This window comes from Collinsella sp. AM38-1BH (assembly GCF_003467545.1).
GTDB lineage: Bacteria > Actinomycetota > Coriobacteriia > Coriobacteriales > Coriobacteriaceae > Collinsella.
Genome location: NZ_QSHC01000009.1, coordinates 5,054 through 62,724, shown reverse-complemented (window position 1 = coordinate 62,724; position 57,671 = coordinate 5,054). Strand labels below are relative to the sequence as shown.

Here is a 57,671-nt window from a genome sequence, read left to right as displayed (position 1 = left end):
AGGCTTTCTAGGCGTTTGATCTCTTCGTCGCAAATTAGCTACCTCCTGCCCGCTACGACGCGAGCGTGGCGATGACGGCTTCGTCGCCGGCGTATATTAGGGTGTTGCCGTCGGGGATGATCGTTTGGCCGTCGCGCTTGAGCATCACCACGATAAAGGGGTGCTTGCCCTGCGGCACATCGCGAAGACGCTGGCCGGCCAGGCGACCGTGGGGGGTTACGGTGACCTCGCGCAGCGTAACCTCGGCACGCTCTTCGAACGTTGGGGCGGCCATCACCAGCAGATCGCCTTCCTGGATCACGGTATCGCCGTTGGGCAGCACCGGGTGCGCCCCGTCGCGCAGCACCAGGACCACGAGCATGTCCGTCGCGCTGCCAATATCGGCGAGCGAGCGCTCGGCAAACGGATGGCCAGCACCCACCTTGAGCTTTACAAATGACATGCCGTCTTCGTCGCGATAGTCGTTAAAGGTGCGGCGCACGTCGCCGGTCGCATCGATCATATCGAGCTTCTTCGCCACCGCTGGCAGCAGCGAGCCCTGCACCACAATGCTCGACACGGCAATCACAAACACCAGGTCAAATAGGTCGTGTCCGCCGGGAACGCCGGCCACCACGGCAAAGAGGCTAAACACGACCGAAGCTGCTCCGCGCAGGCCCGCCCAGCTTACGAGCGCGACCTGGCGGGGGTTCGTCTTAAAGGGCGCCAGGAGCACGCCGACGGCGATGGGACGGCTCACGTAGAGCATAAACGCCATGAGCGCCAGGCCCGGCAGCAGCATCTGCGGCAGGCGTGCGGGCGTGACGAGCAGGCCGAGCAAGAAGAAGATCGTCATCTCGGCCATCTCGGTGAGGGTGTCAAAGAAGTGCGCCATCTCGACCTTGCCGGTGATGTCGCTCGCACCCAGCACAATGCCGGCCAGGTATACGGCCAAAAAGCCGTTGCCGCCCAGATAGCTTGGTAGCGCGTAGGCGACGATCGCCACGGCGAACAAGAAGATGGTCTGCGCGCCCTCGGCCGTTGCGTGTGCGCGTTCAATCAGACGGCCCGCCGCCCAGCCGATGGCAAGGCCCAGGCCCGCGCCCAGGATAATCTGCTTGGCCAGCAGTGCGGGAATGTTGATGTCGCCGCCGGCCGCGAGTGTGGCGAGCACGGCGGTGAGCATGTAGGCGACGGGGTCGTTGGAGCCCGATTCGACCTCGAGCAGCGAGTCGGTGCCGCCCTTCAGCGACAGGCTGTGCTCGCGCAGAACGCTAAAGACGCTGGCCGCGTCGGTGGATGCCACGACTGATCCCAGCAGCAGGCCGCCGATCCAGTCGAAGCCCAGCACGAAGTGGGCGAACACGCCGGTGATGCCTGCGGTGATGACGACGCCGAGCGTGCTCAGCAGCACCGCGGGCACGGCGACGGGCTTGGCGCGGTCGATGTTGGTGTTAAAGCCGCCGTAGAACATGATGAACAGCAGCGCCGTGCTGCAGACGGTTTCGGTGAGCGCGTAGTCGCTAAAGTCGATATGCGCCGGGCCGTTGACGCCCAACAGCATGCCGAGCGCGATAAAGATGAGCAGGGTGGGGAAGGGGAGTTTTTTGCCGACGGGTTTGATGGTCAGGCACAAAATGATGACGAGGCCGATAAAGAGAAGGATCTGGTTCATAGATGGTGTCCGCTCCTGGGTGGTTGGCGTGGCACGGTCAGTTGTCTGCGGTTATTTGTACCCAAAGATGGTGGGTTTATGGGGTTGGATTGCGGGCGTGCGCGATATCGTCATAGACGGCTGCCGTCTTTGCCTCTGCTCGGAAACCCTTTCCAGCTTTATTGCAACGGAGTACAATGGGTAACGTTTAAGTTCAACTTGAAGTTTTAGTTGCGGCACCGGGCTTCGGCCGCAATGCAAGGAGAGGCGTACCATGGCGATCTATGTGACATCTGACGCTCACGGGCACGTGCGTGCGCTTGACGAGGCCCTGTCTAAGATCTCGTTGACGTCCGACGACACACTGTACGTGCTGGGCGACATGATCGATCGCGGGCCCGATCCGGTCGGTGTTATTAAGCTCGTGCGCTCGCTGCCCAACGCCCGCGTGCTCAAGGGCAATCACGAGCAGATCATGCTCGATGCCATCATTGGCCAGGATCCGCTCGATGCCGAGACCTGGGATATCAACGGTGGCTGGACGACGCGCGAGCAGCTCAACGACATGGAATTTGATGCATACGAGGAGCTCGTGCGATGGATGGCCGCGCTGCCGCTCTACGCGGTGGTCGAGACTGCCGAGCGGCCGTACCTGCTGGTGCACGCCGGCATTCAGACCGAGGCGGCGCGTGCGTTTTTGCTTGAGCATGGTGTCGATTGTGCCGATGGCGTCGGAGCGGTGGGTGCTGATCGCGAGCTGCTGCAGCAGATGCTCGCAGTGCAGTCGTCCGATGACCTGCTGTGGATTCGTCACGGCTATTGGGATGTGCCGACCGGGCTGCTTTCTGCCGAGGGCAAGGGTCCGGTCGTGGTGAGCGGTCACACGCCAACGGTGTCGCTCGGGCGTTATTGCGAGGTCGGTGGTCTTGCGGGGCTCGATGAGGAGTCGGGCCGCGGGCAGATCGTGCGCCTGGGCGGCGAGGATGCCGCCGGTGTGCCCGATCGCATCGACATCGACTGCGCTGCCGCCACCGGCTCCGAGTTCGGTCGCGTGGGCATCCTGCGCCTGGACGACGGGGCGGAGTTCTACGCGAACATCAACCCGGGCGAATAATCGGTGCAAGGGGTAGCTAATTTGGGACGGGGCTTTTTTGACTACTTTTGCCCTTCTGCCCGCTAATTGATTTCTCTGGGACGGGGATTAAATAATCATTTGGCTGCCCGCTGGCTAAGTGAGTAGACTTTTTTGGAAATGCCGAGCACCCAACATATTTGCCTCAATAAAACCGCAGGTCACAGACTTGTGCTCTGTTGGTGTGGTCGGAGATTCGGTAAAAGTCTACTCACTTAGTTTTGCGTGATGAATATTGTCCGCAACGAGACCCCAGACGGGGTGATTCCATCGCAAATTCCGGTGACCGGGCAGCTAATTAGGCGCCGTATGGGTTGCGGTCGCGTTCTATGCGCTGGCGGATGTGGGCGTACTCGATTATCAGTAGCACCAGGAGTAGGGCCATGATGGCTAGGTAGCTCACCACAGCGCCCATCAGACCCAGCAGCTTAATCAAGATCACCGGCAGCACCACGCTTACGGCGAAGCAGATCAGGTAGATCTTGGTGACGTCTCCAGCGTGGCGTAGCACCGTGATGATGGCGTAGATAAAGTCGATGGCCGCGGTGACGCCGCCGGCGACGACCATCAGCAACGCCAGCGTACGGTAGCGCTCAAAGCTGAGGCCGTACATAAAGCTCATGAGGGGAATACCGGGACCTGCCATAAATGCGGCGCACACGCCGGTGATGGCCACGATCAGCGCCATAACGGCAACAATAATCAGGTCAAAGCGACGACGCTTGCGAGGATTAGCCCAAATGCTCGACAAGCGCAGGAGCTGCGGTTTATAGATAAATCCAATGCTCAACAGAATAGCCTGCGCCGGAAAGAACAGGGCATTAAAGTACAGCTGATATTTGTATGCCAGCTTGCCTTCCATCACAAACTTGGGCATGCTCTCAATTAGGTTGAACAGGAATAGCGCGCCAAAGAGTGGGGCGCACTGGACAAACAGGTGGCCGACCTCGCGCAGGCTTACGCGGCGCGATTTTTCGGTCTCGAGCAGGGCGAGCGGCGCGGTGACCAGCACGAGCGAGGCGATCGCGGCGATGCCCATGGCCATGGCCGCGATGGGCATGCTACGCGTGAGGAACAGCGCCACGCTGAAGACCGCGATGACGCCGACGGAGCGTAGCGTTTGACTCATGCCAGCCAAGTAGAGCTTGTCGGCCTGCTGCAGGCGGCCTTCGTACACGTCGGCGACGCCGTCGATCACCTTGTAGAGGTAGACGCCCAGGCCGATCGTCGCCATATGCGCGTCATAGCCGCGGGCGCTGCTGTACATGAGGCCGCAGCCTAGGGCGAGCGCTCCGCAAAGCCAGCGGTTGAGCTGGTAGGAGGCAAAGGACGTCTTTTCGTCGATGTCTGAGACCTGGAAATTGCGCACGCCGTAGTTGCACGCGATCATGATGAGCGTGCCGGTGACGAAGGCGATGGAGAATTTGCCTGCTTCTTCGGCGCCCACGAGCTGTGTGGACACGATGGTGAGCAGAGGAAACGCCATGCCCCACACGGCGGTGCCCAGGGTATTCCAGAGATAGTCGCGGCGGGTGGCGTGCTCCTCGTATTCCGCTTCCTGCATGGAGAAGCCGCCGCCGTAGATGGCGCCGAGCAGGCGGTTCCACCAAGCGTTGACCATGCGGCGGACGGGGCCGGGCTCCTGATCGCGTTCGCGCCGGCGACGTGTGGCTTGGCTGCTATCGGGTCCGCCGGCGTTGCGCTGACTCAGCTCCTGGATGCGTGCGAGCTCTTCGGCCGTGTGGGAGGCAGGGAAGAGGCCGTTCTCGATGCGGCCGCCCTGGGCCTTCGCGGCGCCGTCTTTCAATGCAGCGGGGTTGGAGATGCCGTTGCGGCGGGCGATGGCGCGGCGAATGCTATCGAGGGGCGTGATGCTCAAAGCGGGGTCCTTTCTATTGCTGCGCTCTAGTATAGTCGCGGTGGTATCCATTCGTGTTTTTGAACAGGTTGTTCAATAATTTCGGCGGCGCCATTCAGTAGTCGGCACTTAGGGACGTTCCTTATGTGCCGGCACTTTGGGAACGTCCCTAAGTGCCGGCATCCGGGGACGCTCCTTGAATGTTGCCTGTTCAAGAGTGTCCCCAATGACTAGTCGTTTAAGAACGTTCCCAATGACTGGGCCGCTTGCCTGCGATTTTTGACCGTTGGGCGGGCTTGCCGCCCTTGCCGCAAAAACGTTTTTGCATATCGGGTACAACGGGCTTTACGTGAGTAAAGTGCGCGCCGCGTCCACGTGCCGCGTTTTTAAAGGAGGCCCCATGCCTGGTGTTACCCCTGCAGAAGTTCTGTCCAATTTTGGCATTACGCTGGTCGAAGACCCCGCTGAGAACCAGCCCCGCCTGCTGGTTGACCTGCCGGCAGCCGAGCTCGTCGAGCATGCCATCCGCCGCAACGAAGGCCGCATGGCATCCAACGGCGCGCTGGTGATCGAGACGGGGGAGCGTACCGGACGTTCGCCCAACGACCGCTTTATCGTTGACACCCCCGATGTCCACGACAAGATTGCCTGGGGCGCCGTCAACCGCCCGCTGTCCGTCGAAAGCTACGAGGTCATCAAAGCCGGCATCGTCGACTATCTCAACGAGCGCGATGTGTTCGTCACCCGCGGCATGGCCGGCGCCGACCGCAACCATACGCGCCGCCTGCTCGTCGCCTGCGAGCGTGCCAGCCAGGCGCTCTTCATTAAGCAGATGCTCGCCCGCCCGCTCGCCCGCGAAATCGCGCGCACCGGCGAGCCGGACTTCTGCGTGCTCGCCGCGCCGGGCTACCAATGCGACCCTGCCATCAAGGGCCTCAACTCCAGCGCCGCCGTGGTCATCAACTTCCAGGAGCGCGTGATTTTGGTCGCGGGTACCGGCTACTCCGGCGAGATCAAAAAGTCCATCTTCAGCGTTATGAATTACCTGCTGCCCGTCGAGGACGACGTGCTGCCCATGCACTGCTCGGCCAGCATGGATCCCGTCACGCACGAGACCGCCGTGTTCTTTGGCCTGTCCGGCACCGGCAAGACCACGCTTTCGGCCAATCCCACGCGCCTGCTGATCGGCGACGACGAGCACGGTTGGTCCGACATGGGTATCTTCAACATTGAGGGTGGCTGCTACGCAAAATGCGAGGGCCTGGACGCCTTCCACGAGCCCGAGATCTTCAACGCCGTCCGTTTTGGCGCCATTTGCGAAAACGTGGTGCTCGACGAGAACCGCAAGCCCAACTACGACGACATCTCGATCACGCACAACACGCGCGTGGCCTATCCCGTGGAGCACATTCCTAACGCGTGGACTAAGGGCATGGGCACCACTCCGAGTGTCGTGCTGTTCCTGACTTGCGACGCTTTTGGCGTGCTGCCGCCCATCTCACGCCTGACGGCCGATGCCGCTATGTACCACTTTGTGACGGGCTTTACGGCTAAGATTCCCGGCACCGAGGTCGGCGTCACCGAGCCCACGCCCACGTTCTCTTCGCTGTTCGGCGAGCCGTTTATGCCGCTCGACCCCATGGTTTACGCCAAGATGCTTGGCGAGCGCATTGCCGACGGCCGCACGCGCGTGTACCTGGTCAACACCGGCTGGATTGGCGGCGGCTACGGCGTGGGTCATCGCATCGAGCTGGCCTACACGCGCTCGCTGGTCGCGCGCGCCCTCGACGGCACCATCGAGGACAGCGAGTTCGTGCACGACGACATCTTTAACGTTGACATTCCCACGACGTGCCACGGCGTGCCCGATGGCATCCTGGTGCCGCGCCAATACTGGCAGAGCACCGCGCGCTACGACGAGGCCGCGCACAACCTGGCGGTGATGTTCGAGGAGAACTTCGAGAAGAAGTACTCGCACCTGCCCGAGTCCGTCAAAGCCGCCGGCCCGCACGCCCAGGTGTCCGCCGAGGCCCGTCATCGCGGCCACGGCTTGCTGGGACTCCGCCACTAGCGTCGCCTCAGACCCAAAACCACCATAAAGGGGCCAGTGCATCTTTGTGGTGGTTTTGCTCGCGTGGATGACTCGGGTTACAATACGCCTGACATATCGTCCCCTTCTCCGGATGGGGACAGCGCAAGCGTTCTTGTGACGGCACCGTAGGACTTTGAAGGTGGCCGTTGTAAGGGCGCTTTTTGTTTAGGCGCCCTCGCTCGGGCGCGCACAATGAAGGGAGAGCGTATGAAGAGCTTTATTACCGAGGATTCATTCTGGGAGCTGTTTCCGCAGGCAGCGGTCGGTGTTGTGATCGTGGAGGGCATGAAGCCCACGGCTCAGATTCCTCAAGAGGACGTGGATGCGATTGCGGCGTTGCTCGACCGCGCCAATATCGATGCGGAGCGTCATCTGACCAGCGACACTATCAGCGAGAACGCACCGGTCAAGGCATGGCGCGAGGCCTATCGTCTGTTCAAGACCAAGAAAGGCGCGCGCTGCTCGATCGAGAACCTGCTTAAGCGCGTGCTCAAGGGCAAGCCGGTCGGTCATATCACGCCGGCGGTGGATATTTACAACACGGTGTCGCTGACCTACGCGCTGCCCGTGGGAGGCGAGGATCTGCATGCGATCGAGGGAGACCTTCGCCTGAAGGTGACCGACGGTGGCGACGCGTTCTTGCCGCTTGGCGAGGAGGCGGACGATCCGACGCTGCCCTGCGAGCTGGCCTATATCGATGATGCGGGCGCCGTGTGCCGCTGCTGGAACTGGCGCGACGGCGTTCGAACGGCTCTGTCCGATGATTCGGCCGATGCGTTCCTGGCGATTGAGTGCGTGGAGCCCGAGCGAATGAAGGACTGCCAGGCCGCGATCGATCGCCTCGCTGAGTTGCTCGAGCGTTATCTGGGAGCGACGGTTGTCGTTAAGACGCTTGTGACTCGCGACAATCCCTGCGTGGAGCTGTAGCGAAGTCTGCGGATCAAACTCGACGGTCAAAACCACCACAATGGTGCCTGTCCCCTTTGTGGTGGTTTTTATGTTGATGGGTTAACAAATAGGGTGCGCAGGGCTGGCGGCCGATAAGTACGGTTAAGATGTTTACCCGTTAGCATTATGCAAGCGAAAGGCGGTCGTCTCCCATGCAGCAGAACGACGAGACACGTTTCGAGGACTTTGTCGGACTGATCAGCGGGCTCTACAAGGAGATCCAGCGCATTAAGACATCCGAGGGCGCAAGGCTGGGCCTCAAGGGCTCCGACGTTATGTGCCTGTACTATCTTGAGCGCAGCAAGGACGGCCTGACTGGCGCTGACCTGGCTCGCATGGCAGGCGTGACCCGCGCCGCCGTCTCGCGTACGCTCGCTCATCTGGAGGAGGGCGGCTACGTCGAGGTCGACGATTCGGGCGATGCCGCCGTTAAGTATCGTGCTCCGGTGCGCCTGACCGCTCTGGGCGGCGAGAGCATGAGCGAAGCGGACCGCATCATTCGCGAGGTGCTCGATACCACCGGTAAGGCTATGGGTGTGGAGCAGCGCGAGCAGATGTATGCGTCGCTGCGCACGATTCTCAACACCCTGCGCGAGCTGTAGGGCCGCCAAGGCTTTTGCTTCCAATTAACAACTGCATAGTCCTGTTTGAGCGCGTATACCGTGCCGGGGCCTTGCTGTCAAAATTCCCTGCGCGGGACCTGCGCAAGAAAGGATTCGCTATGTCCGTCCGCATTATTACCGATTCCGCAAGCGATATGTCGCCGGTCGAGCACCCAGCGCTGGCCGTTTTGCCGCTGTCCGTCACCTTTGGCACCGATGTGTACATGGATGGCATCGACATCGATCACCAGCGCTTTTACGAGATGCTCGTGGAGCGCGATGAGCTGCCCAAGACCGGCCAGGTCAACCCGTACGCGTTTTCGCAGGCGATTGCCAAGGTTCGTGAAGCCGGCGATGAGGCTGTGATTATTACCGTGGGCGCTAAGCTATCAGGCACCAATCAGAGTGCCCGTACCGCACTTGCCGAGGCGCCAGGCGGCGACGTTTACGTGGTGGATAGCAATAACGTCACTCTGGGCGAGCGTGTCATGGTCGAGTATGCCCTGCGCCTGGTGGATGAGGGTCGTAGTGCAGCTCAGATCGCGGCGGCCGTCGAGGCCGTGCGCGACCGTGTGGTGGTTATCGGCCTGCTCGAGACGTTGGAGTACCTGGTGCGCGGCGGTCGTCTGTCTGCTGCGGCCGGCGCCGTGGGCACGCTGCTCAACGTAAAGCCCGTGGTGGCTGTCGAGGACGGTCTGATCGTGCAGCTGGGTAAGGCGCGCGGTTCCAAGAACGGCCGCAATCTGCTCAATCAGAAGGTCGAAAAAGCGGGCGGCATCGACTTTTCCATGCCGCTGGCGCTCGGCTATACGGGCCTTTCGGATGCGGTGCTCAAGAAGTATATCGAGGACAGCGCGGCACTTTGGGCTGGCCACACCGAAGGCGAGTTGCCCGTTCACACCATCGGCGCCACCATCGGCACCCACGTAGGCCCCGGCGCCGTCGCCGTAGCCTTCTTCCAGCCCGCCAACTAACCGATCTGCCATAAACCACCACAAAGGGGACAGGCACCTTTGTGGTGGTTTATGCTTTTCCGGGTGGAAGGGAGCGAGCAATGGCGTCTGAGGGCTTTTTTGAACGGGTGTACGAGGTGGTCGAGCAGATCCCCGAGGGGATGGTCGCCACGTATGGTCAGGTGGCGCTGCTTGCCGGTCGTCCACGAAGTGCGCGGTACGTGGGGTATGCCCTGCATAGTAATCCGCGTCCCGGCGAGATTCCCTGTCACCGCGTGGTGTTTGCCGACGGGCACATATGCGAGGGCTTCGCTTTTGGCGGTCCCGATGCTCAACGTGAGCTTTTGCTAGGGGAGGGTGTGGCGTTTAAGGACGACATGCACGTCGACTTGCCCGCCTGTCGCTGGCCAGCAGGGCTCTAGCGCTCTGCCGTGGCCAAAACCACCACAAAGGTGCCTGCCCCCTTTGTGGTGGTTTAGTTTACTTGGGCTAACTTATGGAGAAGCTATGGCGGCGGATATTGATGCTGCAAAGTAAACCACGGTGAACTATATTGGTTTCAGCAACGGAGCAGGCAATAGGCGATGAAAAAGCCTGCCCTGTTGAGTTTGATTCGCATTCCTCCCCTCTGTGCGATTCAACGGTGTACTTCGGGAACAGGCCCGCTGGCAACTAACTGCCAGCGGGCCTGTTCCTGTTTGTCGGGGGAGTGCAATGGGCAGAGCCGAACCGGTCGGGCACCAAAAAAGGCGGACGCCGTAGCGCCCGCCCTATAGCAATCGAAAGTTCTAGCCAGCAGATCGATCTAGTACACCATGCCCATGGCGTCCTGAACCTCGGCCAGGGTCTGCTCGGCAATCTCGTTGGCGCGACGGTTGCCCTCGTGCAGCACGTCCTTCACATAGTCCAGATCGTTCTCATAGCGCTGACGACGCTCGCGGATCGGCGCGAAGTACTCGTTGACGGCCTCGGTCACGTACTTCTTGAGCTGGCCGGAGCCGCCCATGCCAATCTCCTCGGCAATCTCGACCTCGGAACGGCCAGTGCAGATGGCGGCGGTTGAAAGCAGGCCGGACACGCCGGGGCGGTTCTCGGGATCGAACGTGATCATGCGCTCAGAGTCGGTCTGGCTCTTCTTGATGCGTTTGGCCGTCTCCTCGGCGGTCATCGAAATATTGATGGCGTTGCCGTAGCTCTTGCTCATCTTGCGACCGTCCAGGCCGGGCAGCAGCGGGGTCTCGGACAGCAGCGCGTCGACCTCGGGGAACACCTTGCCGTAACGGTTGTTAAAGCGGCGGGCGATGGTGCGGGTGAGCTCGATGTGCGGCAGCTGGTCGCGACCGACGGGCACCACATTGCCCTTGCAGAACAGGATGTCGCAGGCCTGGTGCACCGGGTAGGTGAGCAGAAGGCCGGTGAGCTCGTGGCCCGAGGCCTCCATCTCGGCCTTGACCGTGGGGTTGCGCGCCAGCTCGGCCTCGGAGACCAGCGACAGGAACGGCAGCATGAGCTGGTTTGCGGCGGGTACGGCGGAGTGCGCGTAGATCATGGTCTTGTCGGGGTCGATGCCGCAGGCAAGGTAGTCCATGACCATGTTGTACACGTTGTCCTGGATGTGCTCGGTCGTATCGCGGTCAGTGATGACTTGGTAGTCGGCGATGAGCACGTTGGTCTTGGCGCCCATGTTCTGCAGCTCAACACGGCCCTTGAGGGTGCCGAAGTAGTGACCCAGGTGCAGACGGCCGGTGGGGCGGTCGCCGGTGAGCATGGTGAACTTCTCGGGCGTTTTGGCCAGGCCCTCGCGAATGGCGTTGCTCTTTTGCAGCGCGACTTCGTAGCTGTTCTCGTTTGGCATGATTGCTCCTAACGTATGTTCATGGGTCAAGATGATAACGCGTTTATTGGAGGGTCGGGGCGTAAGTACGCGAGGGGCGGGAGAGCGGCGGCATGTGCGATGGGCGCGGCGTGGCTGCGCGTTTGGCCGGCGGCGCCTGGGCGCATCCTCGGCAGCTTACCCTAGCGCCTGTGGTGGCGCTCCTCCCTGCGTTCTTCTGCCGCCTGCTCCTCCTGCTTAAAGGCGGGATCGTCGGGGGTGACGAGCTCGTCCTCGTGCGTGCGCTTGTTGTAATGGTGGCGCAGCACGGGCTCAAACAGGTGCAGGTGCTTGGCAAAGGCCGCCGAGCCAATGGCGAGCACGGTAAAGATGAGCACGCGCATGGGCACCTCGACCTGGTTAATCGCGGCGGCGCCGGCCGAAAGCATGATGCACCAGGCATAGATGAGGAGCACTGCCTGCTTTTGGTTGTAGCCCTCTTGGATCAGGCGGTGGTGGATGTGGCCCTTGTCGGCCTGCCCGATGCTAATGTGGGCGCGCTTGCGGCGCACGATGGCGCTAAACGTGTCGATGATGGGCACGCCGGCAACGATGAGCGGGATGATAAGCGAGGTGAGCGCGGCGGTGCGGCTCACGTTGAGCAGCGAGATGGAGCCCAGTGCAAAGCCCAGAAGCAACGACCCCGAGTCGCCCAAGAAGATGCTTGCGGGGTTGAAGTTGTAGCGCAAAAAGGCCAGGCAAGCGCCAAAGAGCGCAATGGAGAGCGCGGCGGCGTCGATGCGGCCCGAGAGAACGGCCATCGAAAACATGGTGAACGACGCGATGCCGCAGATGCCCGTGGCCAAGCCGTCGAGGCCGTCGATGAGGTTAATGATGTTGGTGAATGCCACCAGATAGATCACGGTGATGGGGTAGGCGAGCCATCCGAGCATGATCTCGCCGGGGGCAAACGGGTTGACGATGACGCCGATCCGCAGGCCGCCGATACAGGCGATAAGCGCGGCGAGGACCTGTCCGGCTAGCTTTTGCTTGGGCTTGAGCTGGAAGACGTCGTCGATAGCGCCGGTCGCAAAGATGACGGTAAAAGAAAGCGCAAGTATGGGGTAGCTGATGTGCAGACGGGGGTGGGGCACCAAAACGGGCGGCCAACCCAGGTACCAGGTGCCTAGGATTTGCACAATGCAGGCAACGACCAGGCCCAAAAACACCGCCGTTCCGCCCAAACGCGGGATGGGCTTGGTGTTGATGCGGCGCTTGGAAGGATAGTCGACGGCGTCGAGCTTAATTGCCAGGCGCTTGACCAGAGGCACCGTGAGGAAGGTCGTGATAAAGGCCGCCGCTGCCACGCATAGGTACGGTATGTAGCTCGGGGATGAAGCCATGAATCTAAAAACCGCCAAGCGTAGAAGGGAAAGGTCAGAAGAACGCCATGCGCAAAGGGCATAGCCGAATCATGATACTCGACCAAGGGGGGTGCATGGAATTGCGCGCAGCGATAATCACGCGCTTACCAGATATTAGGGTATTGTCGATGGATTGTTGGGATGCCGGTGGGGATCCATATGGACTGTAATGGCGATTTTCGGCAAAAGAAAACCACCCCCCACGTTACGAAAATGAACCCACCTAAAACAGGTGGGTGCCCTCATCGACTGTTCCAGCGTCCTTAACAACGAAGGATACCTGTACTAGGTACGACTGTGTGGGCTCCCTAAATAAACGCGACGGTTCACCCAGTTGCTCCGCGGGGGGCGGAATACCTACATCATAAAGCGGCACTTTATCGATTCCAGTCTTGACATTACAAAAATCGTGTCGGACGATTACGGCGCCTTGGGCTCGAGCCGTCTGTGCGGTTGGTCCCTTTACGTTTGAGCTGCTGAATCGTTGTTTTGGAGCATGTTTTTATGCCGACGCCGTTGACCGAACTTTTTTCGCCCGCCTGCCATTTGTGTCCGCGCCGTTGCGGTGCGGCGCGCGACGAGGGCGCGCGTGGCGTGTGCGGCGCCGACAACACGCTTAAGGTCGCCCGCGCGGCGCTCCATATGTGGGAGGAGCCGCCCATTTCGGGCGAGGCCGGCTCGGGTACGATTTTCTTTAGCGGCTGTTCGCTCAAATGTATCTATTGCCAGAACCACGAGATCTCGACGGGCAATTTTGGGCTTGAGATTTCGCCCGAGCGCCTGGTCGAGATTATGCTGGAGCTGCAGGACCAAGGTGCCAATAACATCAATCTGGTGACGGCGACGCATTATGCTCACCTGCTGCCGGCCGCGATTGCCGCAGCTCGGGAGCGCGGACTGGTCATTCCAATCGTCTACAACACGAGCGGTTATGAGCGTGCGAGTGCCGTGGCGGCGCTCGGCGATTTGGTCGACGTGTGGCTTACCGACTTTAAGTATGCCAATGCGGCGCTTGCGCAGTCACTCTCTCATATTAAGGACTACCCGCGCGTGGCTGTGTCGGGTCTGGCCCAGATGGCGCGCGAAATTGAGCGCCGCGGGGGAGAGCTGGTAGACGGGGACGGGCTCATGAAGCGCGGCATAATCGTGCGTCATCTGGTGCTGCCGGGGCATGCGGACGATTCGTGCCGCGTGTTGGACCTGGTGTGGCAGACGATGGGCGACGTGCCGATCTCGGTCATGAACCAGTACACGCCCAATGCCCTCATGCGCGAACAAGGCGGCGACCTGGCGCGCGCCGTGACGCGCGAGGAGTACGAGCAGGTGCTCGACCATGCCGACGACCTGGGCTTTACGACGATGTTTTGGCAAGAAGGCGGAGCGGTAGACGAGAGCTTCACCCCGGCGTTCGACACCACCGGCGTCCTCACCAGCGCAAAGTAGTGCGCTCGCCGATGATTTTTCTGGGACGGGGATTAAAAAATCATCGAGAGGATCGCCTGCTCGAAAAGTTGTCAAAATAGCCGCGTCCCAAAAAGACTGGGTATTGGGCGTTGACAGTTGGCGAGCCGTAGGTAAAATATCAACTTGTCTTGGGGACGTAGCTCAGTTGGGAGAGCGCTGCCGTCGCATGGCAGAGGCCGAGGGTTCGACTCCCTTCGTCTCCACCCTTGGATTTGATAAGCCGCTGACATTGTGTCGGCGGCTTTTTTTAAAAGAAAGGGCTGTACCATGGCCAAGCTTGAGTCCCAACCACTGTCTGCCGAGGAACGCGCCGAGTTGGAAGAGCTCCGCGCCGAGAAAGCTCGTCGCGAGGCCCAGGAAGAGGCACGCCGCGAGCGTGAGGAGCTGGCCGCCCTGCGTGCCGAGCGTGCGAAGGCCGAGGAGGCCGCCGCGAACGTCGCCCCCGCGCCCAAGCCCGCCGCCGCGAAGCCCGCGCCCACCGCACCTAAACCTCAGCCTAAAAAGGTCGCTCGTTCCAAGTCCGTCGAGCCCAAGCCGAGCCGTGACGAGATGACCTTTGCCCAGCGCATGGTTACCTCCAAGGAGCCTACGGGCGAGAACGAGATCCCTGGCATGGCGCCGGCTCAAAAAATCATCATTGTCCTTGCCCTCATCGCGTTTGTCATCTTTATGGGCTACACGATCCTGACCAGCATGGGCCTGCTCTAGCCCATTCGCGCTGGGTGCCATGCCCGAACACTCTGCCCTTTTCCAACCCTCAACCTCTGCACAACGCATCCGAAAGGTCGCCCCATGGCTTTGACCGACATCTCGCATCCCACCGACATTGCAATGCTCACCGATCTGTACGAGCTCACTATGGCCCAGGGCCTGTGGGAGAGCGGCAAGGCCAATGAGCAGGGTTGTTTTACCGCGTTTTACCGCGACCATCCTTTTGGCAGCGCCTATGCCGTCATGTGCGGCACCGCCGAACTGCCCGAGCTGGTCGAGAATCTGCGCTTTACGCCCGAGGACATCGACTACCTCGCCTCGCTCCAGGCCCCGGCCGGCGGCGCGATGTTCAAGCCTGGATTCCTCGACTACCTGCGCGATTTTCGTGCGCATGTAAACATCGACGCCGTCCCCGAGGGCGAGCTCGTCTTTCCGCGCGAACCCATGGTGCGCGTCACCGGCCCCGCGCTTGAATGCCAGCTGCTTGAGACGGCGCTGCTCAACATCGTTGGGTTCCAGACGCTTGTCGCCACCAAGACGGCGCGCGTGGTGCTCGCCGCCGACGGTCGCCCCGTGGCGGAGTTTGGCCTGCGCCGCGCCCAGGGTCCCGATGGCGGCCTGGCCGTTGCGCGCGCGAGCTACGTTGCCGGCTGCTCCTCTACGTCCAATGTGCTCGCCGGCCGCCGCTATGGTATTCCCGTCTTTGGCACGCATGCGCACAGCTGGGTGATGAGCTTCGATTCCGAGCTCGAGGCCTTCCGCGCCTTTGCCAAGTCGAGCCCCAAGAACTGTACGCTGCTCATCGACACCTATGACGTGCGCGAGGGCTGCGAGCATGCCATTACGGTTGCCAAGGAGATGGAGGCGGTGGGCGAGCGTCTGTCGGCTATTCGCATCGACTCCGGCGACCTCGCCAAGCTCTCCAAGTATGTTCGCGGCCGTTTTGATGCCGAGGGCCTGCCCTATGTGGGGATCTCGGTTTCCAACGATCTTGACGAGTACACGATTCAGTCGCTGCTGGACCAGGGCGCGCCCATCGATAGCTTTGGCGTGGGTACCAAGCTCGCGACCTGCTATGACCAGCCGGCGCTGGGTGGCGTGTACAAGCTTTCCGCCCGCCGTGCGAGCGAGACAGATCCATGGACGCCGGTGGTCAAGCTCTCCGAGCAGCCCTATAAGCGCACGATCCCGGGTGTGCAACGCGTGCGCCGTTATTACGACGGCTTTGGCGGCCCAGTCTGCGACATGATCTACGACGAGGACCATCTGGCGGGGGAGGGCGCCGCGCGCGGCAATACCCTCGTGGCCGTGAATGATGCCGCCCTGGTGACCGACGTGTCCGAACTTGAGTATCGCGAGCTGCTGGTGCCGATCGTGCGCGATGGCAGTGCGGTGGCTCCGCGTGAGAGCATCCAGGACGCGCGCGAGCGCTGTGCTTGGGCGCTCGATCATCTGGACGCAGCTTTCAAGCGCTTCCTGTACCCGCAGACCTATGTGGTGGGCATGGAGCAGGGCCTGGCTCAGGTGCGCGACGAGCTCGTGCGCAAGAACATGGCCGCGGCTTCGGCCTTCCCCTGGGCAAAATGATCCGAAGGGGACGGAGGAAAACGGATCATTTTCGTCCGTCCCGCACCGGGTGCCCCGGCTGCTCCAGCTCGCCCGCCTGCTCAACACTCGATTGGTTTGACGTATGACGACTTCTTATAAGACGATGGTGGTAAAGATCGGTTCGTCCACGGTGGTGGGCGCCGATGGCAAGGTCAACCGCTCCTTTATCGGTGGGCTTGCCGACCAGGCCGCAGCCCTGCGCAAGCTCGGCTGGCGCCTGGTCGTGGTGAGCTCGGGCGCTATCGCCTGTGGCTATCCCGTGCTGGGCTTCGACCGCAAACCGGTCGGCGATCTGCCGAGCCTGCAGGCCTGCGCCTCGGCCGGTCAGTGCATCATCTCGTCGGCCTACGACGAGGAGTTTCATGCGCGCGACCTGCTCACCTCGCTTGTGCTGCTCACGCGCCACGACACGGCTCGCCGTACGTCCTACCTGCACGCGCGCGACGCCCTGCTGCGCCTGGTGGAGCTTGGCGTGGTGCCGGTCGTCAACGAGAACGATACCGTTACCGTCGATGAGATCAAGTTTGGCGACAACGACACACTGGCGGCGCTTGTAAGCTGCCTGGTTTCTGCCGATCTGTGTGTGACGCTCTCGGACATCGATGGTCTCTATACCGCCAATCCACATGAGGACCCCACGGCCGAGTTTGTCCCGGTCGTGCATAAGATCGATGCCAAGATCATCGCCTCGGCGGGCGATTCTTCCACATCGGTGGGCACGGGCGGCATGATTACCAAGATTCGCGCGAGCCGCATTCTCATGACGGCGGGCATTCAGAGCGTGATTTGCTCGGGCGAGGAGCCCGATGCGCTCGTGCGCCTGGCCCTCGGCGAGAGCGTGGGTACGCTGTTCGATCCGCCGGCGGAGCGCCTGGACATTGCACCCCGCAAGCTGTGGATTGCACTGGGCGACAAGGCGCACGGCTCGGTGACGGTTGATGACGGCGCCGCGAAGGCGCTGGTCAGCCGCGGATCGTCGCTGCTCGCGGTGGGTATTCGCGAGGTCGATGGCCAGTTTGCCGAGGGCGATGTGCTCGACGTGTGCGACCCGAGCGGCATGGTTGTCGCCCGCGGTATCGCCGAGGCCGATTCGGACGTGCTGGAGCTCGCCGCCGGCCGCCGCCAGGACCAGATTGCCAGCAACCGCCTGCTCGCAGACCTGGCCGAGAAGCCCGCAATCCATAGGGACAACTTGATAGTGTTTGCATAAAGAGAGGCAGCGCTGCGGCTCGTTTTGCCAGCAGTGCTGCCTCTCCTTTTCCGGCACTTGGGGACGTTCCTATTGTGCCGGCAGGTGGGGACACTCCTTTGCTAGAAGATTCGGCGCAGGTCTCCGCGGTTGAGGGACTCGTCGAAGAGGTGCTTGAATACCACACTGCCGTGCAGGCCGTCGTGCTCGAACTCGTTGGTTACCCAGGCGTGCGAGTTGCCCACGCGGCTGAGCGTGTCGAGCTGCAGACTCGAATCGACGTACATGTCATCGAAGTACACCGCGGCCTGGAGCGGCACCTCGTTGCAGGCCAGGCGCTGCGGGTCATAGATCTTGTCCCAGCTGGTGTCTTCCATCAGCAGGTCCATGGCGGGCTTGAAGGGCTTGAGCTCGGGCATCTGCTCGAACATCCACGGGAACATGGCCTCGCCGGTAAACATGAGCGGGCGCGCGAGGGTGTCGAACTCGGCGTGGTGTGCCTTCTCTTCAGCTGCGGCCCAGCCAATGGGCATAGTGTCACCGTCGGCGTATATGAACTCCTGCAGCGTCCAGTACAGCGGATTCGTGCGCGTGTTGGTGCGCTCGAAGGCGCGCATCAAAAAGCTGTCGGATACCGAGGAGCCGCAGCTCAGCGTACCGTCGCCTGTAACAAACGCGTGATCGATAATCCAATGCATGCGCTCAAAGCTCGGCTTCATGCCAAAGTCGCTGCCCATGAGCTGTAGGCGCTCGACCGTCATTGGCGAGCCGTCGGGCAGTACGGGCTTCTGAGCCTCGAGCGCATCGGCCAGGGCTGCCACGCGCTCGACATCGGCGGGGTAACGGTCGTAATACTGCTGCGTCTTGGCGGCCATGCGCGGGAAGGTGTGCGCGTAGACCTCGCTGGCGCTCGCCGGCACGTGCGGAATGCCGCCGCAGGTAAAGCTTGCCGCCACGCCCTCGGGGAAGAGCGACAGATAGCTCAACGTCAAAAAGCCGCCGTAGCTCTGCCCGAGTGTGACCCAGGGCTTGCCGCCAAAGCCCACCAGGCGCAGGTACTCAAAATCGCGCACGATGGAGCTGGTGAGGTGACGCTTGAGGAAGTCCGCCTGCGAGCGGGCCGCATCGGAGCCTGCCGCCTCGGCGCGCTCGCCCAGTGCGGCAATCGTGCGCCCGTCTACACAGCTGCTGCGCCCGGTACCGCGCTGGTCGGGCAGGACCACGCGGAAGTGCTTGACGGCCTCCTCGATCCAGCCATCGCTTGTGGGTGACAGCGGACGCGGGCTCTCGCCGCCGGGGCCGCCCTGCAAAAACAGAAGCAGCGGCAGATCGTCGTTGATGCGGTCGGGCGCGCAAACCACGCGGTAGAAGAGCTTGATGCTCTCGGGCGCGCCGGCGATTGGTGCCGGCATAGCGCCGCGGCGCATGGTGCTGCCGACGGCCAGGAGCATTGGCTCCAGGCCGCGCCAGTCGAGGGGGACGTCGATGCTGTGGTCCTCGACATACAGGCCGGGGACGTGGTACGAAGTAATGAGGGCCATGTGAGTCTTCCGTTCGTTGCGGTGTTTCGGGTTGACCAATTCTACCGCCGCGGGCGAGGCCATGCGCAAATCGGCTACCATGGTTGCAAACTTCTAGGAGAAAGGGCCGTCCATGTCGGTCGATATAGCCACGTATGTCCACGATCTTGCCGTTGCCGCTAAGGCAGCGTCGGCCTCGCTTGCCACGGCGAGCGACGAGCAGCGCCAGGAGGCCGTGCGCGCCATGGCCGCAGCACTGCGCAACGGTATCGACTCCATCGTCGCCGCCAACGAGCTCGATATGTCCGCTGCGCGTGATGCGGGCACCTCGGTCGGATTGCTCGATCGTCTGCTGCTGACGCCCGAGCGCGTCGAGGGCATGGCCGCCGGCCTGGAGAAGCTCGCCGAGCTGCCCGATCCCGTGGGCCGCGTGCTCGATCACCGTGTGCTTGCGAGTGGCGTGGACCTTACGCGCGTGAGTGTGCCGCTGGGCCTGGTTGCCATGGTCTACGAGGCGCGCCCCAACGTGACGGCCGATGCCGCGGGCATCTGCATCCGCACCGGCAACGCCTGCATCCTGCGCGGCGGTTCGCTGGCCTACCACTCGTGCGCCATGATTGCCGAACTGCTGGCCGATGCGCTTGAGGCCCAGGGCTTTCCACGCGAAGCTATCTCGATGATCGAGTCCACCGACCGCGAGGCCACCGGCGAGCTCATGAAGCTCCGCGGTATTGTCGATGTGCTCATTCCGCGTGGCGGTGCGGGCCTGATCCAGCGCTGCGTGCGCGAGTCGCTTGTGCCGGTGATCGAGACGGGCACAGGCAACTGCCACATCTACGTGCATGAATCCGCCGATTTTGACAAGGCGCTCAACATTATCGTCAACGCTAAGACGCAGCGCGTGGGCGTGTGCAATGCCGCCGAGTCGCTGCTGGTCGACCGTGCCGTGGCGGATTCGTTTTTGCCGGCGGTCGTTGCCGTGCTGCACGACCACGGCGTGCTGATTCACGGCGACGAGGCCACGTGCGCCGCATGCGCTGCCGCCGGGCTTGCCGAGGGCGACGACTATGTAGCCGCGACTGAGGAGGACTGGGGCCGCGAGTATCTGGCGCTCGAGATGAGCGTGAAGGTCGTGGCGAACGAGGACGAAGCCATCGCGCACATCAACCGCTACGGCACCATGCACTCCGAGGCCATCGTTGCCGAGGACGAGGATGCCTGCGAGCGCTTCCTGGACGCGGTCGATGCCTCGGCCGTGTATGCCAACGCCAGCACGCGCTTCACCGACGGCGGCGAGTTTGGCCTGGGCGCCGAGATCGGCATCTCGACCCAAAAGCTCCACGCCCGCGGCCCCTTTGCCGCCGAGGCCCTCACTACCTACAAATACAAGCTCCGCGGCACCGGCCAGGTCCGTCCCTAAACCTGTTGCAAACGAAAAACCACCACAAAGGTGCCTGTCCCCTTTGCGGTGGTTATAGGTGGCGTGGGCGGTTAGGCCTGGAAGGTGTCGCGATCGGGAGCGAAGGATTGCATGGCCGCGATGGTACGGTCGAAGAGCTCGGGAAGCTCCCAGCCCAGCATCTCGGCGCCCTGCGAAATCACGTCACGCGAGCAGCCGGCGGCAAAGCGCTTGTCCTTGAACTTCTTCTTGAGCGACTTGGTCGTAAAGTCCATAACGCTCTTGCTCGGGCGCATGATGACTGCAGCGCCGATCAGGCCGGTGAGCTCATCGCAGGCAAACAGGATCTTTTCCATCTGCAGCTCGGGTTTGGGCAGCGAGGTGTTGAAGTCCGACGTGTGCGTCTGGATGGCGCGAATGAGCTCGGGAGACGCACCTTCGCCCTCAAGAATCTCGGCAGCATAGATGGTGTGGTTCATGGGGTCGTCCTCATGCTCCTCCCAATCCAGGTCGTGCAGCAGACCGACGATGCCCCAAAACTCCTCGTTCTCGGGGTCGAACTCGCGCGCAAAGTAGCGCATAGTGCCCTCGACCGTCTCGCCATGGGTGATGTGGAACGGGTCCTTGTTGTGTTCGTTGAGCAGTTCGAACGCGCGGTCGCGGGTGATTCCGGCGGTAAGCGGCTCTGCCATAAGAGACTCCTTGTGCTCGTGGGTATCGATAAGAATGAATACTACTAGAACAAGAAAACCACCACAAAGGTGTCTGTCCCCTTTGTGGTGGTTTTGGCGCGGTTGGGTTAGTTGAGGGCGGCTTGGGCTAGGCGGGCTTCGGCGTCCTCCTCGGTGACGCCCAAGGCCACGGCGAACTCCTCGATGGAGCGACGCTTGGCCTCCTTGAGTACGCGCATGTAGTAAGAGCTGGGCTTTTTATCAGCTTCCTCGGCCTGGCGAATGCGGTGCATCATGGTCTTTGCCACGCGGACCGTCTCGGGCGCGCCCAGCTTGAGCTGCTGCTTAAAGTGCGTCTCCTCAAGCGAGCTGTTACGCTCGGTAAAGGTGTCGCACTCCAGCTCGTCATAGTGGCTCAGCAGGTGCTCGGCATCTTGCTGGGAGATGGCGGCATGCAAACGATCGGCCTGCGCCACGGGGTACATGAGGATCGTCTGCGCATGTCCCTGCTTGGTCTCGAGCAACAGCATGGGCTGCGGCGTGTCGTCCCTAAAACCGACGACGGTGCAGACTCCCTGACCCGGATGAATGACGTGTTGACCGATTGAGAACATGCTACCTCCAACTTATACGAATTTACGTATGTCTAGAATAACACGCTGACGTGCGCAAACCCTTACTTTATGCAGGAAAAGCACACAACTCTGATAGGTAAGAGTATTCGATAACAGACGCAGCTCATTCACACCTTTATGCATTTTCAACGCCTGCATAATCTGCAGGCAGACTGGCATCTTTGAGTGACTCCATACAAGCTGTAGTCATTTTTGTGCATATGCAATATCTATTAGCTTTACCCTGCGACAGTGCCCGTCGCTTGTGATAGAGTGCTACAAACTCTGGCTTTTGCCCTACGAGTGACCAAGAGCTCGGGGGCTTTAACACAAGGAGGATCTATGCCCGAGAAGATTGAAGAGCTGGTACGTGCTGCGCTTGCTGCGGCCCAGGAGGCCGGCGACCTTTCCGCATTTGAACTTGACGATTGCGCTATCGAGCGACCGGCTGACACTTCTCATGGCGAGTGGACCTCTACCATGGCCCTGAAGTCCGCCAAGCTGGCCCACTGCGCCCCGCGCAAGATCGCCGAGGCCATCGTTGCCCATATGCCCGAGGACCCCGCGATCGAGAAGGTCGAGATCGCAGGCCCCGGCTTCATCAACTTCTACCTCTCCGTTGCCGTCAAGAATGCCATCTTTGGCGAGGCTCGCGAGAAGGGTATGGACTTCGCTAAGTCCAACGTCGGTGGTGGCCTGAAGACCCAGGTCGAGTTCGTTTCCGCTAACCCCGTCGGCCCCATGCACATCGGCCACGGCCGCTGGGCCGCGCTGGGCGACTCACTCTGCCGTGTTATGGACCACGCCGGTTACGACATCCAGCGTGAGTTCTACATCAACGACCACGGCTCTCAGATGAACACCTTCGGCAACTCCATCAGCACGCGCTATATGCAGCTTGCCGACATCATCGCCAAGCAGGGCGTGGATATCGACGAGGCTCACAAGCTGCTGATTGCCGACCGCGACGCCTTCGTTGCCGACGAGAATGACGAGCATCCCGAGACTCATCCGTACCAGGATAACTTTGCCGAGACCCTTGGCAAGGACTCCTATGGCGGCGACTACATCATCGACGAGGCCGCCGAGTTCTGGCGCACTGACGGCGATAAGTGGGTCAACGCCGATCCTCAGGAGCGTATGGAGAGCTTCCGCGAGCGCGGCTATGTAAAGATGGTCGACAACATGCGCGACCTTTGCCATGCCGTTAACTGCGACTTCGATCGTTGGTTCTCCGAGCGCTCACTGTATGTGAAGGACACTGAGGGCGAGACCGCCGGCACCTCCGCCGTCGACCGCGCTTTTGAGAAGCTCGACAAGATGGGCTACCTCTACACCAAGGACGGCGCCCTGTGGTTCCGCTCCACCGACCTGGGCGATGACAAGGACCGCGTCCTGATCAAGTCCGACGGCGAGTACACCTACTTCGCCTCCGACGTTGCCTATCACTGGGATAAGTTCCAGCGCGTCGACCACGTCATCGACATCTGGGGTGCCGACCACCACGGCTACATCGAGCGCGTCCGCTGCGTCTGCGACGCTCTTGGCTATCCCGGCAAGTTTGAGGTTCTGCTGGGCCAGCTCGTCAACCTGCTGCGCAACGGCAAGCCCGTCCGTATGTCCAAGCGCAAGGGCACCATGGTGACCCTGCAGGAGCTCGTCGACGAGGTCGGTTCCGACGCCGCCCGCTACACGCTCATCTCCAAGAGCTCCAACCAGATGGTCGACTTCGATATTGAGGCCGTTAAGAAGCGCGACAACTCCAACCCGGTCTATTACGTGCAGTATGCTCACGCCCGCGTGTGCTCCATCCTGCGCCGTGCCGCCGACGTTACGCCCGAGCAGGCTGACGAGATGGGCATGAAGGCCGTCGCCGCCAAGGCCATCGGTGAGAACGTTGATTACTCGCTGCTGACCGACCCGACCGAGCTCGCCCTTTCGCGTAAGCTCAACGAGCTCACCGACCTCATCGCCAGCTGCGCTCGCGACCGCGCCCCGTTCCGTCTGACGCACTTTGCTGAGGAACTCGCCGGCGACTTCCACAGCTTCTACGCTGCCTGCCAGGTTCTGCCGAGCGAGGGCCGTCCCGTCGACCCCGAGCTTTCGCGTGCCCGTCTGGCCGCTTGCGACGCCGTCCGCGTGACGCTCGCCCTGGTGCTCACCCTTGTTGGTGTCTCCGCTCCCGAGCAGATGTAAGCTACGGGTCATTTGACCGCGCAAGTTTGGTTTAACTGAGCCTTGAAAGCCCGATCTCCCATATGGAGGTCGGGCTTTTTGCACAAACGCCGTCGTATTGACGAATTTGGGACTGCTGGAAATACGAAACTATGCCGGTTTACTACGATGAATTGAGAAATTCCAACCACGCCGGCTTTTCGCAAAAAAGTGCAAGGCATCTACCTGCGGTTTTAGTTCAACAAATTTCGGAGTGGTCGCGGTTGAGCGATTCGTCGTAGTAAACCGTCATAGTTTTGGCGGAGGCATTCAGGTTTGTGGGCGGTAAACCAAAGATTGTCCCTTTTGACTAGTCGTTTAAGAACGTCCTCAATGACTAAGTTGCAGGTGGTTGCGGTTGTGTTACACTAACGCTGCGTATATGACGCAAATATCTCGATACAGATCAATGATGTCCGTCGGTATTTGACGGAGCTAGACTGTTTAGCCGCCCTGAAGGTTTATGCAGGGAGCATGTGATCACAGGGCTTGAAAAGAAAGTTGAGCAAACACTGTGTCTGATCAACAGCAAGAAAACGAAATATCGACGACGCAAGCCGCTCCCGCTGCACCGGTTGCGTCGGACCAGGTCGCGGCGCCCGCGCAAGCCTCGGCTCCTGAGACGCCTAAGGCTGCTTCGACGCCTACGCCTGTAGCGGCTGAGAAGGCCGTGTCTGCAACTGGTGAGGAGGCTGCTCCGGCAAAGCCCAAGCGTACGCGCCGCGCGGCCAAGCCTGCCGATGACGGCGAGGAGGTCACCAAGCCCAAGCGCCGTACCACGCGCACGACGCGCGCCAAGCGTACCGTTGCAGCTGACTCCTCGGCGCCGATTTCCGATGAGGTCGCGCAGGCACGTGCGTTGGCGCAGATTAGCGAGGCTCAGGTGGTGCGCGCCCGCCGTCGTGCTGCCGAGCGTGAGGCCGCGGCTCTGACCGAGCTTGCAGCTCCGTTTGTGCCCGAGACGCCTGCCGCCACCGAGACCCCTGTCGCCGACCAGCCAACCGAGAAGCCGGTACCGCGCACACGCCGTCGCACGGCTGCTAAGGCCGAGCAGGTTGCCGATCAGGTAACCCCCGAGCTCGCTGAGGCTTCGGTCCGTTCCGCGGCAGGGGAGGGCACATCGCCTGTTGAGCCCGCTGCGCCTGTCGAGGCCAGCGAAGTTCCCGTTGTCGATCCGGCTTTGCGCCCGCACCGTCGCGGTCGCAAGCCCAAGGCTTTCGTCGAGGCCGAGAAGGCCGCAGCCGCAGCCGCCGCCGCTCGGGATGCTGCGGCGACCGCCGAGCCTGCAACCGCTGCCGACGCGCCCGTCCAGGATGCTACGACTTCCGAGGCCGTTTCTGCCGATGTCGAGCCCGCCGACGTCCGTCCTGGTCGCAGCCATCGTACTGCTGCTAAGCGCACGTCCAAGGCCAAGGCTGCCAAGAAGGGTGCGTCCGAGGTTTCCGCCGAGACGACCGCCGATGCATCGACTGATGCCGCCGAGCCCCAAGACGTCGAACAGTCTGCGTCCGAGAAGCCCAAGCGCGGTCGCAAGAAGTCCGCTAAGGCCAAGGCCGTCGAGCAGCATGCCGAGGCCGAGCCGCAGGGCGATTCCAATGCCGAGGCCAGCGATGATGCTTCGGCTAACGAAGACGCCTCCGCAACCGATGGCACCGCCCCCGTCGAGACCGAAGAGAGCGCTCGCCCCAACCGCCGTCAGCACAAGCGCAACGACGAGCGTAATGACCGCAACGAGCGCAAGGACGAGCGTAACAACGATCGCCGCAACCGTCAGCGCGACCGCAAGCAGCGCAATAAGGAGCGCAATGCCGCTCCCACCGAGCCCACGCTTTCGCGCGAGGAGCTCGCGGCCATGAAGGTCGCCGAGCTGCGCGAGAAGGCCAAGGAGTTCGAGATTGAGACGACCGGCAAGAAGAAAGCCGAGCTCGTCGAGGAGATCTACGTCACCGCCGCGAAGGCCGAGGGCTTCCGCGACATCAAGGGCATCCTGCAGATTCGTCCGGACAGCTCCGGTATCATCCATGCCCATGGCTACATGAAGTCCAACGACGACGCCTTCGTGCCCGCCTACCTCATCCGCTCCGCGCGTCTGCGCACGGGCGACGTCATCGAGGGCTCGCTTCGTCCTTCGCGCGGCGGCGACAAGCGCGCCGGCCTCGCCAAAATCACGACCGTCAACGGTCTAGACCCCGAGCAGATTCGCAACCGCCCCAAGTTCGGTGACCTCACCCCGGTCTATCCCAACGAGCCGCTGCGCATGGAGCATGGCAAGGATTCCATTACCGGTCGCGCCATCGACATCGTGTCGCCGATCGGCAAGGGTCAGCGTGGCTTGATCGTGTCCCCGCCCAAGGCCGGCAAGACCACAATCCTCAAGAAGATCTGCCAGTCTATCTCGATTAACAACCCCGAGGTGCACCTCATCTGCCTGCTCGTCGACGAGCGCCCCGAAGAGGTTACCGATATGCAGCGTTCCATCAAGGGCGAGGTTGTGGCGTCGACCTTCGATATGCCCGCCGACAACCACACTCGTGTGGCAGAGCTCGTCATCGAGCGCGCCAAGCGCATCGTGGAGCTGGGCGGCGATGTCGTGGTGGTGCTCGACTCCATCACGCGTCTTGCCCGCGCCTACAACTTGGCGGCGCCCGCCTCAGGCCGCATCCTTTCGGGCGGCGTCGATTCGGCGGCACTGTATCCGCCCAAGCGCTTCCTGGGCGCAGCCCGCAATATCGAGAACGGTGGCTCGCTCACCATCCTGGCCTCTGCCCTCATCGACACCGGCTCCAAGATGGACGAGGTCATCTTTGAGGAGTTCAAGGGCACCGGCAACATGGAGCTCAAGCTCGACCGCGACCTGGCCGACCGCCGCATCTTCCCGGCTATCGACCCCGTTGCCTCCGGTACGCGTAACGAGGACCTGTTGGTTGACGAGCAGATGCGTCCGTTTGTCTTTGGCCTGCGTCGCATTCTTGCCGGCATGAACAACACCGAGCGCGCAGCTGCGTCGTTTATCAAGGGTCTTAAGGGCACCAACACCAACCAGGAGTTCCTGGTGCGTTCGGCCAAAAAGCACAGCGACTACGAGCAGACGTTCTAGGTTGTCATCCACACGCAGCGATAGTCATCAATGCAATAAAGGGTCGGGGCTTTGAGCCTCGGCCCTTTTCTATATCGCCGCTCCGCGCTTATTTTTGACCATAAGACTGGCAAGCAGCAGGTTTCCCGTTTCAATCCGACATCGTCGCTTGCAATCGACAGGGCGGTTTCGCATAATAGCTTTTAAGCTTCGCGACGGATAACGCAGATGAAACGAACCATATACCGTTGCTTTGGGGCATAGCCCCGCTTCATCTTCTCTCGCGCAGCCAACTGAATGATGCGATTTGGGTGCTGGAAGATGGGGAGAGCTCATGGCTTCTTCTGATGCAACACAACGAGCAGTCCTTGCCGGACTTTCGTGCGGGATCGGCCTTGCCGCTCCCGTGGTTATGTATGCCGCGACGCTGCCGTTTTCGTCTGTGAACGAGACGGTCGTGGCGGGTGCGGTTCCCTTCGCCGTGGGCGCGGTGGCGGGCGTGGGCATCTATGCCGCCTCGCTGGGTATCTCCGAGTATCGTGCGCAGCGTGAAGAGCGTCTGTTCCAGCCCGATGCCATGGGCGGTGCCGCCAATCTCAATCAGCATCAAAGCGAGTTCAAGACCGCCTCGATTTCAGCTCAGCAGCAGGATGCGACTCCTTACGCTGCGGCTTCTGATTCTCAGGCTCAGGCGGAGCAGTCTACCTCGGCATTCCTTTCCGGCCTGACTGGTGCGTTCCAGCGCCGTCATGCCGATGATGGTGTCCCTACCATCGCTCGAGCCGCAGATGCTATGGACGAGGACGAGGCTTGGTCCATGATCGACAGTATGCTTGACGACGATTCGCCGGTGAGCTGCGACCCTGCACACTCGCGCGACGTCTATCAAGTCGCCATCGACGAGCTCACCAACGGCGGGCAGACCGGCTCCTTCAATCGCGACGACATCGCCGCCGCGGCACGCGCCGTGTCTGGCTCCCAGGCCGCCCCTGCGGGCAGCACGGCGGCTTTCGTGGCGCTCGTCGCCAACGCGGCAGCCAATAACGCCTACAGCGCTACCTCGGCGGACGCGAACGCTTCTGCCGACAATTCGTACGTTGATGAAGCCATGACTGCGGACGAGGAGGCCGTTGCCGCCCGCCGTGCCGCCGAAAGCTCGCTTTGGGGCGCTCCTGCCCAGCAGCAGGCGGCTGAGGCTGCGCCGTACAATGCAAACCTCGCCAGCATGCCTATCATCTCCGGTGCCGTGGACATCGATCTCGATGACCTCGATGAGCCTGCAGCCGTCACCGCATCGATTGATGCCCAAGATCGCATCGACACCGGCGACCTTCCGGACGCCTCGCTCGAGGTTGATGTTCCCATGGCCGATTACTCGGGCCACGAGGACATGTGGGCCGCCGCCACCGCGATTCTGGATGAGATTGACGAGCCCGCTCCTGTTGCAGCCCCCGCTCCCGTCGCTGCCCCTCAGCCTGCTGCCCCCGCCTATGTCGGCCGTCACAGTGCTGTGTTCCCCGAGGATACTGCCCGTATCTCGCGCGAGAGCATCGAGCGGGCCGAGGCTATTGCCGCCGGCATTATGGAAAACCGTCGTCACGAGCGCGTCAATCAGATCCTCGAGGAAGAGATCGAGCGCCTGCAGTCCTCAACCGCCAAGCGTACGGGCCGTGCCTATCTGAGCGTTATCGAGGGCGGTACCGCCAGCTTCGCGCCGCTCCGCGCGGAGGCATAACTTCTGCATGGTTAAGATCAATCGAAAATGGGCGGTTGTAACCTGCCTGATGGCGCTCTTGATCTGGGGCAATTCGCTGGTTCCCGGCTCGGGGTCGGGCTCGCTGAGCCTAACGGTCATGGAAGCTATCCGCGGTTTCCTGCACAGCGTGGGACTTCCATATGAATGGGTGACCAACTTTGTTGTTCGCAAGTGCGCGCATTTTACCGAGTATATGGTGCTCGGCATCTTGGCAACGCACGCCTTTGATTTTGAGGGCCGGCGCACCTTTGACGTGCTGCTGCCCACGGCGGTGTTCCTGCTGCTGATTCCCTCGATCGACGAGACGATTCAGCTCTTTGTGCCGGGACGCGCCGGCATGATCACCGATGTGATGATCGACTGCTGTGGAGCGGCAACGGGCGTTGTGCTCCGATATCTCTTACGGTCGCTGATGTGCGCTAAAAAGGCCGCCTAGGACGTATTGTTTGGTCCTAGGCGGCCTTTTTTATTTGAGGGCTTATATGAGGCGTGGTGGCGTCGTTCCGTAGGTCGGATTTGCCGGGCGCGCCACGCCCTGTGGGTGCGTCTGCTACTGAAGCGCCTGTGCGCCCAGGGCCAGGCAGCCCATAATGCCCTGCTTGCCCTCGAGGCTGTTGTTGACGATGTAGTTATCGATGTCGTTGACCTCGGGCGTGACGATATAGCCGTTGAGCATCTCGGCACACTTTTTGCGTGCGAGCGGCACGATGGGGGTGTGGTCGGCCACACCGCCGCCGATGATGATCTTTTGCGGCGCGTAGCACAGCGTGTAGGTCATGAGCGCCTGTGCTAGATAGCCTGCGAGCAGATCCATGGCCTCTGGGTCATCGGCCATGTCTCCGGCGCTCTTGCCATCCCAGCGCTTTTTAACGCCGGGGCCGGCGATGAGGCCCTCGAGGCAGTTGTCATGGAAGGGGCAAGCGCTATGCTCGCCGATGGTGTCGCGCGGGTCGCGCGTGACCAGGATGTGGCCGGCCTCGGGATGCATCATGCCGTGTACGAGCTTACCGCCCGAGAGCACGCCGGCGCCCACACCGGTGCCGATGGTCAGGTAGACCACGTCCGTGAGGCCCTGGGCGCAACCAAAGGTGACCTCGCCCAAGCAGGCAACGTTGACGTCGGTGTCGTAGCCGCAGGGAATATTGAGCTCGTTTTGGATGGTGCCCAGCAGGTCGAAGTAGCGCCATGCCGTTTTGGGCGTCTCCAGGATCTTGCCGTATTGGGGCGAGGCAGGGTTGACTGCGGTGGGTCCAAAGGCGCCGATGCCCAGCGCGGCGATGCCCTTGTTCGCAAACCATGCATTGACGGCCTCAACGGTCTCCTGCGGGGTCGTGGTCGCGATCTGCTCACGCTCCAGGACCGTACCGTCTGCATAGCCCGTGGCGCAGACCATCTTGGTGCCGCCGGCCTCGAGCGCTCCGATAAGCTGCTGTTCTGCCATAGTATTCCTCTCTCTGGGACGAGTTGCTCCGTGACTAAAGTATAGGGCTCTAAACCATTTAAGAAAGCGCTATAAAAAGAAGAAGCCTCGCAACGTGGCGGGCGGTGCGGGGCTTCTTTGGTTGCTTTAGTTGCCGGGCCGTCCTTACCCGCGCGGCTTGATTTTATCACGTAGCGACTTGAGGTTCTCCAGTGCCGCGTTAAGCGTCTCATCCCGCTTGGCAAAGTGGAAACGAATCAGATGGTTGACGGGCTCGCGGAAGAAGCTCGAGCCGGGCACGGCGCCCACGCCCACCTTGGATGCGAGGTCCTCGCAGAATTCGAGGTCGCTGTCATAGCCAAACTCAGAGATGTCCATCATGACGTAGTAGGCGCCCTGCGGCACGTTATGCTCAAGACCGATGCTATCGAGCCCCTGGCAGAACAAGTCGCGTTTGGCGGTGTAGAGGTCGAGGACCTCATCGTAATAGCTGTCGTCGAAGTTGAGGGCGGTGACAACGGCTTCCTGCAGGGGAGCGGCGGCACCCACGGTGAGAAAGTCGTGGACCTTCTTGATACGCTCGGTGATCTGGGCCGGGGCGATGGTGTAGCCCAGGCGCCAACCGGTGATGGAGTACGTCTTAGACAGCGAGCTGCAGCTGATGGTTCGCTCGAACATGCCGGGCAGCGTGGCCATATAGACGTGCTCGTGGGGCGCGTAGACGATGTGCTCGTATACCTCGTCGGTAATGCAGTAGGCGTCGTACTTTTTGCAGAGGTCGGCGATGAAGGTGAGCTCCTCGCGCGTAAAGACCTTGCCGCAAGGGTTGGAAGGGTTGCACAGGACGATGGCCTTGGGGTCGTTGTCGCGGAAGGCTGCCTCGAGCGTCTCGCGGTCAAAGTCGAACGTGGGCGGGTTGAGCGGCACATAGATGGGCTCGGCACCCGAGAGAATGGTGTCAGCGCCGTAGTTCTCGTAGAACGGCGAGAAGATGACGACCTTGTCTCCGGGGTTCGTAACCGTCATCATGGCGGCCATCATGGCCTCGGTGGAGCCGCAGGTGACCACGATATTCTTGTTGGGGTCGATCGGCATGCCCATAAAGTGCTCCTGTTTGGCGGCGAGCGCCTCGCGCATGGCCTGGGAGCCCCAGGTAATGGAGTACTGGTGGTAGAGCGGCTTGGGGTCGGCGGCGATGGTGCTCAGGCTGTTGAGCAGCTGCGCCGGAGGATCGAAGTCGGGGAAGCCCTGCGACAGGTTGACGGCATCGTACTTATTGGAGATGCGTGTCATGCGGCGGATGACCGAATCGGTAAATGTTGCCGTGCGGTTGGAGAGTTCTTTCATGCCGGTCCTTTCGAGGATTTGCAGTGGGGCAAGTTTACTCCTATGGAACCGGTGGGAATTGCTCGAAACGCGCTCGAAAAACTCTTTTCAAAATTCTTGAAAATTGGGGCTTGCATCGCGTGGCGTTCCTTGCAATAATAGTCGAGCGCGAAGCGCACAGGACACGGTGGGTGTAGCTCAGTTGGCTAGAGCGACGGGTTGTGGTCCCGTAGGTCGAGGGTTCGAGTCCCTTTACCCACCCCAGTTCTTGCTTCGTGTTGATATCGGGTCGTTAGCTCAGTTGGTAGAGCAGGGGACTCTTAATCCCAAGGTCCAGGGTTCGAACCCCTGACGGCCCACCACACGATATCTCCTCTAAAGTCCGCCATAACGGACTTTAGCTTTGGGTCGTTAGCTCAGTTGGTAGAGCAGGGGACTCTTAATCCCAAGGTCCAGGGTTCGACCCCCTGACGGCCCACCAAAGCATGTTAAAGCGACTGGCTTAGGCTGGTCGCTTTTTTGTTAACCTCGCATCGGGTCGAACCCGTCGGGGCGCGGAGCTGAGGAAATGCGTAAGCATTTGCCAGCGCAGCGCGCAAGGCGCGAAGCGCCGCAGTGACCGCCTGCACAGCAGGCTGACCCCCTGACGGCCCACCCAAAGCATGTTAAAGCGACTGGCTTAGGCTGGTCGCTTTTTTGTTAACCTCGCATGGGGTCGAACCCGAAAGGGCGCGGCCGCTTTCACAGATTGAGTCTACCCTGGGGATCGGTGAAACCGTCAGTACCCTCCTTGAGTTTCTTCTCGTCTGCCTTCACGCGACGCTCGAGCTTTTTTGTATCCTCGGCAGGCGGTAGGTTCTCGGGAACAATTCCGCGGTCGATGAGGCTGCCACGCACGCTCGTGTTGTTCTCGACGTGTTCTTGTTTGATCTGGTCCAGACCGTACAAGTCGTGTTCCTCGGCGTTGAAGGCCGTCATCGAGTTCGTGAGGTCCTTTGCTTTGATGAGGACATCGGCTAACCTGTCCGCCAATGCCGCGCTCTTGGGTACGCCGAGCTACTGCTTCATTTCCGCCGTGCTTCTGCCGCCGAATAACGCCTCATCGCCCTTCGACTTGATGATCGCGAATCCTTTGGAGTCCACGCCGCGTTTGAACGCAATACCCGAGAGCTGTTTCTCTGAATCGGATAGCGAGTGACGCGCCTGCAAGCGCTGAATCTCTGCGAAGCGCTGCTCTATGAGCTCTTGGCGGCGCGTCTGCACGGCAAAGTATGCCTGGGCGAGCGCGATCTCTGGCTTGTTTGAATCTCCGTTCTGTGCGATTAAATAGCATGCATAGCGCGTAAGTTTGTAGTCTTTAACCGCGCGAGCGGCGACACCGGCAGTTACCATTTTCGTGGTGTCACGAAAATGGGAATCAACTGGAGTTTTGTTTGTTTCGCATGAGACTTTTGCCCTCTTAACAACTTCGGCGAAGTTCTCCCATCGAGTGTACCCCATGGGTTCCATTAAATCGCGTGCGAGCCAATACTCAACGCCGTCTTCCACATTGGCGTAGCTATCAAGTTCGATACGCCACTTCTCGATATCTCTACTGTCCATATCTCCTCCTCGCTGGTCTATTTTCTATGCGGGCTTTGTCCGCTCTGTATTCAGAATAAGGATACGCTGTCGTGCGGACACGAATGGGCCCCGTGCTGCTTCGAGCTCACGGGGCCCATGGATATCGATTGGTTGTGTTCTGCTTTAGATAGGTGTCCGGTTTAATCCGCTCGATAGTGCGACCCGAGACTTTCGGTTCGCTTGCGCATGGCTTTGACCATTTCCTGTGCCAGCTGAATCTGCGATTGCAGGCGGGCGAGGGCTGCGACTTCGCTGTCCTGGGCTTTCTGTGTGCTCAAGGTCGTTGCCTCCGTCTTCAAGCCCTCAAGCTCGTGTAGTGCCTCGGATAGGCCTGTTTCGGTCCTGTTGATCATGCAAAAGGTGCTCATCGTGTGCCTAAGGCTGTGTGTCAGGCGTTCGGCATCTGTTGTGGCAATGCCGTACTGGGGGAGGGTGATATCCGCCTTCAGGGCCGCCTCAGGCTCTTTCTGCGCTGTGAGGGCTGCCGATGCGCCCGCGATACGTCCGAATACGATGCCGTTGGCGCTTGACAAGCCACCAATGCGGTCGGCGCCGTGCATGCCGCCTGTCGCCTCGCCGCAAGCGTAGAGGCCCTCAATGCCCGTGTGCGCAGTCTTATCGATCTTGATGCCGCCGTTAGCGGCGTGGGCATACATCGCAACGCGCATCTCGTCAGTCGGGGCGATGCCGTGCTCGTCTTGCAGCCAGGTGGCAAAGGTCTGCACAAACTCTGGGACATCCTCGCGGGGGAAGTCGTAGTGGAGTGCCAGGCCTTCGACACCTGCCTGATCGATGACGAGATCGATAGCGCGGGAGGCCAAGCGTGACGTGAAGGGACCATATCCAGAGCGCTGCTCGAGCAGGTCGTTCAGCTTGTCGTCGGCAATATCTACCGGCTGGTCTACATGCACGTAGCGCCAGGTTTTCTCGTTGAAGACCAAGTTACGCCTGGGCTCGATGAAGCCGGGCATCATCTGCATGAACTCTATATTAGTAAGTGTTGCGCCGTGCGCCAGTGCGATGGCCTGCGAGGAGCTGAGCACATCAGCCGACGTAAGGCTGCGCTCGAACAGGCCGCCTGTGCCACCGGCTGCGATGATCGTGGCCTTGGCAGCAAAGGGCACGATTCGATTTTCGGTAAGGTCGTAGAGTACGGTTCCGGTTATTCTGCCGTTCGTGTCCTCAACAAGGTCGATAAGCTCATGGCGGGGGAGCAGGCGAATGCCGAGCGACTCGATCCAGGTCGTCAGAGCGTCCTCAAGGGGCTTGCGGGTGAGGCCGCGCCACATGCGCGTCTTGTGGTCAAAGCAGGGGATAAATTGCTTTTGTTGAGCACTCTTGGCGCTTTGCGGACGCTGGAGCTCAACGCCCAGGTCTTGCTCGAGCCAGTCAATCGCTTGGGGAATGCCGTGGACGAACGTTTGGACGAGTTCGGGGTCGGCGACACCGCCGCCGACGGTCTGGATGGTGTCGATGAGGTCCTGCTCGTCGTCTTCGTCGACGGGACCGATGAGGCCGAGGCCCCAGGTACCCGGGAAGAAGCTCGATCCACTCATGGTCTTGCCGGCGCTTGCCACAGTGACGGTTGCACCCGTGCGTGCCGCTTCGATGGCGGCACAAAGGCCCGCAATGCCAGATCCAATTACCAGTACATCAGTCGATTCCATCGGATTCCTTTCTCGTCCGGCGCATTGTCGCACGGGTGATCGGCAATGGGGCCGCAAAGACTCGTCAAATCGGTAAAGGGCAAATATGGCAGGTGGGCGTCATGGACGCTCTGACGCTCCATCTCTTCACATCTCGTATTTCGCCCCAGCTGATATATCGGCATTAGATACCCTGCGCCAGCGCAAACAAAAAGAGCCGCTACCCGGGTGGATAGCGGCTCCAAAGCTCAACTATATGAGCATCGCGCAAGCGCGATTAGGCCTTGAGGGCCTCCTCGACGGCGACAGCGCAGGCGACGGTGGCACCGACCATGGGGTTGTTACCCATGCCGATGAGACCCATCATGTCGACGTGCGCAGGCACGGAGGAAGAACCGGCGAACTGGGCGTCGGAGTGCATACGGCCCATGGTGTCGGTCATGCCGTAAGAGGCAGGGCCGGCGCCCATGTTGTCCGGGTGCAGGGTACGGCCAGTGCCGCCACCAGAAGCGACGGAGAAGTACTTCTTGCCAGCCTCGAGGCGCTCCTTCTTGTAGGTGCCAGCGACGGGGTGCTGGAAGCGCGTCGGGTTGGTGGAGTTGCCGGTGATCGAGATGTCGACGTTCTCGTGCCACATGATGGCAACGCCCTCGCGGACGTCGTCGGCGCCGTAGCAGTTGACGGCGGCGCGGGGACCATCGGAGTAGGGGATGGTCTCGACGACCTTGAGCTCGCCCGTGAAGTAGTCGAACTGGGTCTTCACGTAGGTGAAGCCGTTGATGCGGGCGATGATCTGAGCGGCGTCCTTGCCCAGACCGTTGAGGATAACGCGCAGCGGCTTCTTGCGAGCCTTGTTGGCGTTCAGAGCCAGGCCGATAGCGCCCTCAGCGGCAGCGAAGGACTCGTGGCCAGCCAGGAAGGCGAAGCACTCGGTGTCGTCGGAGAGCAGCATAGCGCCCAGGTTGCCGTGGCCCAGACCGACCTTGCGGTCCTCGGCGACGGAGCCGGGAACGGTGAAGGCCTGGATGCCCTCGCCGATGATGGCGGCAGCCTCAGAAGCGGTCTTGGCGCCACGCTTGACAGCGAGAGCGCAGCCGAGGGTGTAGGCCCACTCGGCGTTCTGGAAGGCGATGGACTGGGTGTTGTTGACGATCTCACGCGGGTTGAAGCCCTTGTCGGTGCAGATCTGCAGAGCTTCCTCGAGGGAGGCGATGCCGTTGTCGGCGAGGCACTTGTTGATCTTGTCAGCGCGGCGCTCGTAACCTTCGAACGTAACAGTCATAGTTATTTCCCTCCCTTTCTACTCGTGAACCGGGAACACGCTGGCGACGGAGTGAGTCTCCTCGTCGGTGCGCGGGTCGATGTACTTGGCAGCGTTCTCCCACTGACCATAGTGGCCCATAGCGCCAGCGATGGCCTCCTCGGGGGTCTTGCCGGCCTTGACGGCGTCGGTGAACTTGCCGAGGTTCAGGAACTCGAATGCGATGATCTCGTTCTTGTCGTTGAGAGCCATGCGGGTGACGTAGCCCTGAGCGAGCTCGAGGTAACGAGCGCCCTTGGCCTTGGTGCCGAACATGGTGCCGACCTGAGAGCGAAGGCCCTTGCCGAGGTCGTCGAGGGAGGCGCCCACGGGCAGGCCGCCCTCGGAGAACGCGGTCTGGCTGCGGCCGTAAACGATCTGCAGGAAAATCTCGCGCATAGCAACGTTGATGGCGTCGCAGACGAGGTCGGTGTTGAGGGCCTCGAGGATGGTCTTACCGGGAAGGATCTCGGAAGCCATGGCGGCAGAGTGGGTCATGCCCGAGCAGCCGATGGTCTCAACGAGGGCCTCCTCGATGATGCCGTCCTTGACGTTCAGCGTGAGCTTGCAGGCGCCCTGCTGAGGTGCGCACCAACCCACACCGTGCGTAAGACCGGAGATGTCGGAAATCTCCTTAGCCTGGACCCACTTGCCCTCCTCGGGGATGGGTGCGGGGCCGTGGTATGCACCCTTGGCAACGGGGCACATGTTCTCCACTTCCTGTGAGTACTGCATGCCTCTCCTCTCTATCGTGTTGGCGTCCCGTCTGGGGGTCGTGGCTGGCGATTGCCGGGCGACCCTTCGAAAGGGACATGACATGCAGCCCCTATAATACCGCGAAATGCACGGAATATTCGGCGAACGGCTCAGTTTTCGTAGCGAGAAGTCCTGAAGTTTTAATTGAAACGGTTTAACTCTATGTTCTGTGGTCGTGAACTTCCGTAGAGGGGGTCCGTCTTGGGCAAGCTTTTGGTCCGCTCTTGCAAGCGTTGCAGTGGTTGACCTGTTGCAACGGTGCCGTTCGCCGCCTGTTTGCTGCCTTTGGCTGCGCGAGCGTATTGTTTTGCGTGAATGTTTTGATGGCACGCTTCAATCGTGCTGTATTGGATGGTAAGCAGATCCCGGCGAAGGGAGCGCCATGCAGCGCGTTTGGAGAACGGTTACCGGCTTTTACCATGCCTGTGCTCGCGGTGTGGGCAAACAGCTCATCTTTGAGAGCGATGAAGACCGGTGGGAGTTTTTGGAGCTGATGCGCGAGTGCTGTCGGGAGGAGGGTGTGACGGTTATCGCCTGGTGCCTTATGGGCAATCACGTGCATTTGGTGCTTACAGATTACGAGGACAGGATGAGCGCGGCGATGCACCGGTTGCTTTTGACGTACGCGCGGCGGTTCAATAAACGCACGGGGCGCACAGGGCATCTGTTCCAGAACCGTTTTGACCGGCGCTCGCTCGATACCGATTGGCAGGTGATGGAGGCTATTCGCTCCGTACACGCCGATCCGCAGGAGGTGGGCGTTAGCCTAATCGAGCGTTATCCCTGGAGCAGCTTTGCGGAACATCTGCGCTCTTACGACTGTGATGCGGCCGATGCCGCGAGGGGATTTTCTGATCCTTCTTGCGTGCTTGAACTTTTTGGTTCTGCCGAGGGCTTTATTGCCTATTCGCTTTCGACGCCGGACGGTAGCGAGCCGGCGCTGTGCGATATGAAAGAGACAGAGTGGGAACGCCACGCCTTTGCCGACAAGTTGGCGAAGAGCCTCGGGGTTCCGCTCAATGTGGTTAAAACTGCACCGCCGGCGCAGCGCGATACCGTTATTGTTGGATTGAGCAATGCCGGCTTTACGGTGCGCCAGATTGAGCGGTATACCGGGATTGGCAAAAGTACCGTCTCTCGTATCGTGCGCGCCCGCGCGCGAACGGCGATGCGGGCTGGCGGAAACGTGATGTAAGGTCGCCTGTTCATCGCAGCTGGGGTCGTCCATACGCCGCAACCAGCGTTCAAAAGCTTGGTACGGTAACTGCACTTCTTAATATGCATAGAACAATCGTCATCTTGCATAAAATAACGGCTCGGTCCGGGTTTGCCCGTGCCTACCCCCGTCTGCGCCGTGCAAAAAACGGAGTTTTCAGCATCGTGTTGCTGTCGGCACCGCCGCAATCTTGCAACATACGGGTCCCGAAGCTATTGATTCCCGCCGTTGCGCCCCCGAAGCACGTGCCTGCGTCCCGTCAGACCGCGATGCTTGTTCTAAAACACAATATATATGCGCCTAAAGACGTTGATTAACGCTTTCGATGCGTATACACACAGCTTGGCGTGCTGAATACTCGCAAAAATGCACGCCGCTCCCTATGGGACCCGTCTGCGGCAGGCGCGAAGCGAGTCGGAGCTTCGCAGAACGGGGCTTGGCGCATTGCTTGGCGGGCCCGGGGCCCTGCCGCAGGCCTTTGGTGCTGTGGAAAACGCCCGTGCTCGCGTCTGGCTGTGTGGCAAATGTCAGACGGGGCGCCGGACGCGCGGACTTTGTGCGTTCGCGCTCATTAGGTAAAAACAGAGCCGCCCGTATCGGGCGGCTCGGCAATCAAAAACCTTGGATTCGGGGCATAAACTACTGGTTTGTTTGCCCCTCGAGCATGCCGTCGAGGGTGCGCCAGGCGAGCTCGGCGCACTTGACGCGGGCGGGCATGTGCGAGATGTCCTGGAGCTGGGCGGCTTCGTCCAGGTCTTCCAGGTCCTCCTCGGAGAGCTGCTCGCCGCGGATCATGGCGAGGAAGAGCTCTGCCAGGCGGTGAGCTTCCTCGACGGTCTCGCCGGTGATGAGGTCGGCCATGATGTCGGCACTGGCCTGACTGATGGCGCAGCCGTGGCCGGTAAAGGAGGCCTCCTCGATCACGCCGTTCTCGACGCGCAGCTGCAGGGTGAGCTCGTCGCCGCAGCTGGGGTTGATGCCGTCGTGCTCGTGCGTGGGAGCATCCATCTCGTACTTATAGTCGGGGTGCGAGTTGTGCTCCATAAATGTGGTGGAGGTGTACAGATTACCCATTGAACGTGCTCCAAACGTGATGCAGGCCGGCGATGAACTTGTCGATGTCGGCCTTGTCGTTGTAGAAGGCCACGCTGGCGCGGCAACAAGCAAGGTTTTCGACACCCAGCCAGGTAAGCAGCGGCTGCGCGCAGTGGTGACCGGCGCGGATGCAGACGCCGTCCATGTCCATGATGCTCGCGACGTCGTGCGGGTGGATGCCCTTGACGTTAAAGCTCACAACGCCGTGGTGGTTGTCCCAATAGATGGAGCCGATGATTTGGACAAAGTCGAGCTGCATGAGTTCGCCCATCAGATAGTGGACGAGTGCCTGCTCGCGGGCCTGGATGTTCTCGTAACCCACCGTGTTGACCAGGTAGTCGAGTGCCGCGCCCGTGGCGAAGATGCCGGCGGCGTCCTGTGTGCCGGCCTCGAATTTCTCGGGAACGGGCGCCCAGACGGCGTCCTGCTCGGTAACAGATTCGATCATCTCGCCGCCGGTGAGCATGGGCGGCATGGCGTTGAACAGGTCCATCTTGCCCCACAGCACGCCGATGCCCATGGGGCCCATGGCCTTGTGCGCGCTAAAGGCAAAGAAGTCGGCGCCCAGGTCGGCCACATCGACCGGCATGTGCGGCAGCGACTGCGCGCCGTCGACGACCAGATAGCCGCCGTACTTGTGCACGAGCTTGCCGAGGTTCTTGACCGGGTTCTCGACGCCCAGCACGTTGGAGACCTGACCCACGGCCAGAATCTTGGTCTTGGGACCCACCTTGGCCAGGACCTCCTCGGTGGTGAGCTGGCCGGTCTTGGTGGGATAGAGGTAGACGAGCTTGGCACCGGTCTCGCGGCAGACCTGCTGCCACGGAATCAGGTTGGAGTGGTGCTCCATGATGGTGATGACGACCTCGTCGCCGGGCTCCAGCACCGTGGGCGCAAAGCTCTTAGCGACCAGGTTGAGCGACTCGCTGGTGTTGCGGGTGAAGACGACTTCGTTGGCCTGGGCGGCGCCGATGAGGTCGGCGATCTGCTGGCGGACCTTGGCGATGGCATCGGTGGCCTCGACGGACAGCGAATACAGGCCGCGCAGGGGGTTGGCGTTCATGCGCTGGTAGAAATCGCGCTCGGCGTCGAGCACGCAGGCGGGGCGCTGCGCGGTGGCGGCGCTATCGAGGAAGGCGATCTCGGGGTGTTGCTGGAACAGCGGGAACTGTGCCTTGTATGGATTAGTCTCGATGTCGACGGTGGGCCAGCCGCGCGAGGCCTCGTCGCTGGCGTCGAGCTCCATGGGCTCGGGGGCGGTGCAGGTATCGCATTTAACGTGCTCGGTATCGATCATGCGAGCTCCTCTTCAAAGTTATCGATCAGGTTGTTGCCCAGGCGGACGACGGCAGCGCGGGTGCGCTCATCGGTGGCGGAAAGCGCGGCGTCCTCCAGCTTGGCGCGGATGAACAGATCCTCGGCGGCGTTTTGGTCAAGGCCGCGGCAGGCGAGGTAGAACAGCTGCTCGTCGCGGACGTGGCCGATGGTGGCGCCGTGGTTGCCGGCGACGTCGTCCTCGTCGCACAGGATGACGGGGACGGTCTTGTTGTCGACGCCCTTGTTGGCGAGCAGCACGGTCTCGCGCTCGGTGCCGGTTGCGCCCTTGCAACCGTGCACGAGGTCGATGGTGCCGCGGTAGACCTTCTTGGACGTGCCGGTCAGCACGCCGTTGGCGTCGATCTCGCACTCGGTCTTGCGGCCGCGGTGGCGCAACTCGTAGTTAAAGTCGCGCACCTGCTCGCGGGCGCCCAGGTAATCGGTATCGATGGTCACCTTGGCGGTGTCGCCCAGCAGGTCGCCGGCAAGGCCGGTGGCGCTGGCGCCGGCACCCAGGACGGTGTGCTGCACGTTGACGCGCGCGCCCTCGTCCAGGAACAGGCCGGTGTCGTCGAGCGCGATCCAGCTGTCGTCGAGCGTCTGCGTGCAGGTCGCATTGACGGTGGCGTACTCGTGGGCGCACACGCGCAGCACGGAGCCCACGACGCCCTCGCCGGTAACGGGGGAGTCCAGGGCGATCTGCAAGTCGAGCGTTGCCTGCGGGCGGGCGACGACATCGATGGCGGCAATCGCAGCCGCTGCGTCGACGCCACTCACGCGCACGGTAGCCGTGACGTGCTTGTATGCGGGCACATCGATGACGATGCGCTTGGTAGCGTGGTCGGTCAAGTAGGTGTAGGCAGCCTCGCCCATGCCGGTCTCGAATGCCTCGGCGGGGGAAAGTTCCTCCTCGAGCTTGATGGCGCCGGCCTGGTAGACGGAGGTAGCGGGCACGTCGAGCTCGGTCTCGGGCGTGATGCGGGCGCGATCGGCGGCATCACCGGGGGCAGCGGCACGGCGCTCGGGGAAGCGCTCGGCCATGGCTTCCATGGCGGCGTCGAAGGCGTCGGCCGTGCCGGCAAACTGCTCGTCCAGGCCCTCGACCTCAACGGCCTCGGCGGGAGCGGTGACAAGCTCGTCCGAAAGCTCGAGCTTGGTCTGGTTCATCTTGAGCCAACCCCAAGTTGCTGCCGGCATAGCGTTGACCTGCTCGAGCGTGGTGGCAGCGGTGTTGGTTTCCTGTTTCATTATCCGATCGCTCCTTCCATCTCGAGCTTGATCAGGTTGTTCATCTCGACGGCGTACTCAAGCGGCAGCTCCTTGGAGACCGGGTTGGCAAAGCCGTTGACGATCATGGTGCGGGCCTCTTCCTCCGAGATACCGCGGCTCATCAGGTAGAACACCTTGTCGTCGCCGATGCGGCCGATGGTGGCCTCGTGGCCGATGTCGACGTTCTTGGCGCGGATGTCCATGGCGGGGATGGTATCGGAGCGGCTTTGGTCGTCGAGCATCAGCGACTGGCAGCTCACGGTTGCCTTGGAACCCTCGGCCTTGGGCGTGGCCACGATAGAGCTGCGGAAGGTCTGGATGCCGCCGCTCTTGGAGATGCCCTTGGTCTCGACGGTCGCCGAGGTCTCGGGCGCGTTGAGCACGACCTTGCAGCCGGTATCCAGGTTCTGGCCGGCGCCGGCAAAGGTGATGCCGGTAAAGCTCGACCGGGCGCGGCGGCCGTTGAGCACGCTCATGGGGTAGAGGTAGCCCACATGGCTGCCGAAGGAGCCGCTGATCCACTCGATGTCGCCGTCCTCGTCCACACGCGCACGCTTGGTGTTGAGGTTGTACATGTTCTTGGACCAGTTTTCGATGGTCGAGTAGCGCAGGTGCGCGCGCTTGCCCACAAAGAGCTCGACGGCACCGGCATGGAGGTTGGCCACGTTGTACTTGGGCGCGGAGCAGCCCTCGATAAAGTGCAGGTCGGCGTCATCCTCGACGATGATGAGCGTGTGCTCAAACTGGCCGGCGCCCTTGGCGTTGAGGCGGAAGTAGCTCTGCAGCGGGAAGTCGAGTTTGGTGCCCTTGGGCACGTAGACAAACGAGCCGCCCGACCACACGGCGCCGTGCAGGGCCGCAAACTTGTGGTCGGTGGGCGGGATGAGCGTCATAAACTTCTCGTGGATGAGCGGCTCCCACTGCGGGTCGTGCAGGGCCTCCTCGATGCCGGAGTAGACGATGCCCATCTTGGACGCGGTGTCCTGCATGTTGTGGTAGACCAGCTCGGAGTCGTACTGTGCGCCGACGCCCGCCAGGTAGCTGCGCTCGGCCTCGGGGATGCCCAGGCGCTCAAAGGTGTTCTTGATGTCGTCGGGCACCGACTCCCAGTCGTGCTTTTGGTCGGTGTTTGGCTTAACGTAGGTGACGATGTTGCCCATGTCCAGGCCCTCGATGGAGGGGCCCCACGTCGGGTCCGGGAAGCGGTTGAAGATCTCGAGGGACTTTAAGCGCAGGTCGAGCATCCACTGCGGCTCGTCCTTCTTTGCGCTGATCTCGCGCACGATGTCGGGCGTGATGCCGGCATCGAGGCGCTCGAATCCCTCCTCGCCATAGGTGAAGTCGTAGAGGCTGCGGTCGATGTCCGCGACCTCGGTGCGGTTCTTGGTCATTGCATCGCCCCTTTACGCCTGCTGCTCGGCAGCGGCGGCCTCGGCCTGGGCGCGCTGCTCGGCGGCCTCGCGCTCGAAGGTCTCAAAGCCGTTCTTGTCGATCCAGGGGATGAGCGAGGCGTCGTCCTCGCGCACGATGTGGCCCTTGACCATAACGTGGACGCGGTCGACATCCAGATGCTCCAGGATGCGCGTGTTGTGCGTGATGATGAGCATGGAGCCGTCGCAGCTCTTGCGGTAGGCGTCCATGCCGTGGCTGACGGTGGACAGGGCGTCGACGTCCAGGCCGGAGTCGGTTTCGTCCAGGATGGCGAGCTTGGGCTGCAGCAGCAGGAGCTGGAGCATCTCGACCTTCTTCTTCTCGCCGCCCGAGAAGCCCACGCCCAGCTCGCGGTTGAGGTAGGCGGTGTCCATGTTGAGCTCGGCCGCGAGCTCCTTGACGCGACGGCGGAACTCCTTGCCCTTCATCTCCAGGCCGGGGCGGCCGGCGATGCTGGCGCGCAAAAAGCTCGACAGCGGCACGCCCGGGATCTCGACCGGAGCCTGGAAGCTCAGGAACAGGCCGGCGCGCGAACGCTTGTCGGTGGTGAGCTCGGTGATGTCTTGGCCGTCAAAGACGATGCGGCCGTCGTTGACCGTGTAAACGGGGTCGCCCATGACCAGGTGGCCGAGGGTGGACTTGCCGGCGCCGTTGGGTCCCATCAGCACGTGGGTCTCGCCGGCGGCGACGTTAAGGTTGACGTTGTGGAGGATGGTCTTCTCGTCCACGGAGGCGGTCAGACCTTCGATGGAAAGCAGCGGATTTGCGCTCATGCTGTCCCTCTCTGTATATGGTGTACTCATAGGTGTACTAAACCCTAGGAATCTTCTCGGAATAAAGTTACTATGGGTTCGGCGTTAGTCAAGGGAAAACCCGACTAATCCACTCGACTTTTTAGATGAGGGACATAAAATCAGGTTTGTTTGCCCCGCGTGCATAGGATTTGGGCAAACAAGCCTGGTTTTGTCCCAGTAACGATGGGAGGGTAGGTATGCTCATTTCTTCTAAGGGCCGCTATGCCCTCCGACTGATGATCTATATCGCGGCGCTGGGCGACGCCGAGGGCAAGATTGCCCTGCGCGAGGTTGCCGACCGCGAGCATATCTCGCAAAAGTATCTGGAGCAGCTGGTTCGTCCGCTTATGAAGGCGGGCCTGCTTAAGAGCGTGCGCGGCAAGGGCGGCGGCTACATGATGGCCAAGGACCCGGCCGAGGTGCGTGCCGGCGACATCCTGCGCGCCGTCGAGGGCAGCACGGCTCCGGTGGCGTGCGACGGCATCGACAACAGTTGCGCCCGCAGCGATCTGTGCTCGACCGTCAAGTTCTGGCGCGGTCTGGACGACGTGATCGAAAAGTACGTCGACGGCGTGACGTTGGCCGACTTGGCCGCCGTCCCCGAGATCAACTTTGACATTAAGCTGTAGGTTGAGCGCAATTCCTTAAGATTTCGCGGAGGGTTGTTGCCGTTTACCGAGGGGTTGTTGTGCAACAACGGGCGAGCTGCAATACTTAGTTTTATCTTTGCAAACTGCACTTTAACTACACCAATGCAGGGAGGATCTTATGCAGCCCAAGCATTCTGCTATTGTCGCGGGCCTGACGCTGGCGCTTTCGTTTAGCGCCGTTACCGCGCCCGCGCCCGCCGCTGCCGAGGAACCCACGCCGGGCGTTGCCTCGGATGCCACCGATATCGACAAAGGCCTCTACACCCAGCAGTCCTTCTCGGGCGTGCTGAGGTCGGTCCAGGGCGTTTCGTTTGTAAACGTGACTCCCGAGATGAAGTACTTTACCAAGTACGAGAGCCATGGCAACTACAACCAGGGCTTTTCGTATGGCGACGGTTATAACGCGCTGGGCTATTACCAGTTCGACCGCCGTTGGTCGCTCATTCCGTTTATGAAGCAGGCCTACAACTACAACCCCGAAAAATACAGCATGCTCAAGGATGCGATTGATCGCGGCAGCGAGATTTCCAACGCGAGCAATGCCATGTACGAGAACGGCCAATTTACCGAGCTGGGCCATATCGCGCAGGATGCCTTCCAAGGTGCGTACAACACCGATCCTGTTGAGTTCTCAGCACTTCAAGATGCCTATGCGTACAACTCGTACTATGCGGTGACCGAGGCGTGGCTCAAGAGCGGCCTGGGCATTGATATTTCGGGCCGCGCCGATTGCGTCAAGGGCATGGTGTGGAGCATCACCAACATGTGCGGCACCGGTGGCTGCAGGGACTTTTTCCGCTGGGCGAATCTTTCCAACGATATGTCCGACCGCGAGTTTGTGACGGCGCTCTCCAATAGCGTGGTCAACAATGTCGCCACTAAGTTTTCGAGTCAGCCCCAGTATCATGAGGGCTGGAAGAATCGTTATAAAAATGAGCTGAAGGACTGCTTGGTTTTTATCGCCGAGGATGAGGCTGCCGCTGCGACGCCCGTGCAGCCCGAGCCCACACCGGCGCCCTCGCCGACACCTGATTCGAATGGCGACTCGAGTGACGATGTCAACGATGACAGGATGGATGCGCCCTCGACCGATGCTGACGGTAATGGCTCTGCTGGCGGCACTACCAACGACGGCTCTACCTCGAACGGCTCCGATTTGAACGGCTCTGCTGCGGGCGATTCGTCTTCAAGCTCTGCCGGCAATACGGACAGCGCCGCCTCTGGTTCGACCGACGCTGGTTCCTCTGATTCTTCCACTGGTTCGAGCGATTCGTCCGTTGGCACCGGCTCTAACAACGGCTTCGGCTCTGACGCAACCCCTGATTCCGATGCTTCCAAGGACGACTCGAATAAGGCGCCGGACGCTCCCGTTGCTTCGCCGGACAAGAAGCCTTCTTTCTCCGTGCAGCTTGGTTCTACGTTGGGCTCTTCGCTGATGGCTGGCGTCAATAATGGCTCGACTCAGAACAAGGACAACTCTGATCAGGTTTCCATGGAAAAGACCGAGGCCGCAAAGGGCGACTCAAAGGACAAGGCTTCCGAGAAGGCTGAATCCGATAAGGGTCCTAGCTCTGATGAGAAGGGCGACAAGTCCGCTCAGAAGAAGGACGAGGATAAGAAGTCTGAATCTGAGAAGAAGGACGAGAGCAAGACCGAGGGCGAAAAGAAACAGTCCGAAGACGACGACAAGAGCGGCGCTGATAACCAGGTTCAGGAGCAAAATGACTCCAAGACGGTGACCACTACAACCACGACGACTACAACGACCAAGTCATCTGGCGGCAATATGCCCAAGACGGGCGACTTGATCGTGATGGCGAGCCTTGCCAGTGCGAGCTTGGCTACGCTGGGCGCTACGTCCATCGTGAGCGGTAAGCATAAGCTCGATCAGCAGAAGAAAGCTTCTGGGGAGGACAGCTCGGAGGAGTAGCCTCTCGGTTGCCAGATAACTAAAGAGTCGGAACGGGGTCCGGTGCGAATGCATCGGGCCCCGTTTTTTGTTGTGCAACGATTAGTTGTGCCCCCTCACACCTCTTGTTGCTACCGTTGCCCGATATGTTCGCGCGGCGACATCGGTACGCGCGAGGCGGTCATTACAATTGGCATCGTGCTGCGATTTAGGGGGGAACGTTTTGGTGTCTGAACAGGCAAATAATGGTTGTGCTGCCGGCTTTGGCGTGCGTTTGATCGGCTGTGATGACGATGCGATTTTGCCCATTGGCATGCACGACTATGCGGAAGCTCTTGGTTGCTGCATGCTGGTCGACAAGACCATGTTTATTGCCGATGTGTTGGACTGCGACGCGTCCGTTGTGGTGTGCTGTCGACCCGAGGGTTTTGGCAAGAGCATGAACTTGTCGATGCTCAGGGCTTTTCTGGAGCGTCCAGCGGTCGGTCGCGCTGGTCAGCGTTTGTTTGCCGATGCTCAGATTTGGGATGCAGACGGCGGGCGCTATCGGGATGAGTACGCTTGCTATCCGGTGATATCGCTGGACTTTTCTAGCGCTGCGAGGCGTGGCCCCGCTGTTGCCGGCGCCGTGCGCGATGCCCTTTCGGGCGAGTGCGCTCGATTGTTGGCGCTCTTGGAGGCTCCGGATTTAGCTCGAGACAAGGTGCGTCACATCGAACGCGTTGCGCGTGGCGCGGCGAGCGAGGATGAGGTCGCCTCGGTGCTTGGCGTGCTCATTGGGCTGCTGGAGATGGCCTGCGATGAGCAGGTTGTATTGCTCGTTGATGGGTACGACGCGGCGTGGTTGGGCCGTGCGAGCGCGAGGGGCGCTTCCGGCGCCGATCCGGCAGGGCTATTCGATCGTGTGCTGTTCGACGCCATTGCCACTGCGCGCGATTCGTTGCGGCTGACGTGTCTGATGGGGGAGCGTCCCAGTCCTGCCGAAGCGGCGCTTTCGTCGCGCAGTTGCTCGTATTGTCTGTCGACGCCGCTTTCGACGTGGTGTGACCGTTGGTTCGGCTTTTCGGATGCCGAGGTCCAGGCTCTGTTGAATCGTGCTGGGCGCGAGGAAAACCTTGATGATGCGCGTGAATGGCTCGAGGGATATCGGTTTGGCAGGGTCTATTGCTCGAGTCCGGCGCGCGTGATCGGTTTTCTGGACCGAGGCTGCACGGCGCCTGTGCGCGCCGATCTGTATGGGTATGCGGATTGCCTGAGTAGGGTAGTTGCCGGGTGGAATCTCGACCGCCTTTCGGTCTTGTTTGATTTGCTCGAGGCCCATGGGTGCGCTGAGGTCCCGCTTTGTTTGGGCACTGCAGAGCCAGATGTCTCGCCTGACGATGGCATGTGGACAGCGCTGTATCTGTCCGGTTTTCTCACGACGGATATGACTGAGGAGCCAGAACATGGCGATCGCCTCCGTGCTTTGCGATTGCCCAATAACGAGCTTCGCCAGGCCTTGCGTCTAGTGATTATTGAGTGGTTTGAGTGTGCTGCCGAAGACATTCGAGACGTCGATGCGTTTCGCGACGGGTTGTGCCGTGGGGACGAGGATACGGTGAGGCGGGCGCTAAGCCGCATCCTGGGAGATGCGGGAATCGGTGCGACCGACCCAGATGCGCCGCTGCCATATCATCTGCTCTTGCAGGGGCTCTGCTTTGGCTTGCCGGGCTATGCCAATCCTGCCTCGAGGCGAAAGTGTGGCGCGGGTCGCTGGGACATCCAGGTTTTCCCTACGGGTGCTGTGTTCGACGTAGCAGATACGATTGGCATGCTGGACGAGCGCCCGCTGATAACGATTAACTTGATGTATGACCCCGATGTGGATGCGCTGGGCCTGGAATTGCTGGCCGTGCAGTCGCTACTCGACATAGAGCGCGACGGCATCGACGAAATCCGTGTGCCGCGCCCCGGCGTGGGTCGCATGCGCTGGGGGTTCGGTTTTGATGGGCAGCATGTGGCTACGGTGTGCCAGCGGCTTTAAGCGCTGAGGTGTTTCCGGCTTCCGTTACTCTGCGTCCTTCATGGGCGGCATGGGCTCCCAGTCGGGGTCCTTGATAATCTTGCGGGCGTCTTTCATGCCACGGCGCAGCGCCGGGATGCCGGTCTTAAAGCACTTGTCAACGGCAGCCAGGCGAATGAATTCCTTGCAGAAGGTCGCGGCGTTGCCCAGACGGAACAGCACGGGGTGATAGTCGCCGTAGATCTGCATGTAGCGGGCGAGGAAGCCTCGGTTGCGCATAATGTAGTAGCGGTTGGTGTCGCTCGTGGAGTTGAGCTGGCGCTTGCCGGCGATATCCCAGTTAGAGACGGCGCGGGCGCGCTTGAGAACCACGTCGGCAACAACGGCGGCGGAGAAGTGCTGGCTGGCCACGTAGCCATAGCAGGCATCGTCGCCGTAGATAAAGAAGCGCGCGTCGGGCAGGCCGATCTTGTCGACCACGCGGCGCGAGAACATGCCGCCCTCAAAGCACAGCTGGTTCATGGTGCGGTAGCCCTCGGGACCCAGATCCCACTTGGCGACTGGGTTGGGAATGCCGAGCGAAAGGATGAGTTGGTATTGCCAAAAGAAGGCGCCGCCGTCAAAGTCTAGGCGCGAACCCTGGATGACATCGTAGCGGTCGGTCCACTTGGCAAGACGCTCGATGCCTTCGGGGATGACGAGCACGTCGTCGTCCATCACCCAGAACCACTGGGCGCCCAGGTCGTAGGCGCATTTAGTGCCGGCGGAGAAGCCGCCCGCACCGCCGCCGTTTTCGAGCTGCGGGGCGTAGATGACGCGGTCGGTGCCGCCCTGCGCGTCGGGCTGCTCGGTGTCGATGCCCCACAGGTTGGCCAGGCGCTCGTTAAATGCGGCGCACATGGCCTCGGTCTCGCGCGAATTTTCGTTATCGACAATCACGATGCGCCAGGGCGCGGCAGTGAGCTTGGTCATAGAGTCGAACAGGTTGGCCAGGAGTTCCTGGCGCTTATAGGTGACGACAACGATGGCGAGCTTGTCGATGGGGGCGGGAAGGGTTGAAGGCATGGGGCAATATATCCTTTCACGCGCGGCGGGCGAGCGCTGCACGGAAGCTATCGAATACGTCCTTGGGACTGTCCTATTGTAAAGGCTCGGCGCACCTTGGCGGCAAGCTTTGAATAAAACGCAGGAACCTGCCATGGGCCCGCCGCATGACGTGCGGCTACTTTGCCCGCAAGAGGCTCCATAGATTATATAAACGCCCGCTGGCGCGCTGACCCTTTGATACCATGAAACGACAGGTATTTCCTAAGGAGCACATTTGTCTACTAACGTCTCTGGCAGCCCTGTTCTGTCGCTGCTTATTCCCATTTACAATGTTCAGCGCTACCTGCGCGAGTGTCTCGATTCCGCCCTGGCACAGACGCTCAAGGATATTGAGATCATCTGCATTAACGACGGGTCGACCGACAACTCGCCGGCGATTATTCGCGAGTATATGGAGCGCGATAGGCGCGTCAAGATGATCGACAAGGCCAACAGCGGCTACGGCGACTCGATGAACCACGGTCTGGAGATGGCGCGTGGCAAGTACGTTGGCATCTTGGAGTCCGATGACTTTATGGCGTCCGACACACTCGAAAAGCTTGTCTCGGCCGCCGATAGCAATAATGCCGACTTTGCGAAGGCGAACTTTGATTTCTACTGGTCTAAGCCCGAGGAACGCCGTTCGCTGCACGAGATGTTTAGACCTCAGGATTGTGGCAAGCCAGTGCATCCGAGCGATACGACGCAGTTCTTTAAGCAAAAGCCATCGATTTGGTCGGCCGTGTACCGTCGCGATTTTCTTGAGCGCAACGGCATTACGTTCCTGCCGACTCCGGGGGCATCCTTTCAGGACACGTCATTCGCCTTTAAGGTGATCGCGTGCGCCGATAAGGCTGTTTACCTGCACGATGCCGTGCTGTCGTATCGCCAGGACAACGAGAATTCCTCGGTCAATTCTTCGGCTAAGGTCTTTTGCGTCAATACCGAGTATGCCGAGATCGAGCGTTGGATTCGAGAGGATTATGCCCGTGACCACGCAAGTGATGACGTCGCGCGCATGCTCAAGTTCAATCAGCTCATTAAGTACGATTCGTATATGTGGAACTACGTGCGCTTGGCGCCTAAGTTCTATAAGGAGTTCCTGGTTCAGATGGCCAAGGAGTTCCAAGCGGCCTTGGACGCGGGGGAGTTTTCGCTTGACGACCTCAAGCCGTGGAAGCGCGCAAATCTCGCTGCCATCCTCAAAGATCCTGAGGGCTGGGTTGACGAGCATCCGAGTTTTGCGACGGATGGTGCCTTGGGGCGTGCTAAGTATTACGCCTCGGTTGGAGGCCCAGGCGTGGTTGCTGCCTTCCTCATCGAATCGCTGAGGGGGTAGGTCGACATGGGAGAGACTTTGACCCCCAAAGCGACCATTGTCGTCCCCGTTTACAACTCTGCGCGCTCCATTCAGCGATGCCTCGATTCGCTGTTGGCTCAGTCCGAACGCTCGATTCAGGTTGTCTGCGTCAACGACGGTTCGACTGATGATTCGTTGAACGTGTTGCGCCAGGTCGCGCAGGCCGACGATCGCGTACTGGTGATTGACCAGGAAAATGCGGGTGTCTCGTGTGCTCGAAATGCCGGTATCGATGCCGCCGAGGGCGAGACCGTCTTTTTTGTGGACGCCGACGATTATATCGATGCCCAGACGGTCGAGCGCGTACTGCATGCCATGGAGTCTGCAGATGCCGAGGCCGCCGTTTTTGGCGGCGTCTGTGAACCAGCCGATGCTGCCCCCAAACGCGTCCATCAACTCATGAGCCCCAAAGCCGGTACCTTCGACGCCCGTGATCCCCAACTTCTGTTCCATTCGAATGCGCAGCCCTATGCCTGCCGCGTGGCTTTTTCGCGCGAGCTGCTCAATCGCGAAGGCATTCGCTTCGCCCCCGGTTTGGCTTTGGGCGAGGACGTCGTCTTCCAATTTGCGGCTTATGCGCTTGCCCGCAAGACCGTCGTCATGCCGGACAAGTTCTACCACTACGTGATGGAGAGCGAATCGGCGACGCACGAGTTCAACAGTGCCGAGGCTCGCGCCAAAAAGCTTGACGCCCACATGAGAATGCTCGAGGAGGTCTTGGAGGGCTGGGCGGCCTACGGTCTTTTGGACCTGTGCCCCGGCGAGCTGATCACCTGGTTCCTGGACCTCATTGTGTTCGACCTGGCGCGCTTGGATGCCGATGACTTCCATCGCGTGGCGGCTCGCGTCAACATGGACCTCACGACGTTTTTGGGAACGGAGTGGGCGGATATGCCTGCTAAGGGCGCCGTTCGCCGTGTTGCCCACAAGCTCGTTGCGGCGACCTCGGGCGTTTCGATGGCAGATGCCGCGCTGTTCTATCTTTCGACTCGCGGTCTCAAAGCCTGCCTGGAGCGTTTTATCTAATTCCAAGCGCTGCCGCCCGCCGCAACTCGGCTGCTAAAATAACCCTGTTACACGCTATTCAACAGGAGGTTCTCTTGCAGAACTCTGATACCCCTAAAGTTTCGCTTCTTGTTCCCATCTGCAATGTTGAGCGCTACCTGCGTGAGTGCCTCGATTCCGCCGTGGCGCAGACGCTCGAGGACATCGAGATCATCTGCATCAACGACGGCTCCACCGATAGCTCGCCAGATATCATCCGCGAGTACATGGAGCGCGACCCCCGTGTAAAGATGATCGACAAGGCCAACAGCGGCTACGGCGACTCGATGAACCGCGGCCTGGAGATGGCGCGCGGCGAGTACGTGGGCATCCTTGAGTCCGACGACTTTATGTTTGAGGATTCACTCCAAAAGCTGGTCGCCAAGGCCGATGCCGAGCATGCCGATGTGGTAAAGGGCGACTTTTACCTGTATTGGTCCACGCCCAGCGAGCGGCGTGAGCTGTTTGGGATCATCGACGAGCATATGACGGGCGCCGCGTATCGCCCCGTCGATCGCCCGGGCATCTTCTACCGCAAACCTTCCATTTGGTCGGCTATCTACCGGCGCGAGTTCCTCAACGACAATCAGATTCGGTTTCTTCCCACGCCAGGTGCTTCGTATCAGGATGCGGGTTTTAACTTTAAGGTCTGGGCATGCGCCGAGCGTGCTGCGTTTATCGCGGACCCCATTTTGTGCTATCGCCAAGATAACGAGAAGAGCTCCGTTAATTCTCCTAACAAGGTGTTTTGCGTGTGCGACGAATATACCGAGATGCAGCGCTTTTTGGATGAACGCCCCGAGCTTAAGGCTCAGCTTCAGGGTATTTTAATGCGCATGAAGGTCGATACGTACCGTTGGAATGATGAGCGCCTGGTCGATGAATTGCGCGAGCAGTTTTGGGAGAAGGCATCTCCCGAGCTCAAGGCCGATTGGGATGCCGGTCGCTTTGACCTGTCTCTCTTCGACCCGCGTGGCGAGACCGACTTGCGACTGATGGTCAAGTCGCCCCGCGCCTATATCGATTCGCGCTTTGATTTTAAGAAGCCGGGCAAGCTCAATACGTTTAAACACTACTTTAAGATCGGCGGCCTGCCGCTGGTCTGGCGCGTGCTGACGTATCAGCGCGCCTACGGCGACAACCCGCACCCCGATGACGTTCCGGTCGCACAGTAGGAGCACTTGACTATGGCTACCCCCAAGATTTCCGTTGTCGTTCCTATCTATAACGTGGAGGAGTGCCTGGCCTGGTGCCTGGACTCCCTGCTTGCGCAGGACATGCCCGATTGGGAAGGCGTGCTGGTCAACGATGGCTCGCCGGACGGTTCGCGCGATATTGCGGCTGCCTATTGCGAAAAGGACGCGCGCTTTACGCTGGTCGATAAGCCCAACGGCGGCCTGTCGAGCGCCCGCAATGCGGGTATCGCTGCGTCCACGGCGCCTATTGTTGCTTTTTTGGATTCCGACGACCGCTTTACGCCCGATGCATGCCGCGTGATCGTCGATGCCTTTGAACGCGAGGATTGCGACGTGTTGACCTTTGGCGCGAATCCGTATCCGCTGGAGGCGGGGTATCCGTGGCTTAACTATGTGCTGAGCCCGCGCGATGTGTCGTTTGAAGGCTATAGCTCTGACCTGCTGTTTAAGGAAGCGTCTCGCCCCTTTGCATGGCGCACCGCCTGCAAGCGTGAGTTTTTGCTGGGCAACGGGATCGTGTTTGACGAAACCGTTAAGTATGGCGAGGACCAGGTCTTCGATTTTGCCGTGTACGGTCGTTCGCGTAAGACCGCGCTTATCTCGAACAAGCTGTATGACTACCGCGTGGCGCGCAAGGGCTCGCTTATGGACACCATGCGCTATGACGACGAGACGCGACTGCTGGAGCACGTGAAGATTTACTCCGCGGTGCTGGCTGACTGGCAACGCGACGGTCTCGATGTCCAGTATGCCGATGACCTGGCGTACTTCCTATGCGATCTGGTGCTGTACGATGCGCTCAGGTTGCTGGGTTCGGACTGCGGCAAGGTGTTTGCCGCCGTTGCCGCGGCGCTTGCCGGTTCTGCCGTGGGCAGCGATGCTGCGCTCGCACAATGCGCTCCTTCTGTTGCCGCTATGGTGCGTGCGGCGCTTACCAGCAAGGCCCCCAATGCCCGTGAGTGCAAAAAGCTCATGTTCGATTACGACGTCTTGAGGTTTGGACGCCTGGGTGCCTGCAAACGTATGGCAGCGAACGCCCTGGGAAAGCGAGAAGTGTAGATGAGTATCAAGCGTTTGGCACTTTGCCGCAGTCAGGGCCGTCTGTTTGTGCTGCTTCGTTTTGCCGGTCAGGATGTCGCCGCGCTTATTGAACGGGAGGGTTCTCAAGCGTTTGCCCATGCGACGACGAGCGGTTCTTGTGTGCCGTCGCTGGTGCTCCCGGTCGATCATGGCCGTGTGCTGGCGCTTTGCCCTTCCGTTTCCGATTACGAGCGCGAGCTCGCCGTCTTGGTGCTTCCCTTTTTGGACGGCTCTACGATTGACGTCGCATTTGCGTCCGATGGCCAAAAGCTTGGCTCCATTCGCCCCGATAGCCGCGTGGCCAAGCTGGAATCCAAGGTTAACTACAAAGCAAAGCCTGCGCTGTGCGCGCTTATCCGCGATGCGCAGCGTGGCGAATGCTGCGGTCGCTACGAGATCGATGCCATTCGCTATTTGCCGGCAGACGCCGGCGCGGTGTGGCGCTATGAGGTTACCTGGGCGGGAGACCCCCAGTGCACCCCTGAGTTCCAGATCTTCGATACACATATGAACGCCATCGATGTTACCGTGCATGTTTTTGAATCGCAGGTTGACGTGCCGCAGCAGAACGGATGCCGCGTCAATAAAACGTATCTGAGCGTAGAGATGCCTCAGGATATACGGGATTTTGTCGCGATTGCGGCTGATCCCACGGGCCTAATCCAGAGCGGGTTTTGCGCCATGGATGGTCGCCTGTACAACGGCATGGTCGACGACAGCTGGAACCGCATGAAGGACGCGCGTGCAGACGATGCAGCTTATCGACGTTGGTTTGAACAGCATCGCGCAAAGCCGGGCGATTTGGTGTGCCAGCGTGTCGCTTCGGCGGCCTTTGCCTATAGGCCGCTCGTGAGCATTGTGGTGCCGTGCTACAAGACTGATCGGGTCTACCTGCGCGAGCTGCTGGACTCGGTGCTAGCCCAGAGCTATGACAACTGGGAATTGCTGCTCATGGATGCCTCGCCCGAATGGGATGCGGTGGCCACTCTTGCGGCAGGTGCCAACGACGAGCGCGTTCGCCGCATCGAGCTTTCCGGCAACGGCGGCATTGTGCTCAACACCAACGCAGGTATCGAGCAAGCGACAGGCGACTACATCGCGTTCTTGGACCACGATGACATCCTGGAACCGGACGCATTATTCCACTATGTTTCTGCGCTGAACAAGGCTGCCGAGGGCGAGCGTCCCCAGGTCCTGTTCTGCGACGAGGACATGTTCCAGAAAACGGGGGAGTGGGGCCAGCCGGTCTTTAAGACGCGACTCAACGTCGACCTGCTCTATAGCCATAACTGCGTGACGCATTTCCTGATGGTGGAGAAGGCGCTCATCGATTGCATTGGCATGTCGCCGGAAGACGTCGCGGGCGCCCAGGATTACGACCTGACGCTCCGCTGCCTTGCGGCGGGCGCGCGCTTTGAGCATATTGCGCACGTGTTGTATCACTGGCGCGTGCATCCGGGGTCGACCGCCGACGGATCCGCCGACAGCAAACCGTATGCCATCGAGGCCGGACGCCTGGCCCTGCAGCGTCACTTTGGCTCGCTGGGCGTTCATGGAGCGGTCGAGGAGTCCGAAACTCCGTTTGTCTACCGTATGCGCTATGCGCTGCCAGAGCCTGCACCGCTGGTGAGCATTGTGATTCCCACCAAGGATCACGTCGAGACGCTCGACGCCTGCGTGATGTCGATCGCTCAGAAGGCCACGTATGCCAACTACGAGATCGTTTTGGTGGAGAACAACAGCGAAGTCCCAGAGACGTTTGCGTATTACGAAACCCTGCCGGAGCGCGTAACCGCTGCATCTGGTGGCAAGGGCAGCGCGCGCGTTGTGTACTGGCCGGGCGAGTTCAATTACTCCCAGATCATCAACTTTGGCGTTGAGCATGCTAAGGGCGACTATCTACTGCTGCTCAACAACGATACCGAGGTCATAAGCCCGGACTTTATCGAAGAGATGATGGGTTATCTGCAGCGTCCCGATGCGGGCGTGGTGGGTGCCAAACTCTATTTTGCCGATCATCTGGTGCAGCATGCCGGCATTTTGGTTGGCGTGCGTGGTGCGCTTGCCCATGCTAACCAGGACTTCTCGGCAAAGCGCGAGGGCTATCTTGCCCGCGCTGTGCGCCCGGGCAACTTTAGCGCCGTAACGGGTGCCTGCCAGATGGTGCGACGCGACGTATTTGAGCGCGTCGGCGGCTACAACGAGGAATTCGCCGTTGGCTTTAACGACGCAGACTTTTGCCTGCGCGTATGGGAGGCGGGCTACCACACCATCTATACGCCTTATGCCGAGCTGTATCACTACGAGTTCACCTCGCGCGGCAGGGAAGAGGCCAACGAGGAAAAGCTGCGCCGCTGGAAGCGTGAGCAAGCACTGTTCATGCAGCGCTGGTCGGAGTTCTTCCTCAGCGGCGATCCGTGGTTGGGGCCAAACCTATCTGCCGAGAGCGAGTATTTCTCGTATTAAGGCAATGGGTTTAGGAAGTCCTGAACTTTCTTTCGCTATGAGCTTGGAAGAAAGCAATGGTGGACTATTAACTAAGTCATATTACGAAAGCTCGATACTTCCGCGATAAGTTTATACAGCCTTATATAACTCGATATTATTCGATATAGTCTGCGATAATTATTTAACCGATGATTGGCTGTTAATCGATTCCCTAGAAAGGCAAACAAGTGAGCGCCACAGCATTCCATAATCCGTTTCGTCCCACTGCCGGCGCTGAGCCTCCGCGCATAATTGGTCGTGATGATATTGCCCTTGAGTTTACCGAGAGTTTGAATGCGGGAATTGGTGCACCTGCGAGGCTCATGCGTATTGCTGGACCGAGGGGCTCCGGAAAAAACTGTTTTGCTCTGCGATCTTAGGGATCGTGCGCGAGAGCTTGGATGGAAGACCGCTATTGTTTCTGCTGGCCCTAACCTATTGCTGGACTTGAAGGATCAGGTTGCTGATTCTTCCCTTGCGGCCAATGCTTCGGTCGGTGTAAACGCCGGCTTTGTTTCTGCGAAAGTCGATGTTGCACCCAAAGAGTCGAGCCTTAGAAAGTTGCTAAGTTCGGCGGCGAAGTCATCCGAGGGTCTTTTTATTGCCATCGATGAAGTTCAGGACGCTCCGATTGACGATATGCGTGCCATTGCGTCTACGGTTCAGCTTTTGATAGGGGAAAAAGTAGATATCGCACTTGCCTTTGCCGGGTTACCCGCCGGTGTTATGGATCTTATTAACGGCAAGGCGCTTACGTTCTTGCGTCGTGCCCTCCCCGAAGATCTGGCGCCTATCAACCAGGTGGAGGTAGCGCTCTCTATGGGCGATAGCTTTGTCGCGACTGGCTTGACCATAGAGGACAATCTCCTGTCGAGAGCCGCTAAGGCCACTAAGGGCTATGCCTATCTGGTGCAACTGGTCGGTTATTCCATTTGGCAGCGCGCCAACTTGCATCGTGCCAAAAGTGCCATTGTGAGCGAGCGCGAC

44 protein-coding genes, 4 tRNA genes and 1 pseudogene are annotated in these 57,671 nt (G+C 60.6%); 29 read left to right on the top strand and 20 right to left on the bottom strand.

What is annotated here, in order from left to right; translation table 11 throughout:
• Window positions 1–52: 52 nt before the first annotated feature.
• Window positions 53–1,654 (bottom strand): potassium/proton antiporter, encoded by a 1,602-nt coding sequence (locus DW870_RS05335; RefSeq protein ID WP_117770200.1) that lies wholly within the window; start codon window positions 1,652–1,654, stop codon window positions 53–55.
• Window positions 1,655–1,907: 253 nt separating this feature from the next.
• Between DW870_RS05335 and DW870_RS05330 the strand changes: the two genes are divergently transcribed.
• Window positions 1,908–2,747: a metallophosphoesterase family protein gene (locus DW870_RS05330; protein ID WP_117770201.1), complete on the top strand. Its 840-nt coding sequence runs from the start codon at window positions 1,908–1,910 to the stop codon at window positions 2,745–2,747.
• A gap of 316 nt (window positions 2,748–3,063) precedes the next feature.
• Here the strand turns inward: DW870_RS05330 and DW870_RS05325 are convergent, their stop codons facing one another.
• Entirely contained in the window at window positions 3,064–4,644 is a 1,581-nt protein-coding gene (locus DW870_RS05325; protein ID WP_334199549.1) for a lipopolysaccharide biosynthesis protein, read from the bottom strand.
• Window positions 4,645–5,023: 379 nt separating this feature from the next.
• Between DW870_RS05325 and pckA the strand changes: the two genes are divergently transcribed.
• From pckA to DW870_RS05300, 5 genes are all read left to right on the top strand, one after another.
• Complete coding sequence (pckA, locus tag DW870_RS05320) at window positions 5,024–6,694, top strand: phosphoenolpyruvate carboxykinase (ATP) (RefSeq protein ID WP_199412423.1); 1,671 nt, start codon at window positions 5,024–5,026, stop codon at window positions 6,692–6,694.
• A gap of 228 nt (window positions 6,695–6,922) precedes the next feature.
• Window positions 6,923–7,642: a B3/4 domain-containing protein gene (locus DW870_RS05315; RefSeq protein WP_117848663.1), complete on the top strand. Its 720-nt coding sequence runs from the start codon at window positions 6,923–6,925 to the stop codon at window positions 7,640–7,642.
• Window positions 7,643–7,815: 173 nt separating this feature from the next.
• Window positions 7,816–8,265 carry a MarR family winged helix-turn-helix transcriptional regulator gene (locus DW870_RS05310; RefSeq protein WP_035137250.1) on the top strand — a complete coding sequence of 150 codons (450 nt, stop codon included), beginning with the start codon at window positions 7,816–7,818 and terminating at the stop codon, window positions 8,263–8,265.
• Between the two features lie 119 nt (window positions 8,266–8,384).
• Entirely contained in the window at window positions 8,385–9,239 is an 855-nt protein-coding gene (locus tag DW870_RS05305) for a DegV family protein (protein ID WP_117848665.1), read from the top strand.
• An 80-nt stretch (window positions 9,240–9,319) separates the two neighbouring features.
• Window positions 9,320–9,640: an MGMT family protein gene (locus tag DW870_RS05300; protein ID WP_117770205.1), complete on the top strand. Its 321-nt coding sequence runs from the start codon at window positions 9,320–9,322 to the stop codon at window positions 9,638–9,640.
• A 383-nt stretch (window positions 9,641–10,023) separates the two neighbouring features.
• On the opposite strand, the gene trpS is transcribed toward DW870_RS05300, so the two are convergent.
• The gene (gene trpS, locus DW870_RS05295) at window positions 10,024–11,073 is read right to left on the bottom strand and encodes a tryptophan--tRNA ligase (protein ID WP_089572045.1); all 1,050 of its coding nucleotides are present in this window, start codon (window positions 11,071–11,073) and stop codon (window positions 10,024–10,026) included.
• A gap of 161 nt (window positions 11,074–11,234) precedes the next feature.
• Window positions 11,235–12,434, bottom strand: a complete 1,200-nt coding sequence (locus DW870_RS05290; RefSeq protein ID WP_117646362.1) for an MraY family glycosyltransferase — start codon at window positions 12,432–12,434, stop codon at window positions 11,235–11,237.
• A 525-nt stretch (window positions 12,435–12,959) separates the two neighbouring features.
• On the opposite strand from DW870_RS05290, the gene DW870_RS05285 reads away from it, so the two are divergent.
• From DW870_RS05285 to proB, 5 genes are all read left to right on the top strand, one after another.
• Window positions 12,960–13,898 carry a radical SAM protein gene (locus tag DW870_RS05285; RefSeq protein ID WP_117770206.1) on the top strand — a complete coding sequence of 313 codons (939 nt, stop codon included), beginning with the start codon at window positions 12,960–12,962 and terminating at the stop codon, window positions 13,896–13,898.
• Between the two features lie 151 nt (window positions 13,899–14,049).
• Window positions 14,050–14,122, top strand: a tRNA-Ala gene (locus tag DW870_RS05280).
• A gap of 64 nt (window positions 14,123–14,186) precedes the next feature.
• A complete protein-coding gene (locus tag DW870_RS05275) occupies window positions 14,187–14,627 on the top strand; it encodes a hypothetical protein (protein WP_117635034.1) in 441 nt (146 codons plus the stop codon).
• Window positions 14,628–14,711: 84 nt separating this feature from the next.
• Window positions 14,712–16,217: a nicotinate phosphoribosyltransferase gene (locus DW870_RS05270; RefSeq protein ID WP_117770207.1), complete on the top strand. Its 1,506-nt coding sequence runs from the start codon at window positions 14,712–14,714 to the stop codon at window positions 16,215–16,217.
• A gap of 103 nt (window positions 16,218–16,320) precedes the next feature.
• Window positions 16,321–17,448, top strand: coding sequence for a glutamate 5-kinase (gene proB, locus DW870_RS05265; RefSeq protein ID WP_117770208.1), 1,128 nt, complete (start codon window positions 16,321–16,323; stop codon window positions 17,446–17,448).
• A 101-nt stretch (window positions 17,449–17,549) separates the two neighbouring features.
• Here the strand turns inward: proB and DW870_RS05260 are convergent, their stop codons facing one another.
• Window positions 17,550–18,968 carry an alpha/beta fold hydrolase gene (locus DW870_RS05260; protein WP_117770209.1) on the bottom strand — a complete coding sequence of 473 codons (1,419 nt, stop codon included), beginning with the start codon at window positions 18,966–18,968 and terminating at the stop codon, window positions 17,550–17,552.
• A 112-nt stretch (window positions 18,969–19,080) separates the two neighbouring features.
• Between DW870_RS05260 and DW870_RS05255 the strand changes: the two genes are divergently transcribed.
• Complete coding sequence (locus DW870_RS05255) at window positions 19,081–20,367, top strand: glutamate-5-semialdehyde dehydrogenase (protein ID WP_117770210.1); 1,287 nt, start codon at window positions 19,081–19,083, stop codon at window positions 20,365–20,367.
• 71 nt (window positions 20,368–20,438) lie between these two features.
• Here the strand turns inward: DW870_RS05255 and DW870_RS05250 are convergent, their stop codons facing one another.
• Together DW870_RS05250 and DW870_RS05245 are read right to left on the bottom strand one after the other, a co-directional pair.
• Window positions 20,439–21,038 (bottom strand): HD domain-containing protein, encoded by a 600-nt coding sequence (locus tag DW870_RS05250; RefSeq protein ID WP_089572031.1) that lies wholly within the window; start codon window positions 21,036–21,038, stop codon window positions 20,439–20,441.
• A 107-nt stretch (window positions 21,039–21,145) separates the two neighbouring features.
• Window positions 21,146–21,631, bottom strand: coding sequence for a CarD family transcriptional regulator (locus DW870_RS05245; protein ID WP_022094807.1), 486 nt, complete (start codon window positions 21,629–21,631; stop codon window positions 21,146–21,148).
• A gap of 342 nt (window positions 21,632–21,973) precedes the next feature.
• Here DW870_RS05245 and argS point away from each other — a divergent pair, with 342 nt between their 5' ends.
• The 4 genes from argS (at window position 21,974) to DW870_RS05225 (ending at window position 29,113) form a co-directional block, all read left to right on the top strand.
• Complete coding sequence (gene argS / locus DW870_RS05240) at window positions 21,974–23,827, top strand: arginine--tRNA ligase (RefSeq protein ID WP_055286535.1); 1,854 nt, start codon at window positions 21,974–21,976, stop codon at window positions 23,825–23,827.
• 688 nt (window positions 23,828–24,515) lie between these two features.
• Window positions 24,516–26,942 carry a transcription termination factor Rho gene (gene rho / locus DW870_RS05235; protein ID WP_233547395.1) on the top strand — a complete coding sequence of 809 codons (2,427 nt, stop codon included), beginning with the start codon at window positions 24,516–24,518 and terminating at the stop codon, window positions 26,940–26,942.
• Window positions 26,943–27,255: 313 nt separating this feature from the next.
• Window positions 27,256–28,656 (top strand): hypothetical protein, encoded by a 1,401-nt coding sequence (locus tag DW870_RS05230; RefSeq protein ID WP_117770212.1) that lies wholly within the window; start codon window positions 27,256–27,258, stop codon window positions 28,654–28,656.
• A gap of 7 nt (window positions 28,657–28,663) precedes the next feature.
• Window positions 28,664–29,113, top strand: coding sequence for a VanZ family protein (locus tag DW870_RS05225; RefSeq protein ID WP_117770213.1), 450 nt, complete (start codon window positions 28,664–28,666; stop codon window positions 29,111–29,113).
• A gap of 114 nt (window positions 29,114–29,227) precedes the next feature.
• Here DW870_RS05225 and DW870_RS05220 read toward each other — a convergent pair whose 3' ends face one another.
• Together DW870_RS05220 and DW870_RS05215 are read right to left on the bottom strand one after the other, a co-directional pair.
• Window positions 29,228–30,118 (bottom strand): ROK family protein, encoded by an 891-nt coding sequence (locus DW870_RS05220; RefSeq protein WP_117770214.1) that lies wholly within the window; start codon window positions 30,116–30,118, stop codon window positions 29,228–29,230.
• 144 nt (window positions 30,119–30,262) lie between these two features.
• Window positions 30,263–31,444 (bottom strand): pyridoxal phosphate-dependent aminotransferase, encoded by a 1,182-nt coding sequence (locus tag DW870_RS05215; RefSeq protein ID WP_117770215.1) that lies wholly within the window; start codon window positions 31,442–31,444, stop codon window positions 30,263–30,265.
• Window positions 31,445–31,610: 166 nt separating this feature from the next.
• Here DW870_RS05215 and DW870_RS05210 point away from each other — a divergent pair.
• The 3 genes from DW870_RS05210 to DW870_RS05200 all read left to right on the top strand — a co-directional run bounded on the left by DW870_RS05210 (window position 31,611) and on the right by DW870_RS05200 (window position 31,904).
• Window positions 31,611–31,687, top strand: a tRNA-His gene (locus DW870_RS05210).
• A gap of 22 nt (window positions 31,688–31,709) precedes the next feature.
• A tRNA-Lys gene (locus tag DW870_RS05205) sits at window positions 31,710–31,785 on the top strand.
• 43 nt (window positions 31,786–31,828) lie between these two features.
• Window positions 31,829–31,904: transfer RNA gene (locus DW870_RS05200), tRNA-Lys, on the top strand.
• A gap of 260 nt (window positions 31,905–32,164) precedes the next feature.
• On the opposite strand, the gene DW870_RS09400 is transcribed toward DW870_RS05200, so the two are convergent.
• From DW870_RS09400 to DW870_RS05180, 5 genes are all read right to left on the bottom strand, one after another.
• On the bottom strand, window positions 32,165–32,401 hold the full coding sequence (locus DW870_RS09400) for a hypothetical protein (protein ID WP_199573609.1): 237 nt from the start codon (window positions 32,399–32,401) through the stop codon (window positions 32,165–32,167).
• A 78-nt stretch (window positions 32,402–32,479) separates the two neighbouring features.
• Window positions 32,480–33,025, bottom strand: a complete 546-nt coding sequence (locus DW870_RS09395; RefSeq protein WP_199411385.1) for a BRO family protein — start codon at window positions 33,023–33,025, stop codon at window positions 32,480–32,482.
• A gap of 161 nt (window positions 33,026–33,186) precedes the next feature.
• Entirely contained in the window at window positions 33,187–34,713 is a 1,527-nt protein-coding gene (locus tag DW870_RS05190; protein ID WP_117770216.1) for an FAD-dependent oxidoreductase, read from the bottom strand.
• 256 nt (window positions 34,714–34,969) lie between these two features.
• Window positions 34,970–35,974: a GGGtGRT protein gene (locus DW870_RS05185; protein WP_022094815.1), complete on the bottom strand. Its 1,005-nt coding sequence runs from the start codon at window positions 35,972–35,974 to the stop codon at window positions 34,970–34,972.
• An 18-nt stretch (window positions 35,975–35,992) separates the two neighbouring features.
• Entirely contained in the window at window positions 35,993–36,727 is a 735-nt protein-coding gene (locus DW870_RS05180; protein WP_006235554.1) for an iron-sulfur cluster assembly scaffold protein, read from the bottom strand.
• Window positions 36,728–37,130: 403 nt separating this feature from the next.
• Here DW870_RS05180 and DW870_RS05175 point away from each other — a divergent pair, with 403 nt between their 5' ends.
• Window positions 37,131–37,943 carry a transposase gene (locus tag DW870_RS05175; protein WP_117770217.1) on the top strand — a complete coding sequence of 271 codons (813 nt, stop codon included), beginning with the start codon at window positions 37,131–37,133 and terminating at the stop codon, window positions 37,941–37,943.
• Window positions 37,944–38,603: 660 nt separating this feature from the next.
• Here DW870_RS05175 and sufU read toward each other — a convergent pair.
• Genes sufU through sufC form a run of 5 tightly spaced genes read right to left on the bottom strand, consistent with a single transcriptional unit; the run spans window position 38,604 to window position 43,849 of the window.
• Window positions 38,604–39,038 carry a Fe-S cluster assembly sulfur transfer protein SufU gene (gene sufU, locus DW870_RS05170; protein WP_117770218.1) on the bottom strand — a complete coding sequence of 145 codons (435 nt, stop codon included), beginning with the start codon at window positions 39,036–39,038 and terminating at the stop codon, window positions 38,604–38,606.
• Window positions 39,031–40,356, bottom strand: coding sequence for an aminotransferase class V-fold PLP-dependent enzyme (locus DW870_RS05165; protein ID WP_199411386.1), 1,326 nt, complete (start codon window positions 40,354–40,356; stop codon window positions 39,031–39,033). Before DW870_RS05165 ends, sufU begins: the two co-directional genes overlap by 8 nt.
• A complete protein-coding gene (locus tag DW870_RS05160; RefSeq protein ID WP_117877090.1) occupies window positions 40,353–41,624 on the bottom strand; it encodes a SufD family Fe-S cluster assembly protein in 1,272 nt (423 codons plus the stop codon). Before DW870_RS05160 ends, DW870_RS05165 begins: the two co-directional genes overlap by 4 nt.
• On the bottom strand, window positions 41,624–43,036 hold the full coding sequence (gene sufB, locus DW870_RS05155) for a Fe-S cluster assembly protein SufB (protein WP_117770220.1): 1,413 nt from the start codon (window positions 43,034–43,036) through the stop codon (window positions 41,624–41,626). Before sufB ends, DW870_RS05160 begins: the two co-directional genes overlap by 1 nt.
• A gap of 12 nt (window positions 43,037–43,048) precedes the next feature.
• The gene (gene sufC / locus DW870_RS05150) at window positions 43,049–43,849 is read right to left on the bottom strand and encodes a Fe-S cluster assembly ATPase SufC (protein ID WP_006235561.1); all 801 of its coding nucleotides are present in this window, start codon (window positions 43,847–43,849) and stop codon (window positions 43,049–43,051) included.
• A gap of 218 nt (window positions 43,850–44,067) precedes the next feature.
• On the opposite strand from sufC, the gene DW870_RS05145 reads away from it, so the two are divergent.
• The 3 genes from DW870_RS05145 (at window position 44,068) to DW870_RS05135 (ending at window position 48,452) form a co-directional block, all read left to right on the top strand.
• On the top strand, window positions 44,068–44,499 hold the full coding sequence (locus tag DW870_RS05145) for an Rrf2 family transcriptional regulator (RefSeq protein WP_117770222.1): 432 nt from the start codon (window positions 44,068–44,070) through the stop codon (window positions 44,497–44,499).
• A gap of 139 nt (window positions 44,500–44,638) precedes the next feature.
• Window positions 44,639–46,450 (top strand): hypothetical protein, encoded by a 1,812-nt coding sequence (locus DW870_RS05140; RefSeq protein ID WP_117770223.1) that lies wholly within the window; start codon window positions 44,639–44,641, stop codon window positions 46,448–46,450.
• Between the two features lie 205 nt (window positions 46,451–46,655).
• A complete protein-coding gene (locus DW870_RS05135) occupies window positions 46,656–48,452 on the top strand; it encodes an AAA family ATPase (protein ID WP_147332631.1) in 1,797 nt (598 codons plus the stop codon).
• A 24-nt stretch (window positions 48,453–48,476) separates the two neighbouring features.
• On the opposite strand, the gene DW870_RS05130 is transcribed toward DW870_RS05135, so the two are convergent.
• Window positions 48,477–49,496 carry a glycosyltransferase gene (locus DW870_RS05130; RefSeq protein ID WP_117770225.1) on the bottom strand — a complete coding sequence of 340 codons (1,020 nt, stop codon included), beginning with the start codon at window positions 49,494–49,496 and terminating at the stop codon, window positions 48,477–48,479.
• A 256-nt stretch (window positions 49,497–49,752) separates the two neighbouring features.
• On the opposite strand from DW870_RS05130, the gene DW870_RS05125 reads away from it, so the two are divergent.
• The 6 genes and pseudogenes from DW870_RS05125 to DW870_RS05100 form a co-directional block, all read left to right on the top strand.
• Entirely contained in the window at window positions 49,753–50,856 is a 1,104-nt protein-coding gene (locus DW870_RS05125) for a glycosyltransferase (RefSeq protein ID WP_117877088.1), read from the top strand.
• Window positions 50,857–50,862: 6 nt separating this feature from the next.
• Window positions 50,863–51,903 (top strand): glycosyltransferase, encoded by a 1,041-nt coding sequence (locus tag DW870_RS05120; protein WP_117563896.1) that lies wholly within the window; start codon window positions 50,863–50,865, stop codon window positions 51,901–51,903.
• Between the two features lie 74 nt (window positions 51,904–51,977).
• Window positions 51,978–53,096, top strand: coding sequence for a glycosyltransferase family 2 protein (locus tag DW870_RS05115; RefSeq protein WP_158548912.1), 1,119 nt, complete (start codon window positions 51,978–51,980; stop codon window positions 53,094–53,096).
• Between the two features lie 12 nt (window positions 53,097–53,108).
• Window positions 53,109–54,176 (top strand): glycosyltransferase family 2 protein, encoded by a 1,068-nt coding sequence (locus DW870_RS05110; protein ID WP_117646341.1) that lies wholly within the window; start codon window positions 53,109–53,111, stop codon window positions 54,174–54,176.
• The gene (locus DW870_RS05105) at window positions 54,177–56,663 is read left to right on the top strand and encodes a glycosyltransferase (protein WP_117877086.1); all 2,487 of its coding nucleotides are present in this window, start codon (window positions 54,177–54,179) and stop codon (window positions 56,661–56,663) included. It abuts the gene before it with no gap.
• 384 nt (window positions 56,664–57,047) lie between these two features.
• Window positions 57,048–57,671, top strand: a pseudogene (locus tag DW870_RS05100) (ATP-binding protein); the annotation flags it as partial.

Excerpts from the sequence above, each read along its gene's own strand:
- DW870_RS05335 (WP_117770200.1), bottom strand. The coding sequence starts at position 1,654 with ATGAACCAGATCCTTCTCTTTATCGGCCTCGTCATCATTTTGTGCCTG.
- DW870_RS05330 (WP_117770201.1), top strand. The coding sequence starts at position 1,908 with ATGGCGATCTATGTGACATCTGACGCTCACGGGCACGTGCGTGCGCTT.
- pckA (WP_199412423.1), top strand. The coding sequence starts at position 5,024 with ATGCCTGGTGTTACCCCTGCAGAAGTTCTGTCCAATTTTGGCATTACG.
- DW870_RS05315 (WP_117848663.1), top strand. The coding sequence starts at position 6,923 with ATGAAGAGCTTTATTACCGAGGATTCATTCTGGGAGCTGTTTCCGCAG.
- DW870_RS05310 (WP_035137250.1), top strand. The coding sequence starts at position 7,816 with ATGCAGCAGAACGACGAGACACGTTTCGAGGACTTTGTCGGACTGATC.
- DW870_RS05305 (WP_117848665.1), top strand. The coding sequence starts at position 8,385 with ATGTCCGTCCGCATTATTACCGATTCCGCAAGCGATATGTCGCCGGTC.
- DW870_RS05300 (WP_117770205.1), top strand. The coding sequence starts at position 9,320 with ATGGCGTCTGAGGGCTTTTTTGAACGGGTGTACGAGGTGGTCGAGCAG.
- trpS (WP_089572045.1), bottom strand. The coding sequence starts at position 11,073 with ATGCCAAACGAGAACAGCTACGAAGTCGCGCTGCAAAAGAGCAACGCC.
- DW870_RS05290 (WP_117646362.1), bottom strand. The coding sequence starts at position 12,434 with ATGGCTTCATCCCCGAGCTACATACCGTACCTATGCGTGGCAGCGGCG.
- DW870_RS05285 (WP_117770206.1), top strand. The coding sequence starts at position 12,960 with ATGCCGACGCCGTTGACCGAACTTTTTTCGCCCGCCTGCCATTTGTGT.
- DW870_RS05275 (WP_117635034.1), top strand. The coding sequence starts at position 14,187 with ATGGCCAAGCTTGAGTCCCAACCACTGTCTGCCGAGGAACGCGCCGAG.
- DW870_RS05270 (WP_117770207.1), top strand. The coding sequence starts at position 14,712 with ATGGCTTTGACCGACATCTCGCATCCCACCGACATTGCAATGCTCACC.
- proB (WP_117770208.1), top strand. The coding sequence starts at position 16,321 with ATGACGACTTCTTATAAGACGATGGTGGTAAAGATCGGTTCGTCCACG.
- DW870_RS05260 (WP_117770209.1), bottom strand. The coding sequence starts at position 18,968 with ATGGCCCTCATTACTTCGTACCACGTCCCCGGCCTGTATGTCGAGGAC.
- DW870_RS05255 (WP_117770210.1), top strand. The coding sequence starts at position 19,081 with ATGTCGGTCGATATAGCCACGTATGTCCACGATCTTGCCGTTGCCGCT.
- DW870_RS05250 (WP_089572031.1), bottom strand. The coding sequence starts at position 21,038 with ATGGCAGAGCCGCTTACCGCCGGAATCACCCGCGACCGCGCGTTCGAA.
- DW870_RS05245 (WP_022094807.1), bottom strand. The coding sequence starts at position 21,631 with ATGTTCTCAATCGGTCAACACGTCATTCATCCGGGTCAGGGAGTCTGC.
- argS (WP_055286535.1), top strand. The coding sequence starts at position 21,974 with ATGCCCGAGAAGATTGAAGAGCTGGTACGTGCTGCGCTTGCTGCGGCC.
- DW870_RS05230 (WP_117770212.1), top strand. The coding sequence starts at position 27,256 with ATGGCTTCTTCTGATGCAACACAACGAGCAGTCCTTGCCGGACTTTCG.
- DW870_RS05225 (WP_117770213.1), top strand. The coding sequence starts at position 28,664 with ATGGTTAAGATCAATCGAAAATGGGCGGTTGTAACCTGCCTGATGGCG.
- DW870_RS05220 (WP_117770214.1), bottom strand. The coding sequence starts at position 30,118 with ATGGCAGAACAGCAGCTTATCGGAGCGCTCGAGGCCGGCGGCACCAAG.
- DW870_RS05215 (WP_117770215.1), bottom strand. The coding sequence starts at position 31,444 with ATGAAAGAACTCTCCAACCGCACGGCAACATTTACCGATTCGGTCATC.
- DW870_RS09400 (WP_199573609.1), bottom strand. The coding sequence starts at position 32,401 with ATGACGGCCTTCAACGCCGAGGAACACGACTTGTACGGTCTGGACCAG.
- DW870_RS09395 (WP_199411385.1), bottom strand. The coding sequence starts at position 33,025 with ATGGACAGTAGAGATATCGAGAAGTGGCGTATCGAACTTGATAGCTAC.
- DW870_RS05190 (WP_117770216.1), bottom strand. The coding sequence starts at position 34,713 with ATGGAATCGACTGATGTACTGGTAATTGGATCTGGCATTGCGGGCCTT.
- DW870_RS05185 (WP_022094815.1), bottom strand. The coding sequence starts at position 35,974 with ATGACTGTTACGTTCGAAGGTTACGAGCGCCGCGCTGACAAGATCAAC.
- DW870_RS05180 (WP_006235554.1), bottom strand. The coding sequence starts at position 36,727 with ATGCAGTACTCACAGGAAGTGGAGAACATGTGCCCCGTTGCCAAGGGT.
- DW870_RS05175 (WP_117770217.1), top strand. The coding sequence starts at position 37,131 with ATGCAGCGCGTTTGGAGAACGGTTACCGGCTTTTACCATGCCTGTGCT.
- sufU (WP_117770218.1), bottom strand. The coding sequence starts at position 39,038 with ATGGGTAATCTGTACACCTCCACCACATTTATGGAGCACAACTCGCAC.
- DW870_RS05165 (WP_199411386.1), bottom strand. The coding sequence starts at position 40,356 with ATGATCGATACCGAGCACGTTAAATGCGATACCTGCACCGCCCCCGAG.
- DW870_RS05160 (WP_117877090.1), bottom strand. The coding sequence starts at position 41,624 with ATGAAACAGGAAACCAACACCGCTGCCACCACGCTCGAGCAGGTCAAC.
- sufB (WP_117770220.1), bottom strand. The coding sequence starts at position 43,036 with ATGACCAAGAACCGCACCGAGGTCGCGGACATCGACCGCAGCCTCTAC.
- sufC (WP_006235561.1), bottom strand. The coding sequence starts at position 43,849 with ATGAGCGCAAATCCGCTGCTTTCCATCGAAGGTCTGACCGCCTCCGTG.
- DW870_RS05145 (WP_117770222.1), top strand. The coding sequence starts at position 44,068 with ATGCTCATTTCTTCTAAGGGCCGCTATGCCCTCCGACTGATGATCTAT.
- DW870_RS05140 (WP_117770223.1), top strand. The coding sequence starts at position 44,639 with ATGCAGCCCAAGCATTCTGCTATTGTCGCGGGCCTGACGCTGGCGCTT.
- DW870_RS05130 (WP_117770225.1), bottom strand. The coding sequence starts at position 49,496 with ATGCCTTCAACCCTTCCCGCCCCCATCGACAAGCTCGCCATCGTTGTC.
- DW870_RS05120 (WP_117563896.1), top strand. The coding sequence starts at position 50,863 with ATGGGAGAGACTTTGACCCCCAAAGCGACCATTGTCGTCCCCGTTTAC.
- DW870_RS05110 (WP_117646341.1), top strand. The coding sequence starts at position 53,109 with ATGGCTACCCCCAAGATTTCCGTTGTCGTTCCTATCTATAACGTGGAG.
- DW870_RS05105 (WP_117877086.1), top strand. The coding sequence starts at position 54,177 with ATGAGTATCAAGCGTTTGGCACTTTGCCGCAGTCAGGGCCGTCTGTTT.